This window comes from Paraburkholderia denitrificans (assembly GCF_042655705.1).
In the GTDB taxonomy this organism is placed as follows: Bacteria; Pseudomonadota; Gammaproteobacteria; order Burkholderiales; family Burkholderiaceae; genus Paraburkholderia; species Paraburkholderia denitrificans.
The window spans coordinates 169,688-227,358 of record NZ_JBHSMP010000020.1 but is presented as its reverse complement, the minus strand read 5'-3'; the positions used below and the strand labels follow the sequence as shown (position 1 = coordinate 227,358).

The window sequence follows — 57,671 nt, the reverse complement described above, 5'->3', positions numbered from 1 at the left end:
TTTCGCGTCTTCGTCGTCGAAGCGGGCGATGAGCGGGCTGTCCACGTCCCATACGCCGATCAGCGTGTCATCCGGCGCGACGAGGGGCACGACGATTTCCGATTGCGAAGCCGAATCGCAGGCAATGTGACCGGCAAACGCGTTCACGTCGCGCACGACCTGAGTTTCGCGCGTCTGCGCCGCAGTACCGCACACGCCTTTGCCCAGCCCGATGCGCACGCACGCGGGTTTGCCCTGGAACGGGCCGACGACGAGTTCCTTGCCGTCGAAGAAATAAAAACCGGCCCAGTTGAGTCCTTCGAGCGAGTTGAACACGAGCGACGAAAAATTCGCCGCGTTGGCGATGACGTCGGACTCGCCTTCGAGCATCGCGCGCGCCTGGGAGGCGAGGGTTTCGTAGAGGGCGGGTTTGTCGGCGGGGAGGGTGCTGGCGGGTGCAAACATGGGACGTTACCGGGTAGTGGGCGATGCGAAGACATCGCGACGAGATTGCGACGGGATCGTGACGAAGCAGCGTGTGAGTGTAGGCGAGTTTGGGCTGCTGCGCCAAAGGGACGCGCGCGCAAGATTATCCACGTTCCGTGTTGAATGGCTCCACGCGAACGCAGCTTGTTTCCGTGCCGTTTTCAGGCATGCTGGCGGACATAACGCGCGGATCAATGCCGGTTCGCGCCAGCAACGGAGAACGAGACATGACCAAGACGTACAGGGTCGCCGCCATTGCGGGCGACGGCATCGGTCAGGAAGTGATGCCGGAGGGCCTGCGCGTGGTGCAGGCGGCGGCGAAGCAATTCGGCCTTTCGATCGAATTCACGCACTTCGAGTGGGCGAGCTGCGACTACTACCTCGAACACGGCAAGATGATGCCCGACGACTGGTTTGCCACGCTCAGGGATTTCGATGCGATCTACTTCGGCGCGGTGGGCTGGCCCGACAAGGTGCCCGATCACATTTCGCTGTGGGGGTCGTTGCTCAAGTTTCGCCGCGACTTCGACCAGTACGTGAACCTGCGTCCGGTGCGCCTGTTGCCCGGCGTGCCGTGCCCGCTCGCGAACCGCAAGCCCGGCGATATCGATTTCCTCGTCGTGCGCGAGAACACCGAGGGCGAATACAGCTCGGTGGGCGGCAAGATGTTCGAGGGCACCGAGCGCGAGTTCGTGCTGCAGGAGTCGGTGTTCACGCGTCACGGCGTGGACCGCATCCTGAAGTTTGCCTTCGAGGCGGCCAGCAAGCGCGCGCGCAAGAAACTCACGGCGGCGACGAAGTCGAACGGTATCGCGATCAGCATGCCGTACTGGGACGAGCGCGTGGCCGCGATGGGCGAGCAGTACCCGGATGTGACGTGGGACAAGCAGCACATCGACATTCTCTCGGCGCGTTTCGTACTGCAGCCGGACCGCTTCGACGTGGTGGTGGCTTCGAACCTGTTCGGCGACATCCTTTCGGATCTCGGACCCGCCTGCACGGGCACGATCGGCCTTGCTGCGTCGGCGAACCTGAATCCGGAGCGCACGTTTCCTTCGTTGTTCGAGCCGGTGCACGGCTCGGCGCCGGACATCTTCGGCAAGAAGATCGCCAATCCGGTTGCGATGATCTGGTCGGGCGCGATGATGCTGGAATTCCTCGGCAACGGCGACGCGCGCTTCACGCAGGCGCACGACGCGATCATGCGCGCCATCGAGAAGGTGCTCGTGGAAGGGCCGCGCACGCCCGACATGGGCGGCACGGCCAATACAGCGGATGTCGGCGAGGCTGTCGCCGCCGCGCTCGCGGCAGGGTAACAAGCCGCGAAAAAAACCGTGCGATAAGCCGCGAAACAGGCGGCGAAATCGTTGCGTCAGCAAGCAGCGGCGGCTCCGGCACGGTGACGTTGCCGCTGCTCGATACTCGACGGCTGCTGCGCGTGCTGCCTGGCGTCACGCAGCCTGCCGACGAGTGGGCCGTCTACCCCGCGCGGCTCGCGCAATCGGCGAAGGTGCGGGCGTGGATTTTCTGGAAGAGGCGTTCGCGCAGCCCGGAATCGGCATCGCCGCGCAGGAACCGGCAGGCGAGTGAGGCGTGTGTAAAGCGGGTGAGGAAGGCAGGCTCAGCTTTCGTCGGTGCCGTCGAGCGCCTTGCGGTCGCGGCGTTCTTCGTTGCCGCGCCGCGCACGCCTGCGCTGGCGCGACAAGGCGGCGATGACTTCGCCCGTGCTCGCACCTGCCGGGATCTCGTTGCGGATTACGTTGGCCACCATCGGCAGGCCCTTGCGCTGGCGCTGCAACGCCCGCGCGATGGCGGTACGGCAATCCTCGCCGTGACAATCCCATTCGTCACGGGTTTTTCCGCAGTAACGGCATGTGTCCATCGCGCAAGTTTAAACGTAAACACAGCGCGGATTTGGGGCGCTATCGTGGCGCCCGTCGACCCGCGCTGCGTCGTTCGTCGTGATTAAGCAGCGGGCGACGACTCATCCGGTGAGATGCCCAATTCCGCCGCCATCCGCTCGACCAGTGCGCGCAGTCGGGCCACTTCGTCGGCGAGGCACTCGTGATCGCTTTTGAGCGCATCGAATTGCGCGAACGAAACGCCGTCGCGCGCGGATTCGGTTTCGCTCATCGCAACGCTGCCCGCTACGGCGCTGATGTCCACCTCGCCGCACAACAGATGCACCCAGCGATTCTCGCGCTCGCCCGGCGCGCGCGGCAGCTTCACGACGAGCGGCGGCTCACGGTCGGCGAGTTCGCCGAGAAACGCCTCGACCGACGAAACGTCGGCGAATCCATGCAGACGGGCGGAATTCAGCCTCAGTTCTGCGGCGGTCTGCGCGCCGCGCAGCAGCAGCACCGCGATCAGCGCGACGGCCTGGCTCGGAATGCCGAGCACGCGGTTCAGGTTGTGCTCGAAGCGCGGCACCCGGCTGCTGCTGCCCTCGAATACGAGGCTCAGATGCTTGAGGTCCTCGATCGCGCCCAGCACCTCGGTTTCGGTGACGTTCATCACAGGCGCGCGGGCCGTCTTCTGATTGCAGCCCGAAGTCAGCGAATTCAGCGACAGCGGGTAGGTGTCCGGCACCGTCTGCTGCTTCTCGACCAGCACGCCGACGATGCGCGCCTCCAGTTGCGTAAGTGCACGCAGGGCGCGCGGCGAGGAACTATCGGCAGGAAAATTCATAAGCAGACTCGGCTTTCGGAGATCGATCGTGGGGCTCGATGATACTCGGGTCTGCCGGGAGCGACAGGGTTGCACGATGTCCGTCACAATCACGCCCGAGGACCGGATCGGCGGGCGATGCGCCTCGAAGTCCCGCCGTCCGGATTCAACGCTTCGATTTCAGGGAAATGCGCGATGGCATACGGTCAGCACAAGTACAGCGTCACGGTGCAATGGACGGGCAACAAGGGCACCGGCACATCGGGATACCGCGACTACGGCCGCGATCACATCATTCGCGCGGGCGCCAAACCGGACATTCCCGGCTCATCGGATGCGGCCTTCCTCGGCGACGCCGCGCGCTGGAATCCCGAAGACCTGCTCGTGGCGGCGGCATCGGCATGCCATAAGCTCTGGTATCTGCATTTGTGCGCGGACGCGGGCATTTGCGTTCTCGCATATGTCGACGCGGCGGAAGGCACGATGCTGGACACCCCGGATGAGGGGCGGTTCACGCAGATCGTCCTGCGCCCGCGCGTCACGCTTCGCACCGGCGACGACCGCGAACTGGCCGAACAGCTTCACCACACCGCCCACGCGAAATGCTACGTGGCGAACTCGGTCAATTTCCCCATCCTTTGCGAACCGGCAATCGAGTTCGCTTCTGTATAGCGAGCGGCCCTTTGCCGCTGTCGTTCGCACCCACGCCCGCCCGTGCTGGATCCGGCGCCCGGCCTGACGGGTCCGTGCGCGGCGGACGGCACGCCCGGCCCTATGCCGCGCGCCTAAAGTTTTACAGTTTCGTGCCGTTGTCATAATCCGGAGCCGTAAATCCATCGATCTTGCGAGTCGCAAGCGGTCATGCGTGCCCTCCAACAGACAAAAATATGGTCGAGGGTGTGCCACGGCCGACTTCGACCCGCCGGAGATGGGAAATGCTCAACAAGCTGTCGATTCGCACGTGCCTTACCCTGATGGTCACGTTTATTGGCGTCGTGCTGGTTGTCGGCGCCGCCGTGGGACTCTTGTCGATCCGGCAAAGCGACACGGAACTGCAGGATATGTACACGGTTGACGTGCCCGCCGTCACCGATCTGGAGGGCAGTGCGAGCCAGCTTCTGCGTTTGCGCCTTGCGCTCGCAACGGCTGCGTCGTTCATGGCCATCGGCGACCAGCCCGGTGCGAAGGGCGTGCTTGAACGCATCGACCAGTACCTCAAGAATTCGAATGACCGGCTCGACCATTTCCGGTCGATCGCGTCGGCGGACGACGCGGAAAACCAGGGCCTCTTGAAGGCGATGCTGGAAAAGCGCGACACGTTCCTGCACGAGGGCATCGACAAGGGCCTCGCCTTGCTCAAGTCCGGCGATTACAACAGCTTCACGGAACTGCAGGCGCACACGCTGCCGTCGCTCTACAGCGATTACGACACGGCGATGGCCGCCCTCGAAAAGCACCAGGCCGGCAACGGTGCGAAGCGCTTCCAGAATGCGCATGACCGCTTTGTCGTGGTCTGCGTGGCGGTGGCCATCGGCCTCGTGGGCGCACTCGTGTTTGCGTGGATCGCGCGCATCGCGCTGATGCGTGCGATCGTGGACCCGATCGATGCGGCGGTCACCCAGTTCCAGCGGATCGCGAATGGCGATCTGACCCAGTCCGTCGCCGTGACGAGCAGCAATGAAATGGGCAAGCTGCTGGCGGGCCTGCAGCGCATGCAGGAATCGCTGGTCACGATGGTCGGCACGGTGCGCGACGGCGTTACTTCGATCGATACGGGCGTGGGCGAGATCGCGACCGGCAATACCGACCTGTCGCAACGCACCGAACAGCAGGCCGCATCGCTCGAAGAGACGGCGGCCAGCATCGAACAGCTCACGTCCACGGTGCGCCAGACCACCGGCAACGTTCAGGAAGCCAGCTCGCTGGCGCAGGGCGCCTCGGGGCTCGCAGCCCAGGGCGGCGACCTCACGCGCGAAGTGGTGGGCACGATGCAGCACATCGTCAGCGATTCGCGGCGTATCGGCGACATCGTCGGCGTGATCGAAGGCATCGCGTTCCAGACCAACATCCTTGCGCTGAACGCCGCTGTGGAAGCGGCGCGGGCGGGGGAAGAAGGGCGCGGCTTCGCGGTGGTCGCAGGCGAGGTGCGCTCGCTCGCGCAGCGCAGCGCGGCGGCAGCCAAGGAGATTAAGGACCTCATCGCGACGTCGAACGCGCGGGTGGAAACCGGCGCGGGGCTCGTGGAGCGTTCGGGCGCGACGATGCAGGAGATCGTCGACGCCATTGCGCGCGTGAGCGCGATCATGGGCGAGATCGCTTCGGCGGCTTCCGAGCAGAGCACCGGCATTGACCAGGTCAATATCGCCGTCTCGCAGATGGATCAGGTGACGCAGCAAAACGCCGCGCTCGTCGAGCAATCCGCAGCCGCTGCGGCGTCGCTCGAGGACCAGGCGCGCCGCCTGAGCACGGCGATGGCCGTGTTCCGTATCCGCTGAGTCAAAACCGGTGCACGCGCAACGAGCCGCAGCCGCCTGATGTGCGGCGCGGTTTGCGGCGCGGTGCGGTACGGGGGCACATTGCTGCGCCCCTGCTGAACCGGCACGCGCTTCACCGCTTCCAGAGCGTCTTGCCCCAGAACGTCAGCGTGCGATCCCACGCCAGTTGCGCCCAGACGGGATCGTATTGCGTGGCCGCGATGCGGCCCGGGCCCGCGGCGGTTTCGTTGGCGAATGCGTGGTGCGCGAGATAGCGGTGAAACTCGACATCGACCTTCGCATCGCGCAGCTTCGTTTCGAGCGCATCGATCATATCCGCCTCGAAGAACATGTCCTGAGTGGCCCAGTGGCCGAGCACGGGCGCGGTGATCTTCGTGGCGTCGATATAGTCGAGCGGCGGACAGCCGTACCACACCACAACGGCGGATAGACCCGGAATCTGGGTCGCAGCGAGCAGCGTCAGCGCGCCGCCCATGCAAAAGCCCGTCACGCCGACGCGGTCGGTCAGCGTCTTCAGAAAATCGACTGCGCCGCGTATGTCCTGCGAAGCGGCATCGGCGAAGTCGAGCCCATTCATCAGGTGATTGGCCTCTTCTTCCTCCACCGTTGCCTTGCCGCGGTAGAGATCGGGCACGAGTACTAGATAGCCCGCTTGTGCGAGGCGATTGGCCACGCCGCGGATCTGGTCGTTCAAGCCCCACCATTCCTGGATCACGACGATGGCGGGCGCGCCTTCGGTCTTCTCCGGTTTCGCGAGATAACCCTGCAGCGCCTGGCCGTCGGGGCGGGTAAAGGTGATCATGGATCCGGTGTGCTGTTTCATGATGAGCGTTCCTTCTGCAGGCGAAACCGCGTTGAATGGAAGCCGTAGCATAGCGCCGGCACGGTGCGTTTGCCGTGACGCACGGGCGAAAAACCGATGTCACTCGCCGATCAGATGCAGGACGATATCGCGCGCCTGCGCGTGGCGGCGATGCTCGAACAGATAGATGCCCTGCCAGGTGCCGAGCACCGGTTCGCCGTGCTCGACCGGTATCGAAAGCTGGGTCTGCGTCAGTGCGGTGCGCAGATGCGCGGGCATATCGTCGGGGCCTTCGGTGTCGTGTTCGTAGCGCTGCGGATCTTCGGGCGCGAGTGCATCGAAGTAGCGTTCGATATCGCGGCGCACGGACGGATCCGCATTCTCCTGGATCAGCAGCGATGCCGACGTATGCCGGCAGAACACGGTGAGCAGGCCCGTTGCGATGCCCTGATCGCGCACGAATTCGCGCACGGGCGCGCTGATGTCGATGAGGCCGCGCGTGCGTGCATTCACGCTCAGATGGTGAAGTGCCTGGCGCATGGCCCATTCTCCTTCGTGGCGGGTGAGCATCCAGCATAGCGGAAGCCGCTGTAGTGCAGTGCAGTGCAGGCGCAGCGCGCGAGCACGTGCGCATGCTGTACGATGTCGCGCTTGCTGGCGTTACGGTGGCCATCAACAGCCACCCGAGGTCAGTTCAGACACCGCCCATCCCCAGGAGAATGCATTTGAATCTCACCCGCTTCGCGAAAGGCCGCCATGCAACCAAGGCATTCGATCCGGCCCGCAAGATTCCGGCGTCGGTCATCGATGAGCTGAAGGAGCTGGTTCGCTTCAGTCCGTCTTCGGTGAATTCGCAGCCGTGGCACTTCGTGATTGCGTCGAGCGACGCGGCCCGCGCGCGCATCGCGAAGGCCATGCAGCCGGGCTATGCCTATAACGAGCCGAAGGTGATGAACGCATCGCACGTCATGGTGCTGTGCGCGCGCACCGACATGGACGATGCCCATCTCGCCGCCGTGCTCGCGCAGGAAGAGGCGGACGGCCGCTTCGCCAACGACGATGCGAAAGCGGGCCAGCAGAAATCGCGTTCGTTCTATGTGAACCTGCATCGCGACGAGCGCGGCGACCTGTCGGCGTGGATGGAGAAGCAGGCCTATCTGGCGCTCGGCACGCTGTTGATCGGCGCTGCGACGCTCGAAATCGACGCGTGCCCGATGGAAGGCTTCGATGCGACGACGCTCGACGCCGAACTCGGTCTGCAAGCACAGGGCCTCACGTCGCTCGTGGTGGTGGGCCTCGGCTATCGCAGCGCCAGCGACTTCAACGCGAAGCTGCCGAAGTCGCGTCTGTCCACGCAGGCCGTGTTTACCGAACTCGCTTGAGGTTCGTTCGCGAGGCAGGCGTTGACGTTTTGCGCCTGCCTCGCGTTTGCCCTGTGTATGCTGTGCATTTCGCATTTCGCATGTCGGCTCGACAGCGCGGCGCGGCTGTGATCCAGACCTGTTCCAGGTCCAGTGCACGATGGAGTGGTTCATGCAAGGTCTGAAACGACGTATCGTCTATGTCACCGTATTCGAGGGGCTGGGCATTCTCGCGACCGGGGTGGGGCTCTCGTCGATGGCCAGTAGCGGTGCTGGCCGCGCGGGTGCGGCGGCGGTGCTCACGTCGGTGATCGCCACGTTGTGGAATTTCGTCTACAACATGTACTTCGAGCGCTGGGAAGCGCGCCAGACGAAGCGCGGCCGCAGCGTTGCGAGGCGCATCGCGCACGCGGTGGGGTTCGAAGGCGGCCTTCTCGTGATGCTGGTGCCGATGCTGGCGTTGATCTTGCACGTGTCGCTGATGGAGGCGTTCGTCATGGACGCCGGCCTCTCCCTGTTTTTCCTCGCCTACGCCTACGTGTTTAACCTCGGGTTCGACTACGTGTTCGGCTTGCCGGCCTCAGCCATGCCCGCGCCCGCTTCCGCGTCAGTACCTGCGCCGGTCTCCGCGCGCGAAACGCCCCAAAGTTAGAAGCGTGCCCGGAAATGACGAAGTCCGCTTTCCGGCCGCCGCGGGGCGGGTGAAAGCGGACTTCGTGCAGGTCGCAATCGGTTGTATTCGGCTGCATTCGATTGCATTCGCGAAGGCGAACCTGCGCACGTCGATCAGAACATGTGCCGGATACCGAGGCTCGCGCCCACGGTCGAACCTCTCACGCCGAACAGCGCGTTGTTGACCGACAAGCCCGTGTCCATGAGGCCGCTATTGTTGACGTAGCCAACCTGCCCGTAGAGCGTCGTACGCTTGGAGAGGAAGAACTGTACGCCGCTCGACGCCATGATCGAGTGGTTGCTTTCGCCGCCGATATGGGCGCCGTCGTGGGTGTACCAGACGCCGGCGTTCACGTTGAGGTAGGGCTTGACGAAGTAGCTGAAGCCGCCGGAGTACACGCTGTTACTGAATGAACCTGCGACCTTGTAAAGCGCATACGAGGCATAAATCGCGAGGTCGTTCGGGAAGCGATAGCTCGCGCCGAGCGTGCGGCCGACAAATGCAACCGTGCTGATCGGAACGGCGGTGCCACCCTCGTTGCCGTTATACATTGCGCCTGTGATCGTGAAGCCGCCGATGTGATAGCGCAGGCTCGCCGAATACTGGCGTCCGGCCTGGAAGTTGCCTGCCGTGCCGCCGAGCGCCATCAGGCCCGACGCCTGGAGGCCAGCGATTTCCGGCGACGTATACGTAATCGAGTTGCTGTTGAAGAGACCCGTGATCAGGACGTTGTCGAGGTAGCTCACGAGGCCGGTGCCGAAGTACGACATGGCGCGCGGGTCCATGTCGTAGAGCGCCAGGAAGAACGGCGAGTACTGCACACCGGCTTTCACCGTACCGAACTTGCTGTCGATGCCGACCCACGCCTGGCGGCCGAACATGCCGCCGTTCGAATTGTTGAACTGGCCGTTCGCGACGCTGAAGCCGTTCTCAAGCTCGAAAATGGCGCGCATGCCGCCGCCGAGGTCCTCGCTGCCGCGCATGCCGAAGCTGGAGGCGGTCATGCCGCTGTCGGTCATCGAGAACTGGTGGCCGCCGTTCGCGGTCGCGGTGCGGCTCGTGTACAGGATGGAGCCGTCGACAATGCCATACAGCGTCACGCTGCTTTGCGCCTGCGCCGCATCCGAAATGCCCATCAGTCCGGCCACGGTCAATGCGGATACCAGCAGTTTTTTACTCATGCCTTTCCTGTCGCGCATTTCGTCGTCCTCATTAAATATTATTAACTGCTTCGCTGTGGTGGCGTCGCATCATTGCGACATCTTTATGGCGCTTGAAAATCCGGAACCAATCCCGCCGTCAATATGCGAGCGGGAGAGGCGAATGCGCTCGTGGCGCCAGGACGAATGACAACGGCTCGCGCGGGTGTGCACGGTATGTCGCGGCGCGGGCACCGTGCGGACGGTGCGGCGTCGGGTACTGTTTTGGAGTCCATGCGGTAAGCAGCAGATGCGGGTTCTCGTTCAACGTGCGTCCCTCCGAGGACTGGTTGTGTACGAAACTTTTACCGATTTGCTTCCACGATTCGGCTCATTTTTGTACGGTCGTGCACAATTTGTCATCCTGGGAGAAACGATCAGTTTTCGAGTAACCATTCAAATTTTTGAATGGTGTACCGGTTGCATCCCGCATGAGCAGGAAAGCCGTCGTGCGGGGTCCGGCGCGAATTTCCGTCGCAATCCGGCTGTCTCGCCGCGCACGTTGGTTCCCGAACCACTGGATCGGCCTGCCGTGCGCGGCTGCCGCGCCATTACGGGCCTGGTGTCGCGGCGGGCTGGCGGTTCGCCGTTTCAGCGGGCGCAGGCGCAGCGTTGGCATCCGGCGCCACGCGGTCAGGATGTCGCGCATCGTGCAGCGCGCCGGACCATCCGCCGCCCAGGTCGCCGATCAGCGCGGCCGTATCCAGAAGCCGTTGCTGTTGCACGTTCAACGCGGTCTGCTGTTGACTCAGTTGCGTGGTCTGGGCCGTCGCGACTGTCGTGTAATCGACGGTGCCCGCGGCGAATTCGTTCTGTGCGATCTGCGTGCCGTGAATGGCATCGCGTACGGCGGCATCGAGCACGGCGGATTGCTGCTCCAGGATGTGCAGCGCGGATAGATCGTTTTCCACGCTCTGGAACGCGGTCAGCACCGTGCCGCGATAGTTCGCCACTGCCGCGTCGTAACCGGCGCGCGCCGCGGCGACCTTGCCGCCGCGCAACCCGCCGTCGAAGATCGTCTGCGTTGCGCTGGCGCCAAGCGACCACACGTAGTTACTGATGTGGAGCAAACCCGAGAGCGGCGATTGCGTGAAGCCGTCGAGCGCCGAGATCGAGATCGCCGGGAAGTACGCTGCCGTCGCCACGCCGATCGAGGCGTTCGCCGCCGCCATTTGCCGCTCGGCCGTTGCGACATCGGGGCGGCGTTGCAGAATCGTCGAGGGCACGCCAGCCGGAATCACGGGAAGGGCGGGCAGTTTGTCGCTGTGCGGAATCTCGATGTCCTCGGGATTGCGGCCGACGAGCACCGCAATCGCGTGCTCGTATTGCGCGCGCGCGACCCCGAGCGCGATCAGGCTCGATTGCGCGCCCTCCAGTTGCGTGCGCGCGAGAACGAGCGTGGACGGTGCAACCGTGCCGGCGTAATCCTGATCGGCCACGACGCGCAAAAACGCCGTATACGCAGCGACCGTGTTCGTGAACAGATCGATGTCGGCATCGGTCACGCGCAGGTTGATCACGGCGTCGGCCAGTGCGATTTGTTCGGATAACGTTGCATTCGCAAGCGTCGCCTCGCTCGCCTGCGCCGTCGCGGAATTCTCTTCGATCTGGCGGCGTACCTCGCCCCACAGATCCAGATCCCAACTGGCGTTGCCCTCCAGCGAGCCTGCGTTGTTGATGCGTGCAAAACCGGCGCTACTGCCGAGTGCGCTCACACCGCTCACGCTGCTGAGCGTGCCCGTGGCCGAGCGCTCTCGCGTGACCGAACCGGTTACGCCGAGCGTCGGAAAAAGGCCCGCGCGCGCGATGCGCACTTCGGCCAGCGCCTGCTGATAGTTCGCATAGCTCTGCCGCACGGTCTGGTTCGACACCACGACGAGCGGCTCCAGTTCGTCGAGCAGCGGGTCGTTGAATGCGGTCCACCAGTCGCCTTTCGGACCTTCGGCGGCGGGCTCGGCCTGGGTCCAGCCCGGCAGCGCCTTCCAGGTGGCGGGCACGGCGACCTGCGGACGGTGGTAGTCGGGGCCGACCATGCAGCCGCTGGCCAGCATCGCGAAGACGAAGGGGGCGAGCCGCAGCGCGGCGCGCATGAGCGTGGTGGGGGAAGCGGGTTGCATCCGCATGCGTGGGATCTTCATCATGATGCGCTCTCATCGGCCTGGCGATTCCAGGGCAGGCGCTCGGCCCAGCGCGCAAGGCGTGCGCGCAGGCGGTCGAGGAACAGATAGATGACCGGCGTCGTGTACAGCGTGAAGACCTGGCTCAACAGCAGCCCGCCCATCACGGTCACGCCGAGCGGTTGGCGCAGCGACGCGCCCTGGCCGATGCCGATCGCGAGCGGCACCGCGCCGAGCACGGCGGCGAACGTGGTCATCATGATCGGCCGCAGGCGCACCACGGCCGCTTCGTGAATCGCGCGGCGCGCGTCCATGCCTTCGCTGCGCTGCAACTGGATGGCGACGTCGACCATCATGATGCCGTTCTTCTTGACGATGCCGATCAACAGAATGATGCCGATCATCGCGATCACCGAAAACGGCGTGCCGAAGATCAGCATGGCGAGCGTCGCGCCAATCCCGGCGGAGGGCAGCGTCGAGAGAATCGTGAGCGGGTGGATGGTGTTTTCATAGAGCACGCCGAGCACGATGTACACCACGGCGAGCGCGGCGAGGATCAGGAGCGGTACGGTGCCCATCGACTGCGCATACACTTGCGCCGCGCCCGCAAACGCACCGTGCACCGAAGCGGGCATGCCGATGTCGCGTTGCGCCTGCTCGATGATCTTCGACGCGTCGCTGAGCGACCCGCCCTTGGGCAGGTTGAACGAGATTGTGCCCGCGACGAGACCGCTCTGGTGGTTCACCTGCGTGGCCGTGTGGCTCGTGGTCCACGACATGAGCGCCTTTAACGGCACCATGGTTTCGGCGGCGGTGCTGTCCGCGCTGCCGCTCGAACTGCCGCCCTTGCTGTTCGCGATGGCGTTGGTGAGCTGGTTCGCCACGGCGTTCGCGTTCAGTGTGTTGGTGGTTGCGGCCGCACCGGCTGCCGTTTTTTCCACGACCCGTTGCGTCGTGCCCGAAACGGTGCCGCCCGGCATCTGCGTCTGCGCGGCGCCGCTCGCGTTGCCCGCCGCCGTCGAAAGCCAGATCTGGTCGAACGACTGCGGAAACCGCCAGTACTTCGGCGCCACTTCCATCACGACGAAATACTGGTTGAGCGCGTTGTAGATGGTCGATACGGTGCGCTGGCCGAAGGCGTCGTAAAGCGTGCTGTCGATCTGGTTCGGTTCGAACCCATAGCGCTTCGCCGTGTTGCGCTCGTACGTGACGTACGCCTGCAGGCCGTTTTGCTGCAGGTCGGAGTTCACGTCCAGCATCTGGGCATGGTGCTTGTTCAACTCATCGACGAGCCTTGGCACCCACTTGAAGAGCGTGCCGGCATTGTCGCTCGTGAGCGTGTACTGGTATTGCGCGGCCGACTGCCGTCCGCCGATCTGCAAGTCCTGCTGCGCCTGGAGAAAGAGCCGCGCGCCGGACACGGCGCTGAGCCTGGGCCGCAGCCGGTTCACCACTTCGGTTGCCGAGGCACGGCGCACGCCGATCGGCTTGAGTTCGATAAAGACCGTGGCCGAGTTGAGCGCGCGGCCGCCCGTGAAACCCGCTACCGAGGCGACGGCGGGATCCTTCTGCACGATCGCCTGCAACTGTTCGAGCTTCTTCGACATCGCCGTAAACGAAATGCTCTGGTCAGCGATGATCTGGCCGATCAGGATGCCCGTGTCCTGCTCCGGGAAGAAGGTCGCGGAGAGCAGGCGTGCCACGAACACGTTGGCGACGAGCAGCCCCATCAGGATGACGATGATGAGCGCGGCGTGATCGAGCACGGCATCGAGCGAGCGCGAATAGGCGTTCTTGAAGCGGTCGAACTGCGCCTCGATCCACACGGCCCAGCGCGCGGGGGCACGTTGAGCGTGCTCGCGCTTGAGCACGTACGCGCACATGGTCGGCGTGACCGTGAGCGAGACGACGAGCGAGATCAGGATCGCGATGGACAGCGTCATCGCGAACTCGTGGAAGAGCAGGCCGACGATGCCCGGCATCAGCAGGATCGGCAGGAACACCGCGATGAGCGAGAGGCTCATCGACACCACGGTGAAACCCACTTCGGCCGCGCCGCGCAGCGCGGCTTCCTTCGGTTCGACGCCGGCCTCGATGTGGCGCACGATGTTCTCCAGCACAACCACCGCATCGTCCACGACGAAGCCGGTGCCGATCGTGAGCGCCATGAGCGAGAGATTGTCGATGCTGTAGCCGAGCAGGTACATCGGCCCGAAGGTGCCGACAATCGAAAGCGGCAGCGCGACGGCGGGAATCAGCGTCGCGCGCGGCGAAAGCAGGAACACGAACACCACGCCGATCACGAGCAGCACCGCGATAAAGAGCGTGCGTTCCGTATCGGACACGGAGGCGCGCACCGACTCGGAGCGATCGATCGCCACGTGCACGCGGATCGACGCGGGCAGCGCCGCTTCGATGGTCGGCAGGCGCGCCTCGATCTGCTTCACGGTCTTCACGACATTGCTGCCCGGCATCGGATAGACGATCACCAGCACGGCCGATTTGCCGTTGTAGAGGCCCGCGTTGCGGATGTTCTCGTTCGAGTCGAGCACTTCGGCCACGTCCTTGAGCAGCACCGGCGCGCCCTGGCGATACGCGATCACCACGTCCTTGAACGGCGCGGCCCGGGTGATCTGATCGTTCGAGACGACCTGGTAGCGCTGGTCGCCCTGATCGATATGGCCTTTCGCGCTGTTCGCATTGGCCGCGGAAATCGCGGCGCGCACGTCCTCCATGCCGATGCCGTAGCTGTTGAGCTTGCCGGGCTCCAGTTCGACGCGCACGGACGGCAGCGCGCCGCCGCCGAGCGTGATCTGGCCCACGCCGTCGACCTGCGAGAGCTGCTGCTGGATCACGGAATCGGCGGAGTCGTAAAGCTGCGCTTTCGTGAGCGTGTCGGAGGTGAGCGCGAGCACCATGATCGGCGCGGTCGCCGGGTTGTACTGGCGATAGCTCGGGTTGCTGCGCAACGTCGTGGGCAGGTCGGCGCGCGCGGCCTGGATGGCCGATTCGACGTCGCGCGCCGCGCCGTTGATGTCGCGATTGAGCCCGAACACGATGATGATCATCGACGAGCCGACGTAGCTGATCGACGTGAGCTGCGAGACGTCCGCGATGGTGCCGAGCCTGCGCTCCAGCGGCTCGGCCACCGTGGCCGCCATGATGTCGGGGCTTGCGCCCGCCATGTTGGCCTGCACGACGATCACGGGAAACGCGATGTTCGGCAGCGGTCCGACCGGCAGCCGGAAGAACGCGAGCGCTCCGGAAATCAGGATCGCGATCGCGAGGAGTGAGGTCGCGACCGGTCGCCGGATAAAGAGCGCCGAGATGTTCACGGCGTGCCCTCGGGGGCGGGCGGCGCGCCGCCGTCCGGATTGTCTTCGCCGCCCGCACGCGCGCCTGGGCGCTTGCGGCCGAAGCGTTGTGCGAGACGGTCGAAGAACAGATAGATCACGGGCGTCGTGAACAGCGTGAGCATCTGGCTCAGCGTGAGGCCGCCGATAATCGCGAGACCGAGCGGCCGCCGCAGTTCGGAGCCGGTGCCGCTGCCGAGCAGCATCGGCAGCGCGCCGAGCATGGCCGCGAGCGTGGTCATGAGAATCGGGCGGAAACGCAGGAGCGACGCCTCGAAGATCGCTTCGCGCGGCGGCTTGCCGTGCACGCGTTCGGCTTCGAGCGCGAAGTCCACCATCATGATCGCGTTCTTCTTGACGATGCCGATCAGCAGCACGATGCCGATGATGCCGATCACGTCGAGGTCGTTGCCCGCGATCATCAGGGCGAGCAGCGCGCCGATGCCGGCGGACGGCAGCGTCGAAAGAATCGTGACCGGATGCACGTAGCTCTCGTAGAGCACGCCCAGCACGATATAGACCGCCACGAGCGCGGCGATCAGCAGATACACCTCGCTCGTGAGCGAATCCTCGAACGCCTGCGCCGCGCCCTGGAATGTCGAGGTGATCGACGGCGGCAACTGGGCGGCAGCCTCGGCCTTGCGGATGTCGCGCACAGCGGCGGAAAGCGACGCGCCCTTCGCGAGATTGAACGAGATCGTGACCGAGGGGAACTGCGCGAGGTGGCTGATGGCGAGCGGCGAGCGCGTGATGTGGATCGTCGCGATGCCCTTGAGCGGCACCTGCCCCGAAGTGCTCGTCTGGCTCGGCAGATAGAGGTCGCCGAGCGAATCGACCGTGGGCAGCGCCTCCGGCTTCGCAACGAGAATCACGCGGTACTGGTCCGACTGCTGGAAGATCGTCGAGACGATGCGCTGGCCGAGCGCGTCGTACAGCGCGTTGTCGATGGTCGCCGCCGTGATGCCGTAGCGCGCCGCGAGCTGGCGGTTCACTTCCACGTCGATGGAAAGGCCGTCGGTGTTCAGATCGCTCGTCACGTCGGTGATCGCGGAAATCTGCTTCATCTGCGCGATGAGCGCGGGCACGTACTGGTTGAACGCTTCCTGATTCGGGCCGCGCAGCACGAACGTGTACTGGTTGCGCGAAACCGTGGTGTCGAGCGTGAGATCCTGCTCAGGCTGCAGATAGAGCCGGATGCCGGGCACCTTCGCCACGCTTTCCTGGATGCGCCGCGCGATTTCCGCGGCAGTTTCGGAACGGTCGTCGTGCGGCTTCAGGTTGATCAGGAAGCGGCCGTTGTTGAGCGTCGTGTTGACGCCGTCGATGCCGACGTACGAGGTGAGCGAGACCACGTCGGGATCCTTGAGGATCTCGTCGGCGAGCGCGGACTGGCGGCGCACCATCGCCTGGTACGACACGGAATTGTCCGCGACGCTGATGCCCTGGATCACGCCCACGTCCTGTACCGGGAACAGGCCCTTCGGGATCACGATGTACAGCACCATCGTGAGGACGACCGTGCCCACGGCGACGAGCAGCGTGAGCGTCTGGTGATCGAGCACCCACTTGAGGCCGCGCTCGTACGCGGCGAGCGTCTTGTTGAAGATCCCCTCGCTGATGCGCTCGAAGCGGCTCGGGTGGCGTTCGGCCTGCGCGCGCAGGATCCGCGCGCAGAGCATCGGTACGACCGTGAGCGAGACGACGGCCGAGAGCACGATGGTCACGGCGAGCGTCACCGCGAATTCGCTGAAGAGCCGCCCGATCACGCCGCCCATGAACAGCAGCGGAATCAGCACCGCGATCAGCGAAATGGTCAGCGAGAGAATGGTGAAGCCGATCTGCCCCGCACCTTCGAGCGCCGCCTGCAAGGGCCGCTTGCCTTCTTCGAGGTAGCGCACGATGTTCTCGATCATCACGATCGAATCGTCCACCACGAAGCCGGTCGCGATGATGAGCGCCATCAGCGAGAGGTTGTCGATGGAGTAGTTCAGTTCGTACATCAGCGCGAGCGTGCCGATCAGCGAGACCGGCACCGAAATGCTCGGAATGATCGTGGCGGGCACGTTGCGCAGGAACACGAAGATCACCGCGACCACCAGCACGACGGCGAGCACGAGTTCGAACGCTGCGTCGGCCACCGATGCGCGGATCACGCCGACGCTGTTCGATACCACGGTGACCTGCATGCCCGCGGGCAGCGTCGATTCGAGCTGCGGCAACTGCTGCATGATCTGGTTGACCGTGGCGATCACGTTCGCGCCCGGCTGGCGCTGCACGTTCAGCACGATGGCGGGCGCGTGGTTGTACCAGGCGCCGCGCTCGATGTCCTGCGCCGCGCTCGTCACGCGCGCGACATCGCGCATGAACACGGGCGAGCCGTTCTGGTAGGCGATGACCGTATTTTCGTAATCCTGCGGCGCCGAGATCTGGTCGTTCGAATTGATCGTGTAGTTGAGCTCGGGGCCGTCGAAGTTGCCCTTCGGGTTGCTCACGTTCACGTTGGCGAGCAGCGTGCGCAGATCGTCGAGATTCAGGCCGTAGGCGGCGAGCTTCTGCGGATCGGCTTCCACGCGCACGGCAGGCACGTTGCCGCCTGCCGTGGTGACGAGACCCACGCCCGGCACTTCGGAAATCTTCGTCGCGAGGCGGTTGTTGGCCGCGTCCTGCAACTGCGTGAGCGACATCGACTTCGAGGTGACCGCGAGCGTGAGGATCGGCTGATCCGCGGGATTGACCTTCGCGTAGGTCGGCGGTGCGGGCAGGCCGCTCGGCAGGAAGCTGTTGGCCGAGTTGATGGCCTGCTGGACGTTCTGTTCGGCGACGTCGAGATTCAGCGCGAGGTCGAACTGCAGCGTGATGATCGACGCGCCTTCCGAACTGTACGAGACCATCTGCTGCAGGCCCGGAATCTCGCCGAGCTGCACTTCGAGCGGCGCGGTGACGGTGGTGGCCATCACCGAAGGACTCGCGCCGGGATAGAAGGTCTGCACCTGGATCGTCGGGTAATCGACGGAGGGCAGCGACGAAACCGGCAAGAACTTCATCGCAACGAGGCCGATGAGCACCATCGCGATCATCAGGAGCGATGTCGCGACGGGCCGGAGGATAAACAGGCGGGAAATATTCATCGGCGCCGGGTCAGAGGCTTACGATGCCGGTGACGTGGGCGACGCCGCGCGGCTCGCGTGCGCGCCGCTCGCCTCGTGTACGCCGCTGGCCGCCGCGGGGTGACCGGTCGAAGGTTTGATCTTCGCGCCGTCCGCGAGGCGGTCGAGGCCGTCGGTCACCACGCGCTCGCCAGCCGCGAGGCCCGAGACGACCACCGTGTGCTTGCCGTCGCTCGGCCCGAGCGTGACTTTGTGGACGGAGACGGTGTCGTCGGCGTTCACGAGATAGACGTAATCGCCGGGCGCGCCGGTCTGCACGGCGGGCGTGGGCACGAGTACGGCGTTTTCCAGCGTGTCCACGAGCAGCGTCACGTTCACGAATTCGTTGGGGAAGAGCGCTTCGTCGTTATTGGGCAAGCTCGCGCGCAGCGTGACCGTGCCGGTCGCCGTCGCCATCTGGTTGTTGATCGCGAACAGCTCGCCGGTGGCGATCTGCCGCGTGTTGTCGCTGCTGAAGATCGTGACCGGCAGCTTCGCGCCCGCGTTGACGCGCTGCAGCACGCCGCCGAGCGCATTCTGCGGCACGGCGAACTGGACGGTGGTGGGTTTCATCTGCGTGATCACGACGATGCCGGGCTGGCTCGAAGCGGTCACGAAGTTGCCCGGATCGACGAGCCGCAGGCCGACACGTCCGGCCACCGGCGCCGTGATGTGGCAATACTCGATGTCCAGGTTGAACTGCGCGATGCTCGCGAGGTCGGCTTTCACGGCGGCCTCGGCTTGCTGGACGACGAACTGCTGGTTGAAGAACGTCTGCTCGGCAATCGACTGGCGTTCGTGCAGGAGCGTAAAGCGCTGCAAGTCGGCACGGGCCTGGGCGAGCGCGGCCTGGTCTTTCGCGAGTTGCGCCTCGGCCTGCTGTTTGCTGATCTCGTACTGGCGCTGATCGATCTGCGCGATGAACTGGCCTTTCGCGACGTCCTGGCCTTCGTGATAGCCCACGGCGGTCAAGAAGCCGCTCAATTGCGGCAGGACCGTGACGGTGGCGATGGGCGTAATCGTGCCGAGTGCGTTGAGCGTCACGGGCATCGGGCCGAGCGCGACGGTGGCCACGGTGACGACCTGCACGGTCGGTCCGGCTGCGGGCTTCTTGCCGCGCAGCAGATGCACCACCGCGAGCGCAATCAGGATGATGACGATGAGGGCGATCACAAGCGGGCCGCGCCGTTTGCGCGGTGGTTGTGTGGGAGGCGGGCCGGGCGGTTGCTCCGGCGGCTGCGATGGCTTTTGCGATTCCGGTTGCGACTTCGGTTGTGACTTCGGTTGCGGTTGCGGGGTTGGCGCGGTGCTCACGCTTGCCTCCATCGGTAAGCGGACACTGAAAGTCGGCGTGCCGGTTCGCACGCGGGAGCAGCGGGCATCGCAAGCGCGGATTCCGTGTGGTACGTTGAACGCGGTGGCCGTATCGCGTCGACGGCATGCCGGGAGCTTTCGGATCGCTGCATACGCATTCTCATGGTTGTTATGTCGTCGCTGCGCAGCCAGACGGGCTACGCAGAGAAGGCTCAGACTCGAAGTCTAACCAACCCGGACACGGATTTCGAAACGTCAGTAATTTGAAAGGTTATCGCGCGTTACAACGATCCGATTCCGTGACGTGTTGTAACGCGGCGCGATGAAACTGGCGCGAGGCTGGCGTATTTGTCAGCGACCGTTGTCGCGCGCACGCAGCCGGGTGAAAGCGCGCTTGAACTGCGCGTGCGATCGGTGCGGAAGAAGAGGGAAGAGCCGTCGCTGCGGCAAGCGGCGCGGGCGAGGCGAGTGCGGGTTGCACCCGCACTCGCGCTGGCCTGGAGAGTTGCTGCGATGGTTGCTGCGGCTTTCAGCGTGTTCCGAGGCCGGAAACATACCGGCCTGTCACGGGAAGATGCGCGTTAGCCTTCCTTGCCGTCGATGCGCGCCCTCATGAGCCAGGGCGCGTAGCGCGTGAAATAGGCGCCGAACGCGATGATCCAGCAAACCGCCGACACGTTGATCGCCACGAACGTCAATTGCGGCGCGACTGCGGGAACCAGCACGCGAAAGAGTGCGGCGAGCACGAGCAGCGCATAGCAGAGTTTCTCGACGGCCCCTGCCACGAGCGGCCGGCCGGTATGGCCGCGCGCCGTACGCGTGATCATGGCCATGATCGCGCCGCCGACTGCGCCGACCGTGAACGCGTGGATCGCGAGCGAATGCGGGACGATGCCCAATGCCGCCAGAGCGAGCATCAGGAAGCCGACGGCAATCCACGAATAGGCGATATGAAGGATCGCGAGGATCGGACGATTGCCGACGTGCCAGACGCGCCAGCCGATCACCCGCATGGCCTGGACGACGGCAGCGGCAGCGGCGGCAGCCGCGAGCACGGGGCCGGACACGCCGGAACCATCGAGCACGAACGGAAGCAAGGTCAGCGGCATGATGCTGGCCTCGACGAAGCGCCACTTCTTGATCGTCTGGCCGGGAATGGCGTTCGTGGTGAAAGTCGGAATCACGCGCCCGCCGATGATCGTCACGAACAGCACGAGCAGGCCGACCGCCATGTAGGCGCTACGCAGCGCCCAGTCCATGTGTCCGCTCGCAGCCGAAAAATGGAATGCGAAGTTCGCGGTCGCCAGCAGTGCGAGCGCGGCGGGCAGGAAGATGTTGTGTTTGTTCTGCCCATGCACGAGCACGCGCAGCAGAACGATTGCACTGACCGGCAGGAACGCGATGTCGACGGTCATGGCGACGGCGGCAGGCGCGCACGCCACCGCGACGCGGCCCGCGAGCCACAACACGCACAGCGCAATGAGCGATTTGCCCGCGGCGGGCGTAACAGACGTCCATGCCCGCACGGCGGTCAGCAGGAAGCCCACCACGATTGCCGAGGCGAAGCCGAAGATCATCTCGTGGACGTGCCACAGCGAGCCCGGCAGATACGCGTGCAGTGCGGCCATCGGAAAGCCGTCGAGTTCGGCCAGCCACGCGAGGATGGCGGCGGTGCCGAAGAGTGCGCCAGCCAGATAGAACGGGCGGAAGCCAAGCGCCCACAGTGCGAAACCGCGCGGCGCTGGCGGAGTTGGCGGCGCTGGCGGAGCGACGCGTGGCTGTTCGCGCGGTTTTTCGCGCGGCTGTTCGTCAATTCGGATGAGGGCCATGCTTGCTCTCCAGCAAATAGATTGATTTTATATGAATCTTATATGCGATGCAGCCGTAGCGCGGATGTGGCAATTCCACGCAACGCTCGCCTGGGTCCGGCATTCTGCGCTCCCGCGGCGTATCGCCGCGCCTGGTCGCGAGACCGCCGGCTTCATTTTCCATGGCGCTCCATGTGCTCCATGTGCTCCATGTGCACTTCGTGACGAGACATGTTTGCAGGCCTTGTTTGCGGGCATGGCGAACATCGCCGCTTCAATCCAGGGATCGAGGCGGTGCGCCTGATCGGGTTCGTGATCTTGATATCGTATGCAGTACTGTCGCCAGTGCGCAACACAAATAGATCACAATGTGAGTAATAATACCGGTTAATCAGAACCGGCGCAGAACCGGCGTGGCGGATTAGCTAATACCGCTCATTTCGCCGCACTGCCCGCACTATTTGCCCGCACAACGATTATCAGAAAAGGGCGGCACGGTGCGTCAAAGATGCGAGACGCGTGAAAGAACCCTCAAACGCCCGCCCGTACTAATCCGGATGGGGGGCGGAGGAGTAATCAGAACGGAGTAGTGTCCGTTTGTCACACGATCCGCAAGGGTAATGGAATAGCGCCGAATACTGCGTAAGCTGGCTTACAGTTAAATCCGTGAGCAAGCCTAAAAATGATCACGCAGAATATCCCCGGCAATAACAGCAATAACCAGAGCGCCGCATGGCGCGTGCTTGGATCGAGTACTTTCGCTTTCACCATCTGCTTTGCAGTCTGGATGATGTTTGCGATTCTCGGTATTCCGCTTAAAAAGCAGCTTCATCTCACAGATGCGGAATTCGGCCTCGTTGCCGCCATGCCCGTGTTGACCGGTTCGCTCGCACGCGTGCCGCTCGGCATCTGGACCGACCGCTTCGGCGGCCGGATCGTGTTCTTCCTGATCATGCTCGCAACCGTCGTGCCGATCTGGCTCGTTTCGTATGCGACGCAATTCTGGCAGTTCCTCGTGCTCGGCCTGTTCGTCGGCTTCGCGGGCTCCTCGTTCTCGGTCGGTACGCCCTACGTCGCACGCTGGTTTCCGAAGTCGCGCCAGGGCCTCGCGATGGGCATCTTCGGCGCGGGTAATTCCGGCGCCGCACTCAACAAGTTCGTTGCGCCGGTACTGATTGTCGCAGCCGGTACGTGGACGATCGTGCCGAAGGTCTACGCCGTCGCGATGCTCGTCACAGCGTTCGGCTTTCTGCTGCTTTCGTCGAGCAATCCGGCGCATCGCGTCGTCGGCGGGACGCGGGCCGGGAATCAGCTCAAGGTGCTCGGCGATCCGCGCGTCCTGCGCTACGCGCAGTACTACTCCGTCGTGTTCGGCGGCTACGTCGGCCTCTCGCTGTGGATGCCGCAGTACTACGTGAACCAGTACGGCTTCGGCATCGAGGCAGCGGCGTTTCTCGCGGCCTGCTTCTCGCTGCCGGGCGGCGTGCTGCGCGCGATGGGCGGCTGGCTCTCCGACCGCTTCGGCGCCTATCGCACGACGTGGGCCGTCATGTGGGTCGCGCTGGCCGGTTTCTTCGTGCTGAGCTACCCGTCGACCGACTTCGTGATCCACAGCGCGCACGGCCCGATTGCGTTCCACCTCGGTCTGGGCCCGGTGTTCTACACCGTGATCATGTTCATCGTCGGCGTGGCCATGGCGGTGGGCAAGGCCTCGGTCTTCAAGTTCATCGGCGACAGCTACACGGACAACATCGGCGCGGTGTCCGGCGTCGTCGGGCTGGCTGGCGGCCTGGGCGGCTTCGTGCTGCCGATCCTGTTCGGCCTGCTCGTCGATCTGACTGGTGTGCGCACAACCTGTTTCATGCTGATGTTCGGCGCGACGGCGGTCAGCCTGTTGTTCATGCACTTCTCGTTCCGCCCCGAAGCGCTCGCCACGGCGCGCGCCGCAGAGGAGCGCGCAGCCCAGCAGAAAGAGGCGCGCGTGCACGAGGCACAAGCGGCACAAGCGGCACAAGCGGCACAAGCAGCAGACGCGGTACACGCACAAGAAGCGCTGGCCGACTGATTCCCACGCGCGTCGCCCTTGCGGCGCGCCTTTTTGATTGAGCAAACACCATGTCCAAATATCTGTTGACGCAGTGGGAGCCGGAGAATGCCGGTTTCTGGAAGGCGAGTGGCGAGCAGGTGGCCAACCGCAATCTCTGGATTTCCATTCCCGCACTGATGCTGGCGTTCGTCGTCTGGTCGCTGTGGAGCGTCGCCGTCGTGAATCTCGACAAGGGCGGCTTCCACTTCGCCAAGAACCAGCTCTTCTGGCTCACGGCGCTCCCCGCGCTTTCGGGCGCGACGCTGCGCATTTTCTATTCGTTCCTCGTGCCGATTTTCGGCGGTCGGCGCTTCACGGCCATTTCGACGGCCACCCTGCTGATTCCCGCACTCGGCATGGGCTTCGCGCTGCGCGACCCGTCGACGTCGTATGAAATGCTGCTCGTGCTCGCCCTCCTGTGCGGCTTCGGCGGCGCGAACTTCAGCTCGTCGATGGCCAACATCAGCTTCTTCTTCCCGAAGAAGCGCAAGGGCTTCGCCACCGGCATGAACGCGGGCATCGGCAACCTCGGGGTGTCGATGGTCCAGTTCGTCACGCCGATCGTGATCTCTACCGCAGCGTTCAGCGGCATTCTCGGCGGCGGTCAAACGTACGTCGCGAAGGGCGTCGAACACTCGATCTGGCTGCAAAACGCAGGCTTCGTCTGGGTTCCGCTCATCATCGTGGCAGCGATTGCCGCGTGGTACGGCATGAACGACATCGCCGACGCGAAGGCGTCGTTCAGCGAACAGGCCGTCATCTTCCGCCGCAGCCACAACTGGCTGATGTGCTTCCTCTATGTCGGCACGTTCGGCTCGTTCATCGGTTTCTCGGCGGGTCTCGCGCTGCTCACGAAGGCGGAATTCCCCGCGATCAACCCGACTGCCTATGCGTTCCTCGGGCCGCTCGCAGGCGCCATGACGCGTCCGCTCGGCGGCTGGATCTCCGACCGCCTCGGCGGCGCGCGCGTCACGCTCCTCACGTTCATCGCGATGATCGCAGCGGTCGCCGGCGTGATCGCCTTCCTGCCGACCGCGGGCTCGGCCGGCAACTTCGGCGGCTTCCTCGCCATGTTCATCGTGCTGTTCGCGCTGACCGGCATCGGTAACGGCTCCACCTTCCGCATGATCCCGGTGATCTTCCTCACGCAGCATCAGCGCGCCGCGACGGGCAAGGGCCCGGATGCGCAGCAGCGCGCGCTCGGCGAGGCCGGCAAGGAATCGGCTGCGGTGCTCGGCTTTGCCGGTGCGATGGGCGCCTACGGCGGCTTCTTCATCCCGAAGAGCTTCGGTACGTCGATCGACGTCACGGGCTCGCCGGTCACGGCCCTGCTGTGCTTCATCGGCTTCTATGTCGTGTGCGCGGCAGTCACGTGGTTCTTCTACGCGCGCCGCAACGCGCCGATGCCCTGCTGATTCTGATTCGCACGGGAAGCCGTGCGCGCATGGGTGGACTAGTCCTTCAGGCGTAGTTCGGGCCGGTCGGGCTAGTCCTAATGCGTTTGCGGGCTGCTCCTGCTGGCGAATAGGCGGACAGGCGCGCGCTGGTCATACTCGTGCAGCACGAATTCGCTGAGTCCACGCGGTCGCAGACAGCTCACTGGGCGCAGCTTTAGTTTCGGAGAACAAGATGAGTTACTTTCTGGACCGTCTGAAGTTCATGTCGCGTGTTAAGGCGACGTTCTCAAACGGTCATGGCGCGGTCGTCGACGAGGACCGCAAGTGGGAAGACGGCTATCGCAGCCGTTGGCAACACGACAAGATCGTTCGATCGACGCACGGGGTCAACTGCACCGGATCGTGTTCGTGGAAGGTCTACGTGAAGAACGGCCTGATCACGTGGGAAACCCAGCAGACCGATTACCCCCGCACGCGCGCCGACCTGCCCAATCACGAGCCGCGCGGCTGCCCGCGCGGCGCCTCGTATAGCTGGTACGTCTATTCGGCGCAACGCGTGAAGCACCCGATGATCCGCGGGCGCCTGATGGACCTGTGGCACGAGGCGCGCCGCACGCTCGGCCCGGTCGAGGCGTGGGCTTCGATCGTCGAGAATCCCGAGAAGGCTGCGCGCTACAAGCGCGTGCGCGGGCTCGGCGGCTTCGTGCGCGCCGACTGGGATACGGCGGCCGAAATCATTGCGGCCGCAAACGCCTACACGATCGGCAAGTACGGCCCGGACCGCGTGGTCGGCTTCTCGCCGATTCCGGCGATGTCGATGGTTTCCTATGCGGCCGGCGCGCGCTACCTGAGCCTGATCGGCGGCGCGTGCCTGTCGTTCTACGACTGGTACTGCGATTTGCCGCCGTCCTCGCCGCAGGTGTGGGGCGAGCAGACCGACGTGCCCGAATCCGCGGACTGGTACAACTCCACCTATCTGATGGTGTGGGGCTCGAATGTGCCGCAGACGCGCACGCCCGACGCCCACTTCTACACCGAGGTCCGCTACAAGGGCACCAAGACGGTCGCCGTGTCGTCGGACTTCGGCGAGATGGTCAAGTTCGGCGACATCTGGCTCGCGCCGAAGCAGGGCACCGACGCGGCGCTCGCGATGGCGATGGGCCACGTCGTGCTCAAGGAATTCCACGCGAGCGGCAAGTCCGCGTACTTCCGCGACTACCTGAAGCAGTACACCGACATGCCGCTGCTCGTCACGCTCTCCGAGCGCGACGGCGCGATCGTGCCGGACCAGTTCCTGCGCGCGTCGCAGCTCGCGGGCGGCCTGGACGAAGCGAACAACCCGCAGTGGAAGACGCTCGCGATCGACGCGACGACCGGCAACATCGTCGCGCCGAACGGTTCGGTCGGCTTCCGCTGGGGCGAGTCGGAACACAACGACGGCGCGAAGGTCGGCCGCTGGAATCTCGAACTCAAGGATGGCGGCAGCGGTCGCGAAATCGATCCGCGCCTGTCGCTCATCGCGGCGCACGACGAAGTCGTCGAAGTGAGCTTCCCGTATTTCGGCGGGGAACACGGCGCGCTGCTCGCACGGCGCGTGCCGGCCAAGCGCGTTGCGCTGGCGGACGGCACGAGCGTGCTCGTCGCCACGGTCTACGACCTGCAGATGGCGAACTACGGCGTCGACCAGGGCCTCGGCGGCCCGAATGTCGCTTCGTCGTATGACGACGACGTGCCCTGCACGCCCGCGTGGCAGGAAAAGCACACGACGGTGCCGCGCAAGCTCGTGATCCAGGTGGCGCGCGAATTCGCGGACAACGCGGATCGCACGCACGGCAAGAGCATGGTGATTCTCGGTGCCGCGCTCAACCACTGGTATCACAACGACATGATCTACCGCAGCATCATCAATCTGCTGATGATGTGCGGCTGTATCGGCCAAAGTGGCGGCGGCTGGGCGCACTACGTCGGCCAGGAAAAGCTGCGTCCGCAGTTCGGCTGGGCGCCGCTCGCGTTCGCGCTCGACTGGTCGCGTCCGCCGCGCCAGATGAACGGCACGTCGTTCTTCTACAACCACACGAGCCAGTGGCGTCACGAAAAGGTCGGCCTCGACGAGATTCTCAGCCCGGGCGCCGATCACGCGCGCTACAAGGGCCTCAGCATGCTCGACCTGAACGCGAAGTCCGAGCGCATGGGCTGGCTGCCGTCGGCGCCGCAGCTTGGCACGAATCCGCTCGACCTCGTCGACGCGGCGAAGCGCGAAGGCCGCGAACCGATCGACTACACGGTCGAGAAACTGAAGTCCGGCGCGCTCGATTTTTCGTGCGACGACCCCGACAATCCGGTTAATTTCCCGCGCAACATGTTCGTGTGGCGCTCGAACATTCTCGGCAGCTCGGGCAAGGGCCACGAGTATTTCCTCAAGTACCTGCTCGGTACGCAGAACGCGCTCTTCGGCGACGAAGCGGACGCCATCAAGCCATCGGAAGTGAAGGTGCGCGAGGCCGCCGAAGGCAAGCTCGACCTGCTCGCGGTGCTCGACTTCCGCATGAGCACGACCTGCCTCTATGGCGACATCGTGCTGCCGTCGGCGACGTTCTACGAGAAGGACGATCTGAACACGTCCGACATGCACCCGTTCATCCATCCGCTTTCGGAGGCGGTGCAGCCGTTGTGGGAGAGCAAGAGCGACTGGGAAATCTACAAGACCATCGCGAAGAAGTTTTCGGAGATCGGCGGCGCGCATCTCGGCACGCGTACCGACCTCGTCTGCACGCCGCTCATGCACGACACCCCGGGCGAACTCGGCCAGGCGTTCGAGCCGAAGGACTGGCGTCATGGCGAATGCGACCTGATCCCCGGCAAGACCGCGCCTGCGATGACGCTGGTGGAACGCGACTATCGCGAGATCTACAACAAGTTCACCTCGGTCGGGCCGCTGCTCGACAAGCTCGGCAACGGCGGCAAGGGCATCAACTGGAACACCGCGCACGAAGTGGGCGAGCTCGCGAATCTCACGGGCACGTCGCGCCATGAGGGTGTGACCCAGGGCCGTCCGCGCCTCGAAACCGCGATCGATGCGGCTGAGATGATCCTCACCTTCGCACCGGAGACCAATGGGCATGTGGCGGTGAAGGCGTGGGATGCGCTCTCGAAGATCACGGGCCGCGATCATACGCACCTGGCCGAAGGCCGCGAGCACGACAAGATCCGCTTCCGCGACGTGCAGGCGCAGCCGCGCAAGATCATCTCGGCGCCGACGTGGTCGGGCCTCGAATCCGAGGAAGTCAGCTACAACGCGGGCTACACGAACGTGCACGAGCTGATTCCCTGGCGCACGCTGACCGGGCGGCAGCAGTTCTATCAGGACCACCGCTGGATGCTCGACTTCGGCGAGGGTTCGTGCAGCTACAGGCCGGCCATCAACACGAAGACCGTTGGGCCGATGCTCGGTGCGAAGCCGAACGGCGAACACGAGCTGGTGCTGAACTGGATCACGCCGCACCAGAAGTGGGGCATCCACTCGACCTACACGGACAACATCCGCATGCTCACGCTGTCGCGCGGCGGCCCGCACGTCTGGGTCTCGGAATCCGAAGCGAAGGAAGCCGGGATCAAGGACAACGACTGGGTCGAAGTGTTCAACGTGAACGGAACGCTGACCGCGCGCGTGGTGGTGAGCCAGCGCGTGCCGCGCGGCATGTGCCTCATGTATCACGCCCAGGAGAAGATCGTGAACGTGCCGGGCGCGGAGACGAGCGGCATGCGCGGCGGCATTCACAACTCCGTGACGCGCACGGTGCTCAAGCCCACGCACATGATCGGCGGCTACGCACAGCTCGCGTACGGCTTCAACTACTACGGCACCGTCGGCAGCAATCGCGACGAATACGTGATCGTGCGCAAAATGAACAAGGTGGAGTGGCTCGAAGGGCCGCTCGTCGAAGGAGCAGCATCATGAAGATCCGCGCCCAGGTGGCGATGGTCCTGAACCTGGACAAGTGCATCGGGTGCCATACGTGCTCGGTGACCTGCAAGAACGTGTGGACGTCGCGTGACGGCGTCGAATACGCATGGTTCAACAACGTCGAGACGAAACCCGGCATCGGTTATCCGAAAGAGTGGGAAAACCAGAAGAAGTGGAACGGCGGCTGGAAGCGCAATGAAGACGGCAGCATCGAGCCTCGCCAGGGGACGAAGCTCAAGGTGCTCGCGAACCTGTTCGCGAACCCGAATCTGCCCGCCATCGACGACTACTACGAGCCGTTCACGTTCGACTACGAGCATCTGCAAAAAGCGCCGCTTTCGCAGACGCCGCCCACAGCGCGTCCCGTCTCGGTGATCACCGGCAAGAAGATGGACAAGATCCACTGGGGTCCGAACTGGGAAGACGACCTCGGCGGCGAGTTTGAATCGCGCGGGCGCGATGCGCTCTTCGAGAACGTGCAGAAGGAGATGTATTCGACCTTCGAAAACACGTTCATGATGTACCTGCCGCGCCTGTGCGAGCACTGCCTGAATCCGGCGTGCGTCGCATCGTGCCCGTCCGGCTCGGTGTACAAGCGCGAAGACGACGGCATCGTGCTCGTCGACCAGGACAAGTGCCGCGGCTGGCGCATGTGCGTGTCCGGTTGCCCGTACAAGAAGATGTACTTCAACTGGAAGACCGGCAAGGCCGAAAAGTGCGTCTTCTGCTATCCGCGTATCGAAGCCGGTCAGCCGACCGTGTGCGCGGAAACCTGCGTGGGCCGCATCCGCTATCTGGGCGTGCTGCTCTACGACGCGGACCGCATCAGCGAAGCCGCATCGGTCGAATCGGAGCAGAGCCTCTACCAGGCGCAACTCGACGTGTTCCTCGATCCGCACGATCCGGAGGTTCAGGCCGAAGCCCGCCGCCAGGGCATCGCGCAAAGCTGGCTCGACGCCGCCGTGCGCTCGCCGGTCTACAAGATGGCCTGCGAGTGGAAGATCGCGTTCCCGCTGCACCCCGAGTACCGCACGCTGCCGATGGTCTGGTACGTGCCGCCGCTCTCGCCGATCCAGTCGGCGGCCGACGCGGGCCACATCGGCAGCGACGGCATGATCCCCGACGTCGAGAGCCTGCGCATTCCGATGCGCTATCTCGCGAATCTGCTGACCGCAGGCGACGAAGCGCCGGTGGTCGCCGCGCTGCGCCGCATGCTGGCGATGCGCGCGTACAAGCGCGGGCAGGCCGTCGACGGTGTCGAGGATCCCGCGCTGCTCACGGCGGCCGGGCTCACGGCCGCGCAGGTCGAAGACATGTACCGCATCATGGCGCTCGCGAATTACGAGGACCGCTTTGTCGTGCCGTCGTCGCACAAGGAGATGGTCGAGGACAGCTTCAACGAGAAGGGAAGCTGCGGTTTCTCGTTCGGCAACGGCTGTTCGGGCGGCGTGACGGAAGGGTCGCTGTTCGGCTCGAAGACGCAAGGCAGCGTGGTATTTGCGGACATGCCGAAGTCGCGCCGCAAATTGACGCCGAGCACGTAAGGGGAGAGCCACACGATGTCGATCTATCCCGTTCTTGCGGCGCTGCTCGATTACCCGCAGCAGCCGCTGCTCGATGCCCTCGACGAAATCGACGCGGCGCTGGTCGCGCATCCCGACGCAGCGCGCGAGTTGGCGCCGCTCGTGGGCGAGCTGCGCGGCCGTTCGCTGATCGAGTCCCAGGAGGAATACGTCGCGACGTTCGACCGCAATCCGCGTCACTCGCTGCATCTGTTCGAGCACGTGCACGGAGAGAGCCGCGACCGCGGCCAGGCGATGGTCGATCTGCTCGCGGAGTATCGCCGCTTCGGCCTCGACATTTCGACCAACGAGCTGCCCGATTACGTGCCGCTCTTTCTCGAAGTGCTCGGCCTCATCGATGCCGACGACGCGTCGGCGCTGCTCGGCGAAGCGGTTCATGTGCTCGCGGCCATCGGCAAGCACCTGAAGGACTCCGGCAGTGCCTACGCGAGTATCTTCACCGTGCTGTGCGAGATGTCCGTGGTCGCGCCCGAACCGCTCACCATCGCGCCGGTGCGCGACATGGACGAAGCGCTGGAAGTGTTCGGCGTCGGCGAGGATGGCGTCGAGCCGCTCATCATGCGCAGCGAGGTGCAGCCCGTCCATTTTCATCCGCGTGCCGAGCGGCTTAATGCAACGGCCCGTGCAAAGGAAATGCAATGAATACGATCAACCAGTTCCTGTTCGGCATTTATCCGTACATTGCGCTCGCGATCTTTCTGTTCGGCTCGCTCGCACGCTTCGAGCGCGAGCAGTACACGTGGAAGACGGACAGCTCGCAGCTCCTCTACCGGGGACAACTGCGGCTCGGTAACATCCTCTTTCACGTCGGCATTCTGGGGCTCTTCTTCGGCCACATGTTCGGTCTGCTGACGCCGGTCGTCGTGTGGGACACCCTCGGTGTGCCACACAGCGCCAAGCAGATGGTCGCGATGGTCGCGGGCGGCGTGATGGGCTCGATGTGTCTCGCCGGGCTCGCGATCCTGCTGCACCGTCGTTTTTCGAACGAGCGCGTGTCGGCTGTCACGCGCACCGCCGACAAGGTGCTGCTCCTGTGGATCCTCGTGACGCTGCTGCTCGGTCTTTCGACGATCGCCGAATCGGCCAGCCACATGGACGGTACGATGATGGTGCGGCTCATGACGTGGGCCCAGCACATCGTCACGCTCCGTGGCGACGCGGCAAGCTATGTGAGCGAAGCGCCGCTCATCTTCCGCGTCCACCTGTTCATGGGCATGTCGCTTTTCGTGATCTTCCCGTTCACGCGTCTCGTCCACGTGTGGAGCGGTTTTGCTTCAGTCGGCTATCTCTCGCGGGCATGGCAGCTCGTGCGTAGCCGTTAATCACCATCGACGGCCCGCAGGACCGGGGCCGCAATTTACCCGGGTGATCCGCCTCGTGCGATCGCCCGGTTTTTTTTTTCAGGAGTGTGGGCGCCATGGCACGTCTCTTTGGCATTGCAGGCCGTTCGGGGCAGGGCAAGACAACCTTGATCGAGGCGCTGCTCGCCCATTACCGGTCGCGCGGGCTCGTCGTCAACGTGATCAAGCACAGCCACCACAGGCTCGAACTCGAACCGCCGCGCAAGGACAGCGCGCGCTTTCGCGCGGCGGGCGCGGGCGAGGTGCTGATCGTGTCGCCCACGTCGTGGGCGATCCTGCACGATGGACCGGAACCGTCGTTCGACGCGCTCCTGGCGCGGCTCGGACCGGCCGATCTCACGCTCGTCGAAGGCTACACGCGCGTGGATCTGCCGCGGCTCGAAGTCGTGCGCGGCGGCAGCGGCTGCGGCAGTGGCTATGAAGCGCTTTACCCGCACGATCCGCGCATCGTCGCGATTGCGTCCGACCTCGTGCTCGATACGCATGTGCCGGTCTTCGCACTCGACGATGTGGCGCGCATTGCCGCATTCATCGGCGAGAGCGCGGTGGAGTACGTCGTTACGGACGCTTCGGCGGATAATGCAGCCTGAGCCGCACTCCGATCTATTCCGCCATGTCCCAGTCCACCGTGTCGTCAAACTCTCGTAACGCCGCGCCGCGTGCGCCGTTTCGTCAGCGGCTTTCGACCCGCATCATCGTCCTCTCGGCGGTGGCGCTCACGCTCGTGCTCTCGATGATCAGCGGCACGCTTTGGCTGTCGTGGCAGCTCGAAGGCGCGGGCGCGGCGATCAACGATGCAGGCAGCCTGCGCATGCGCGCGAACGCGGTGGCAATCGCGTTGTGGGAGACGCGCCTTGGCCAGGCCTCCCAGCTCGACGACCAGATTCGCCAGATGGACACCACGCTCAGCCGGTTGCGCGGCGGCGACCCGGCGCGTCCGCTCTTCCTGCCCAACGACAAGGTGATCCACGCGCAGTTCGTGCGCGTGGCTGCCGCATGGCAGGACGAACTGAGGCCCGCCGCGCTGCACGAACGTGATCTGGCCATGCGCGAGCCGGGTGCCTATATCGCGCTGCTGCCGGGTTTCGTTGCCGAAGCCAACGGGCTCGTCAGCCTGATCGAGCGCGAAAATTCGCGCAAAACGGCGTGGCTGCGGATGTCGCAGCTTGCGCTCGCCGCGCTGTCGTGCGTCGGAACCGCGGCCATCGTCTATATGCTTTATCTGTGGTTCGTCGTGCCGGTGCAGCGGCTGCAGGATGGGCTTTCGCGCATCGAGGCGCGCGAGTTCGACACGCGGCTGCCGGTCAAAACGGAAGACGAGTTCGGACAGCTTGCGAACGGCTTCAACCGGATGGTCGCGGAGCTGCAGGCGCTGTACCTCGAACTCGAGGCGCGCGTGGAGGCGAAGACGGCGCAGCTTGCCGCGCAAAATCGTGAATTGGCGCTGCTCTACGAAATGGCGGCATGCCTGAATTCGCCCGAAACGGCCGAAGTGCTGTGCCACGACTTCCTCACGCGCCTGATGCGCGAATTCAATGCGGACGGCGGCACGGTGCGCGTGATATCGGCCGAGGACAACAACCTGCATCTGCTCGCGGCCGAGGGATTGACGGAGGAACTGGCGAATGCCGAGCGGTGCATGTCCGCGCACAATTGCATCTGCGGCGTGGCGTCGTTTACGGATGAACCGGTTATCGGCGATTTGCGCATCATGATGGGCGACGACCGCGAACTCGTGAAACGCTGCGTGCAGGCCGGTTTTGTCACGGTTGCGGCGTTCGCCATTGTTTCGCAGGACGAGACGCTCGGCACATTCTCGCTGCACTTCAAGCGGCCACGGCAGATTCCGGCGTCCGAAATCCAGTTGCTGCGCACGCTCGGGCGGCATCTCGGCGTCGCGCTCAAAAACCGGCGTCTGGTTGCGCTGGCGCGGCAGCTTGCCGTATCCGAAGAGCGCAATCTTGTCGCGCAGGGCTTGCACGACAGCATTGCTCAGGGCCTGAGTTATCTGAAGATGCAGGTGCAATTGCTCGGTGAGGCCGGGCGCGCGGGCAATCTGGATGAAATTCGGGAACTCGTGCCGCTTCTTTCGGGCGGAGTTGAGGAAAGCTATCAAGACGTGCGCGAGCTGCTGCTAAACTTCCGCACGCGGATTGGGCCGGGGGCGCTGCGGCCCGCGGTCGAAGATACGGTCGCGCGCTTTCGGCGGCAGTCGGAAGCCGAAGTGACGCTGGACTATCGTGACGAAGGCGGCCCGCCGCTGCCGTCCGATCAGCAGTTGCAGGTGTTGTTCATCCTGCAGGAAGCGCTTTCGAACGTGCGCAAGCATGCCGAGGCGCGGTCGGTGCACGTTACGGTGGTCAACGGACGCGACTTCCGGCTGCTTGTCGAGGACGACGGTATTGGCTACGAGCCGGCCGAACTCGATTCGGCCGGTGAAGCGCACGTGGGTTTCCACATCATGCGCGAGCGTGCCAAGCGCCTTGCGGCGGCGCTGCATCTCGACGGCCGTCCGGGCCACGGCGCGCGCGTGGAGCTGATTCTCGGCGCCCAGGCCCGCATGGCTGCGTGACGTGCATGACTTTTGAACTTACGCTCACATGACGATACGCATTCTGCTCATTGACGATCACACGCTTTTTCGTTCGGGCGTGAAGGCGCTGTTGCAGCGCCAGCCCGATTTCGAGGTGGTGGACGAGGCGGCGGATGGCGTGGAAGGGATCAAGCGGGCAAAGCAGCACACGCCGGACGTGGTGCTGCTCGATCTGAACATGCCGGGGCTCTCGGGAATCGAAACGCTGCAGTTGCTCGCACAGGACCTGCCTGGCACTGCGTTCGTCATGCTGACGGTCTCCGAGGATGCGGACGACCTGACTGCGGCAATGCGCGCCGGCGCGTGCGGTTATCTGTTGAAGGACATCGAGGCCGATACGCTGGCCGACGCGATTCGCAGGGCGGCGGCCGGTCACCCCGTGATTACCGAGCACATGACGGCGAAGCTTCTCGAACAGATGCGCAGACCGGCTCAGGCACCCGTGCCGCGCGCGGGCGATACGAGCGAAGCGCTGACCGCGCGCGAAGAGGAGATCGTGCGCGAACTGGCGCGCGGCGCCAGCAACAAGGAAATTGCGCGCACGCTCGATCTGGCCGAAAGCACGGTGAAAATTCACGTGCGCAATATTTTACGCAAGCTGAAGATGACGAGCCGCGTGCAGATTGCGCTCTATGCGAAGGAGCGCGAGGGCAACGCCGGTGCTAGTGGCGCCACGAGAAACGTTTCCGCGGACGAATAGCGCGCTTTCTGCAACTTTCTGAAAGTCGCGGCGCGAGGTTTTAACGCCGCGCTTTAACCCCGCCGCTTTAATACCCCGTTAGCCGCAGTCGCTGCACTTCGTGGCTGGCGGCTGCATTTGATTTAAATCAATTATTGTTGCGCAAACTCAGTCGCCGCTAAAACACAGCTTGCTGGAGGTGAATTAGCATCCAGTGCGTTGTCGTTGGGCTCAAACCGTTGAACTGCCGCGCGCTCTTTCATGTCAAGGCATTCCCCGGATGAGAGTGGGCCAATTTCAGCGAATTCGCGTGACGGCTTTATATCCGGCATGATGCGGTCATGGCCCGCGTGTCCGGCTGCGAAAAAGCTATCTCGATCCACTTCCCGATACTTGCAACCACGGCATCTCCGGCGCAGGCCGTCGTTTGCCCGGGCATGTCGCCTGCGTTCTGAAGGAGTTCGAAGATGGCCAAGAAGTTTCCGCTGATCCCCAGTCATCCTGAAAGATTGTGCTGGGGTTGCGACCACTACTGTCCGGCTGAAGATATGCGCTGCGGCAACGGACAAAGCCGAACTCAGCATCCGATCGAACTGCTTGGCGACGATTGGTATTTGCATGGCGATTGGGGCATCGAGATTCCCGCCGACGACAACAACGCTGAAGCCCAGGGCGGCTCGGAGCCGGTCCTGGCTGCTTTATGTAAATCGGATTAAACAAGCCGGATCAAGCAAATCAGGAAGCCATTGTGAATGCGGACATTGTGATTGTCGGCGCAGGTCCAGTCGGACTGTGCCTTGCCCACGCGTTGTCGGGAGCCGGACTGCGGATCACGCTCGTGGAGAAGCAGGGGCTGGACGCGCTGAAAGAGCCCGCATTCGATGGGCGCGAGATTGCGCTGACGCACAACACCGTGGCGCTGATGAAGCGCTGGGGACTGTGGGAGCGAATCGAAGACGTCGCGAAGTCGCGCCTCGTCAACGCGAAGGTGTTCAACGGTTCTTCGTCGCGCGCGCTTCAGATCGGGCACGAACTGAGCGACCATCGGGAACTGGGCTGGCTGGTTGCGAATCAGCTGATCCGCAAGGCCGCCTTCGATGTGGTGGAAGAAGAGTGCGCCAGCAATCAGATCGAGTTCCTGACCGACGAAGAGGTTGTCGGGATCGAGAACGGCCGCGAAACGATCGAGGCGAGCCTTGCAAGCGGGCGGAAACTCTCGGCCCGTCTGCTCATTGCAGCCGATAGCCGCTTCTCGCTGACGAGAAGAATGATGGGCATCGGGGCCGACATGCGCGATTTCGGCAAGTCGATGCTGGTCTGCTACATGACGCACGAGAAGCCGCACGATCACACCGCGTGGGAGTGGTTCGGCTATGGCCAGACGCTCGCGCTGCTGCCGATGAATCCGGACCCTGAGAGCGGTGCTTTCCGGTCTTCCGTCGTGGTGACCTTGCCGGGCCGCGAGATCGACCGGCTCCAGCAAGCAGACGCGCACGCATTCAACGCGGAAATCGAGCGCCGGTTTGCACATCGCCTTGGCGGCATGAAGCTCGTGTCGACGCGCCACGCTTATCCGCTGGTCGCGGTTTATCCGAGGCAGTTCGTGGCCAGGCGTTTCGCGACGGTCGGCGACGCGGCCGTGGGCATGCATCCGGTGACGGCGCATGGCTTCAATTTCGGTGTGTCGAGTATCGAGTCGCTGGCGAACGCGATTTTGTCCGCGCACCGCGCAGGCAAGGATTTCGCCGACGATAGCGTGTTGAAGCGCTACGAGAGCATGCACCGCAGGAGCACCCGTCCGCTCTATCTGATGACGGACGTCGTGACCACGCTTTATAACCGCGACAATCTTCCGGCGAAGCTGGCCAGGAATTTCATGCTGCACGTCGGCGAAAATCTGCCACTGGTCAAGCATGCCATCGCAGCGCATCTCGCCGGAAGCAGGAAAGAAAACAGGAAAGAAGTCGCTGCCTGGTGAGCGCCGCGCACCTTCAAAGCCGCTTAACTGCCACATCTGCCGCTACGCGTGCCGCTGCATTTGCGCCGGTACGCGCAGCGGCCGCCGCTCAATGCTGCGGTTGTTCGAGCACCGGCGTGCGCCGGACCTCGGACACGTACATCAAGATCAGCGACACCCACACGACGCCGTAAAGCAGCATGAAGCAGCTCGAGCGGACCTGGAAGATATCCAGCAGCGCGCCGAACATGATCGGCAGCAGGAAGCCGCCAAGCCCGCCCGCGAGCCCGACGATGCCCGTCACGACGCCCATGTTGGTCGGAAAATCATCGGCAACGTATTTGAACGTGGACGCCATGCCGAACGCGAACACGCTGCCGAGCAGGAACGCCAGCACGACGAAGCCCGCGATCGGAACGTAGATGTGCAGCGTGACGTCGCCGCTGATCGTGTGAATCACGAGATCGGTGGGCGGGTACGAGAGGATGAAGAGGCAGATCCACGCGACCCACAGGCCCCACCACGTCACATTGTGTGCGCCGAACTTGTCGGCGAGCAGACCGCCCACGGCGCGCAGGACAGAGCCCGGCAGCGAGAATCCCGCCGCGAATGCCGCCGCGACCACCAGCGTCATGCCGTACTCGGCCTTGAGGTATTGCGGAATCCACAGCGAAAGCGCAGTGAAGCCGCCGAAGGTGATCGAGTAGTACTGGCACAGCCGCCATACGCGGGGGTCGCGCAGCACCTTGAACGATTCGGCCCACGAACCCTTTGAGGCACCCGCACCCGGATCGCGTGCGGAACCCAGCCAGAAAATCACCGCGGTCACGAGCAGCGCGACGGCATAGACGCGCGGCACGAAGCGCCACCCGAAGGCCGCCTCCAGCGACGGCGTGACGAACAGATTGACTGCGGCGCCTACCGTGCCCGCACCGAAAAAACCCATCGCGAAACCGCGCCGTTCAGGCGGGAAAAAACGCGCGACGTAAGGTGTGCCCACCGCGAACGAAGCGCCGACGCAACCGAGAAAGAGCCCGATGAGCAGGAACTGCCAGAGCTGGCTGGCGTAACTGACGATGTACACCGGGATCGCGCAGACCACGAGCAAGCTGGTCATGACGATGCGGCCGCCGAAGCGGTCGGTCCAGGCGCCGAGCGGCAACCGCATGATTGCACCGCTCAGCACGGGCGTTGCCGTGAGCAGGCCGAATTCGGTGCTGTTCAGACCCAGCTCGTCGCGCAGCCGCACGCCGAGCACGCCGAACATCATCCACACGACGAAGCAAACAAGAAATGCGAGCGTGCTGACAAGCAGGACCGACCACGCCTGAATGCCGACGCTGGCGGGGGCAGCCGGACCCCGGCGGGCGGATTCGCTGGGCAGATTCATGTTGCCTCCAACCAGGGCCTGTTCATGCTAATAACAGGCCCTGACGCTCTTCATTGAACGAGTGGGCTGGTTGCCGCTTCGAGCGCGGCATTCTCGAGTGAAGCTTCAGAAGCAAGAATCGATACGTATTGCTGGATGGCCTTGTTGCGCACGCGCTCGCTCAGATAGCGCGCAATATCGTCGGCTGCGTCTTCGAACGAGACGGGCACGCCCGGCACGCGGCGGTCGACGCGCACGAGATGAAAGCCGAAGCGCGTACGCACGACATGCGGCAGAATGCCGACGTCGGTGCAATCGAACAGTGCCGCCTCGAACTCGGGCACCGTGTCGCCGCGCGCAAGCTGGCCGAGACTGCCGCCGACGCCCGAGGACGGACAGTTCGAAAGTTCGCCGGCAGCGGCCTCGAACGTGTCGGGCGCGTGCAGCAGCTGGTGCAGGGTTTCTTCGGCTTTCTGGCGCAGAAACGTAACCGGCACGCGTTCGGTCACGGCGAAGAGAATGTGGCTTGCAAATACAAGTTCGTTGCGTACGAAACGTGTCGGGTTCTGCTCGTAATAGCGTGCGCAGTCCTCGCGCGTGGCTTCGGGGACGCGCAATTCGCGCCCGAGCAGCGTTTCGAGCGTGTCGTCGTCGAGCGTGCCGTCGGGCGCGATCAATTCAAGCGCCGCGGCACGCTGCCGCAGCAGTTCCTGAACCACCAGTGCACGACGTGCCGCAAGCGCCGGATCGGGCGTATTCGTATAGTTGCTGCTTTCGGCGTCGATTGTCGCGGCGCTGATTTCCACGTCGTTGACGCGCGCGGGCAATTCGCCCGCGCCTGAATGCGGTGCTGCGTCCATCGATAAGTTCCTTGATTCCTGATTGAAGTGTTTAGCGCTTGCGCACGAGCTGGTACGGCCGGATCAGATACGCGACCGACGCGATACCGCTCCAGATATGAACCATGCGCGTGAAGGGCGAGACGAGGAAGATCGTGAAGCCAAGTGCGATGTGCGTCTGGTAGACGAGCGGCACGCCGTCGAGCAGACCGGCAATATTCGGCCGGAACGTGACGACACCCTTCACGTAATCGGTGAGCTGTTCGAACATCGCGCCGTCCATGTGATGCGAGGAAAGCACGACGGTCCCGAGCCCGAGCGCAAGCTGCGCCCACAACATTAACACGATGACGATGTCCGATGCCTTGCTGTTATGACGAATGCGTGTGTCGCCGAGGCGCCGGAAGATCAGGATCGTGAGACCGACGATCGCGAACGATCCGGCGATGCCGCCGGCGACCATCGCGACCAGCTGGTGGACCGTCGCAGACATGAACGGCGCGGTGAGCCAGTGCGGCGCGAGAAAGCCGACGAAGTGCCCGAGCACCACGACCAGCACGCCCCAGTGGAAGAGATTGCTGCCGATGCGCAACGCACCGCGTCGCAGCAGCTGCGATGTGTCGCTTTTCCACGTGTACTGTTCGCGGTCGAATCGCGCAAGCGAGCCGAATAGCAGCACCGCAAGGCAGATGTACGGATAGATGCCGAACAGGAACTGATGCAGATATTGGCCCATGATTGTTCCTCGCTGCGCGCGCGATTGGCGCAAGGTGGGTTATTCAGCGCGTGGTGCGCCGCGGGTGAAATTCCACGGGCGCGGTGGCCGGCTGACCGGCGCCCATGAACTGCACAGGCTCGTCGGCCCACGCGGCGTCGAGCGCGCGCAGCCCGTCCTTGTCGTGCGGCGCGCCGGCGTCGTCGTCGTGCGCGAATTCGGGCAGCTCGGTCTTGCCCAACCCCGCGAACGGCAGCAGCGCACCGATGACATAAGCGTAGTGGCTGTTGCGACGGGCCAACCCGGCCGTGATCGATTGCAGGATCTCCGCCGTTTCGCCGAGCAGCTTGTGCGCTTCGCCTGCATCGAGAATCGACAGATATTCCAGGAACACGGGCAAATAATCGGGCAACTGGCCGGGGCGCAGCAGCATGCCGTGCTTCTCGTACATCTGCAGGAGATCGATCATCGCCTGGCCGCGATCGCGCGATTCGCCGTGCACGTGCTCGAACAGATGAAGCGACGTGGAGCGCCCGCGATCGAACAGCGCGACGTAATTCTCCTGGAGCGCGAGCAACTCGCGCGAGCCGAGATAGTCGACGAAGCGTACCAGCTTCTCGCGCACCTCGGCTCCGAACGCGCGCTCGTCGCGCACCATCGCGCGGACTTCGTCGAGCGCTTCGATGAGCGCGGGCTCCGGGTATTCCAGAAGCGTCGCGATCAGGCGGTAGGTCATGGGTTGAGGACGGCTTGCAAACATCTCAGATCTCCTTGATCGGGATCTGGCGACGCCCGGTCTTCGGTGCAAATAGACTGGCTTCTGTGCGCCCGTCCGAGCAGCCGTTGCCGAACGTGAAGCCGCACGACGAACGCAGATCGAAGGCATCTTCCGCGTATTCACGGTGCGTCGACGGAATCACGAAGCGGTCCTCGTAATTGGCGATCGCGAGATAGCGGTACATGTCCTCGACCTGCGCGAGCGACAACCCGACCTGATCGAGCACCTGTGGCGCATCCACGCGGTCGACCTGGCGCGCGCGCATGAATGCGCGCATGGCCAGCAGCCGTTCCAGCGCGACCTGCACGGGTTTTTCGTCGCCGGCGGTCAGCAGGTTCGCGAGATAGCGCAGCGGAATGCGCAGCGAGTGGACATCGGGCAGCCAGCCGTTCATGCCGAGTTCGCCGCTGTTGGCCGCCGCATTGATCGGCGAGAGCGGCGGTACGTACCAGACCATCGGCAGCGTGCGGTACTCGGGATGCAGCGGGAACGCGATCTTCCAGTCGATCGCCATTTTGTAGACCGGCGAGCGCCGCGCGCCTTCGAGCCACGCCTGCGGAACGCCGTCGCGCGTGGCCTGTTCGATCACGGCGGGATCGAACGGATCGAGGAACACGTCGAGTTGCGCCTGGTAGAGATCGGTTTCTTTCTCGACGCTCGCCGCTTCGCGAATGCGGTCGGCGTCGTAGAGCAGCACGCCGAGGTAGCGGATCCGCCCCACGCACGTTTCGGAACAGACCGTGGGCTGGCCGACCTCGATACGCGGATAGCAGAAGATGCACTTTTCGGCCTTGCCGCTCTTCCAGTTGAAATAGATTTTCTTGTACGGGCAACCGGAGACGCACATGCGCCAGCCGCGGCACTTGTCCTGGTCGATGAGCACGATGCCGTCTTCCTCGCGCTTGTAGATCGAGCCGGACGGGCAGGAAGCGACGCACGCGGGATTGAGGCAGTGCTCGCACAGCCGCGGCAGATACATCATGAAGGTGTTTTCGAACTCGCCGTAGATCTCTTTTTGCACGTTCTCGAAGTTATAGTCCTTCGAGCGTTTCTCGAACTCGCCGCCGAGAATTTCTTCCCAGTTCGGCCCCCACTCGATCTTTTCCATGCGTTCGCCGCTCACGAGCGAGCGCGGCCGTGCGACCGGCATCGCATTCGTGTGGCCCGCTTCCTGCAGATGGGCGTAGTCGAAGGTGAACGGCTCGTAGTAGTCGTCGATTTCGGGCAGATGCGGATTGGCAAAAATCTTTGCGAGCAGCCGCCACTTGCTGCCCTGACGCGGCTCGATATCGCCGCCCGGTTTGCGCACCCAGCCGCCGTGCCAGCGGTCCTGGTTTTCCCAATCCTTCGGATAGCCGATACCGGGCTTCGTTTCGACGTTGTTGAACCACGCGTATTCCATGCCCTCGCGGCTCGTCCAGACGTTCTTACAGGTCACGGAGCATGTGTGGCAGCCGATGCACTTGTCGAGGTTCAGCACCATTGCAATCTGTGCACGAACTTTCATGAGGTCTCTCCTTGGCGAAGTGCTTGCGGCATGGCGCCGACCGGCGTTTCCTCGTCGAGCCAGTCGACACGCTTCATCTTGCGCACGATGAGGAATTCGTCGCGATTCGAGCCGACTGTGCCGTAGTAATTGAAACCGTATGAGAGCTGTGCGTAACCGCCGATCATGTGCGTCGGTTTGATCGCAACGCGCGTAACCGAGTTGTGAATGCCGCCGCGTGTGCCGGTGATCTCCGATCCCGGCGTATTCACGATCTTTTCCTGGGCGTGGTACATCAGCACCATGCCGCGCGGAATGCGCTGGCTCACCACGGCGCGTGCGCAGAGCGCGCCATTCGCGTTGTAGCACTCGATCCAGTCGTTATCGGCCACGCCGATTTGCGCGGCGTCCTTCTCCGAGATCCAGACAATCGGCCCGCCGCGCGAGAGCGTGAGCATCAGCAGATTGTCGGTGTACGTGCTGTGAATGCCCCACTTCTGGTGGGGCGTGATGAAGTTGAGCACGATCTCCGGATTGCCGTTCGAACGCACGCCGGACAGCTTCTCGTAGCTGCCGGTGTCGATCGGAGGTTTGTAGACGCACAACTCTTCGCCGAAGGCACGCATCCACGCGTGATCCTGGTAAAGCTGCTGCCGTCCGCTCAGCGTGCGCCATGGAATCAGCTCGTGAACGTTCGTGTAACCCGCGTTGTACGAAACGTGTTCCGATTCGATCCCGCTCCACGTCGGCGACGAAATGATCTTGCGCGGCTGGGCCTGAATGTCGCGAAAGCGGATTTTCTCGTCGGCGCGGGCTTCGGCCAAATGTGTGTGGTCGATGCCGGTGAAGGACGAGAGCGCCTGCCAGGCCTTCATCGCGACCGCGCCGTTGGTTTCCGGCGCGAGCGAAAGAATGACTTCGGCGGCGTCGATAGCCGTGTCGATGCGCGGCCGTCCCCGCGCGTCGCCCGCTTCGGGTGCCTCTGCACGATAGTTCAGGTCGCCGAGATGGTCGACTTCCGACTGCGTGTCCCAGCTAATGCCCTTGCCGCCGTTGCCGAGCGTGTCCATCAGCGGGCCGAGCGAAGTGAAACGGTGATACGTCTCGGGGTAATGGCGCTCGATCGTGATCACGGACGGCATCGTCTTGCCCGGAACCGGCTCGCATTCGCCGCGTTTCCAGTCCTTTACCTCGAACGGCTGGGCAAGCTCGCCGGGGGCGTCGTGCGCAATCGGCGCGAGCACCACGTCGCGCTCGACGCCGAGATGGCCCTTGCTCATTTCGGAGAAGCGCTTCGCGATGGCCTTGAAGATTTCCCAGTCGCTGCGCGATTGCCACGCCGGATCGACGGCCGCCGAAAGCGGGTGAATGAACGGGTGCATGTCGGACGTGTTCATGTCGTCCTTCTCGTACCACGTGGCCGTGGGCAGCACGATGTCCGAATACATGCAGGTCGTCGACATGCGGAAGTCCAGCGTGACGAGCAGATCGAGCTTGCCTTGCGGCGCTTCTTCGTGCCACGCGATTTCATCGGGGCGCGGCAGCCCGTGTTTCGTGACCTCTTCGCCCTGCACGCCGTTCGTCGTGCCGAGCAGGTGCTTCAGGAAATACTCGTGTCCCTTGCCCGATGAGCCGAGCAGATTCGAGCGCCACACGAACATGTTGCGTGGGAAAGCAACCGGATTGTCGGGATCTTCGCAGGCGAGCTGGAGACTGCCGTCCTTGAGGCGGCGCGCGACTTCGGCGCCCGCCTGCGACGGATCGTCGAGCGAGCGCCCGAGATCGAGCGGATTGCTCATGAGTTGCGGCGCCGAGGGCAGCCAGCCCATGCGTTCGGCCCGCACGTTGTAGTCGATCGGCAGGCCGTGGTACGCCGATTTATCGGCGAGCGGCGAGAGCAGATCGGTGGGATTCATCGGATCGTAGCGCCACTGGTCGGTGTGCGCGTAGAAGAACGACGTGCCGTTCATGTGGCGCGGCGGCCGGTTCCAGTCGAGTGCGAAGGCGAGCGCGGTCCAGCCTGTTTGCGGCCGCAACTTCTCCTGACCGACGTAATGCGACCAGCCGCCGCCGGACTTGCCGATGCAGCCGCACATCACGAGCATGTTGATGATGGCGCGATACGCCATATCCATGTGGAACCAGTGATTGATGCCCGCGCCGATGATCACCATCGAGCGCCCTTCGGTCTTGTCGGCGTTTTCCGCGAACTGCCGCGCGACGTTGATGACGTCGTCGCGCTTGACGCCGGTGATCGCTTCCTGCCAGGCGGGCGTGTAGGGCACATCGTCGTCGTAGCTCTTTGCCACGTCCTTGCCGCCCAGACCCTGATCGAGTCCATAGTTCGCGACGAAGAGGTCGTAGACCGTGGCGACGAGGCGCTCGCCCTCGCGAGTCGCGACGCGCCGCACGCCGATGCGCCGCGTCAGAACCGAGTCGTGTCCCGTGTGCGGGAAGTGCGGATGCACGACATTGCCGAAGTAGGGGAAGCCGACGTCGACGACATCGTCATGACCCGATACGAGCGACAGCGCCGGTGTGAACGCGTTGCCCTCGGCCGTTTCTTCGCGCAGGTTCCACTTGCCGCGGTCGCCGCCATCCTGCTGGCCCCAGTGAAAACCGACCGAGCCGACCGGCACGACGAACGCGTTCGTCGTCGAGTCGATCGCTACGGTCTTCCACTCGGGATTGTTGGCCTGGCCGAGCGCGTCGCTGAAATCGCTCGCGCGCAGATAGCGGTCGGGCACATACCGGCCATCGCGCTCGACGAGCGTGACGAGGCACGGCATATCGGTGAAGCGCCGGCAGTAATCGGCGAAATACGCGCTCTTGCCCGCGAGATGGAATTCCTTGAGGATCACGTGTCCCATCGCCAGCGCGAGCGCCGCGTCGGTGCCTTGCTTCGGATGCAGCCAGATATCGCCGAATTTCGCGCCTTCGGCGTAATCGGGAAAAACGGAAACGATCTTCGTGCCGCGGTAACGCGATTCGACGAGGAAGTGGGCGTCGGGCGTGCGCGTTTGCGGCACGTTCGAACCCCACATGATGATGAAGGCGGAGTTGTACCAGTCGGCGGATTCGGGCACGTCGGTCTGCTCGCCCCACGTTTGCGGCGAGGCAGGCGGCAGGTCGCAATACCAGTCGTAGAACGAGAGGCACACGCCGCCAATGAGCGAGAGATAACGCGAGCCCGCCGCATACGACACCATCGACATGGCGGGAATCGGCGAGAAGCCGATCACGCGATCGGGGCCGTGGCGCTTGATGGTATGCACATTCGCGGCGGCAATGATTTCGAGGGCCTCGTCCCAATTGGCGCGCACGAACCCGCCAAGGCCGCGACGCGTTTGATAACTTTTACGCGCCTGATCGTCGTCGACGATGGCTTGCCACGCGGCCACCGGATCGAGCGTGCGGCGCTTCTCGCGCCACAGCTTGACGAGCGCGCTGCGCATGAGCGGATATTTGAGGCGGTTCGCGCTGTAGAGGTACCACGAATACGACGCGCCGCGCGAGCAGCCGCGCGGTTCGTGATTGGGCATGTCGGGGCGCGTGCGCGGATAGTCCGTCTGCTGCGTTTCCCACGTGACGATGCCGCCTTTCACGTAAATCTTCCAGGAGCACGAACCGGTGCAGTTGACGCCGTGTGTCGAACGGACGATTTTGTCGTGCTGCCAGCGCGTGCGGTATGCGTCTTCCCATTGCCGGTCTTCATCTGTGACGGCGCCGTGGCCGTCGGCAAATTGGGGGCGCGCCGTAGTGAAGTAACGCAGACGATCCAGAAAATGACTCATGGCATCTCCAGGTTTCGCGTTCGAGCTACGCGTTCAAGCAGGTACTTATTAAATGGGAAGACCTGAAATAAGTAAAGGCAAGGAATGAAACACGAAGGGCGAGTATTCCCCCATTGTCGATACGCCCGCCCGGATATATCGCAGTGGCGATGTACCGGTCTTCAAATCAGAATCTAGCGCATTGCGTATCAATTCGTATCCAACCCTGCCATACGATCAGGCTGGTTACGTGTGCTATTCGTGCTGCACTGCCTTTTTGCGCGGGCTGACGCCCCAGCGGCGACGTTTCGGCCAGCTCATGCTGTCCCCTCCGAATCGTAATGTCCAGGTTGAAGTGTTGGCTAAGCCATAGGGAATTTGCGGCGCGCGTAACTTTGGTGTTTCGGCTGTTCACCCTGCTGTTTACCCGGCTGTTCACCCGATAGTTGGTTCGGCTGGAATGAACAAATTGTCGAAATAAAAGCAATCATGTGTCGTGTGTCGAAACAATAGGACAGCATGCAGATCACCAATATACGCGGACTACTGGTACTGGATCAGGTCATGTTCGCATATGAACTATACGTGTACACGCCCAATCTCGACTCCTGCGCGTGAGGGCTTCGCGGCGGCACGTATGCAACGCCTGTGCAGATCAAGTATCGCATTTGCAATGAGGCGCGTAGCGCATGGGCTTGAACGTATCACAACATGACGTAAAATAAAAGCAAGCCCACGGTGGGCGGCGTCCAGATCCGACGCGGTTCGCCGCAGAATACAGACATGATTGGCACGGATGGTGCGCATCCCCGAGGGATGCGCATCTGCGCCGATCTGCTTGACCGTTCCACCTTGGGCCCCGGCTTTTTCACCGTTGGCGGGCAGCGAAAAAACGCTATGCGCCCGGGGAGAACAACTATGCTGGTGACGTTTCAATCGCGTGCCGCACCTGACGTGGTAATGCTCAGGGATCTCGCGCAATATCTGCTGGGCCTCATGGGCAGGCGGCTTGATGCGCGCGGCGTTATTCTGCATGACGAACTACATCATGCGCTAGAACGCATGGAGTCGGAAATTGCAGACGCTGAACGCCATGAATCCGCCCTGCAATATTCGCGCGGTCGCAATCGCACAGCCGCGAACGAACTCACTCAGCGTGCATGGCCCCTTATCACCATGATGAGAGCGGCCGACACGGTGCACGCAGACATCATCTGGGGACTGTAGCGCTGCCGGACAGCGCGGCGCGGCATGGGCGGCATGGTCCGCTCGATGCAGTGCGCGGCCATGCCAGATGACACTTTCGCGCGGGACGTCATGACGCGAGCGTTCCGGCACGGAAAAGGAGACGCAGTGAATTCAGGGTGCGTGTCGAGCCATCTGGATGTAACGGCGATGGTGACAGCTTCGGCGTTTGCCGTTGCCTTGTTCGCAGTGCCTTGCGTGCAGGCCGGTGCGCAAGGCGCGTGCTCGACGCAGGGTGCCGGTGTTCAATGCTGCGGCGCGTCGTGCACGCATACTGGCGTTCAACGCACTCAACGCACTCAACGCACTCAACGCACTCAACGCACTCAACGCACTCAACGCACTCAACGGACCCAACGTGACATTCCCGGGCCGCATCGATCCTATGGTTACCGCGCTGAAGTTCCCATCCTGCTGCCGGTTGTCGCCTTGCTGCCACCGTTCGATCCGCAGTTCAGTGTGCCGTTCACGCTTGCGACGTGGCCGGGCGATCGGTTGTCGAGCGGCGCGCCTGCGCCGTCGCTGAACGCGTCGCCACCGGATGAGCGCGGCAACGGCATGCACGTGAATTTCCTGTGGCTTTCCGTCTGATCCTGCAATCGGATCGACATCTTTATCGATGCAGCGCGATGCGGGCGCGCGACATTCACTTCTCGATTTGGGGAATCGTGAATGTGCCTTCGAGTGTGCGCAATTCGGTGCGGTGCATTTCTGCGAGACGAACGAGAATTTGTTCACCCGCATCGAGCAAATGAACTTCAACTTGCCGCCGGTCTTTGTCGCTCACCTTGCGCACGACCAGTTGCAGCACCTCGCAGCGCGAGACCAATGCGACCACGCCGTGATGCTGCGCCTGGAGCCGTTCGGCGAGTTCGCCGATCGTCGCCCATTCGCGGCCCGGGTAACCCTTGATGTGCAACAGCAGCAAATATTGAAGCGGCGTGATGCCTGCGCCTTGGGCCGCCTGTTCTGAGAAGCGCTCGAAGCGTCTCATCTGATACCGGAACGCCGAGAGCTGCTCAAAATTCAACTTGGTCAGTTCGTGCGTGGATGTTTTCATCGGCCATCCATTGCAGAGATTGTGCGAAAAAAATTACCACAGGGTGATATTCGCGGAAGCGAAAAGATTATCACAGGGTGATATACGCTGGCGGCCCGCGGTCTGTGGCGAAAGCGCGCGGCGTCGTGTGCCCGTCATTTGCCCGCGCCAGTGGACGGCACGCAGGTCAGCACGAGCGTGCCGTTGTGTCTCGATGCGCCGCGAACCATCGCGCGATGAAATATGCCTTGTCCGCAGGACCATTCGGCGACCAGATCGGCCGGGCAGCCGTGTTGGCCTGTAACCGGGTTTGTACCCGCGTTTGTGCCCGCGCTTGTACCCGCGCTTGTACCATTAGCTGCCGACGCGACTGCATAGCGGCATGTGACGAGCGCATTACAGTGCGCAGCGAGATCGCGCGTGACATTGCCCTCGCGCGCGCCGCAGTTGGCGCCGTAGCTGCCCGACTCGATGTGAATGGATTGCGCGAACGCGCCCGCGCTGGCCGACCACGCGCAGGCGATGCAGAGCAACGCACCGGCTTGCCGAAACATGATGACTCCCCCTGCGACTCGCGCTACCGCGCGAGCATGGCTTCGGTTTCCCGAAGCGCATCACCCGCCAACGTGGGCGGGCGGTTCAATCTGGAGCCGTGACGGTGTGCGGCCGCGCGTTGTCTGCACGCCGGCAGTTCAACCTTATTGCGACTGTGTTTGTGCGGCTGCGCGCGCGGCGCGTTCGCGTTCCACGCGTTCGGTCACGTCACGCGCCATGGCCACTGAACCGATGACCTGAGCGTCGTCGTCCTTCACGATTGCGAAGGACATTTCGACGTAAAGCTTCTGTCCATTCTTGTGCGCCGCACGCGTGAGCGTCGGACGGCCGCCGAGCCGCGTGACGCCGCTCGCGACGGCAGCATCGAAGCCTTTCCAGTGCGGTGCGCGCAGATGTTCGGGAATGATGAGATCGAGACTTGCGCCGAGCGCTTCTTCCTTGCTGAAGCCGAACATGTGGCTCGCTGCCGCGTTCCAGCGGACGATCTTTCCATCACGACCGGCGTAAATGAGGGCGTCGGTCGTCTGTTCGAGAATCCATTCTGCGATCATGGGATGGTTTGGAGTGGGTTTGAGAAACTTGAGTGTATCCGCAATTTTCCTGCATGCGGCGGCTGGTATATACCGCGTTTACGATATGGCGATGCGCACGTAACCGGTGAAGTGTCACTTGAGTCTCGCTTGCATTTTGCGCATATCGTCCTTTTGCGGTCGGCATTCGATCACTATTAGCGCTGTAATTTCGCCGGGGTTCACACGCCGGGGTTGACACGCGTAAAGCAACCTTGCGCCGCGTGGATACGTGGATTACCGTGACTGAAGCATTTGCTTCAACCTCTGCGTACGGCAATTCAACTGAAGAAAGACGGCGGCCATGGCGAATCGCGATCCGGGCCATCCGGTCGATTACGACCGGCTCTACTATCGGCTCGACCTGGAGCCGGGGGCGTCTGCGGCCGAAATCACGCGCAAATACCGGCAACTCGCGCAGATTCTCCATCCCGACAAGTGGCGGCATTCGACGCCCGCGCAGCAGCACTGGGCCAACGAGCAATTCAAGAACATGAAGCACGCGCGCGAGGTGCTCGATCGTTACTGGTCGGAGCATCACGAAGCGCCGTCGAGCCATTCGACGCCAGGACGCGAACAGATCGAAACGCTGCACGCTGCTTTGCGGCAGTTGCAGACGCAACGTGAGCGCGTGCGGGTAGAGCTGGGTGCGCTGCACATGGAAAAGGTGCGCGGCCTCGACGAACTGCTGCGCATGAAGGCCGAACGCGATGCTTTGCTCACGGAACTCGTGAGCCTGCACGATCAGGCCGCGCGTGGGCGTGCGCAGGCCGCGCAATTACGCGATCAGGTGATGGCGGACGCGGCGCATCCGGTCGATGGCGCGCCGCAGCAGCATGGTGCCGCGCGCGTGCATCTCAACGATCCGCGCTATGTCTGGCTGTTCAGTTTCGGCGCGATTGTCGCAGTGTTCTTCGCGCTCTATCTGCTCGCGCACAAGCTCGTCGCTATGCTGTTCGCGCCGTTCGCGCTCCACAACGAAGTGCGGTGGCTGGCGAGCCTGCTGCAATGGGCGCTCGTGATGGGCGGTGCGGTGCTCGTCTACGGCAATGGCTGGGCGCTCTACACACTGCATCGGGCACAGCACGCCGGGCAGGAGCGAATCGTGCCGCTGCCGCCCGATCAATTATGGCAGCGCGTGCTCGCCGCGTTGCGCGGCCAGGAACGCAGCGGCGTGGCGTGGTCGATCGAGTCGTGCGAAATCGCGCCGGACGATTCCGCGCTCGAACTTCGCGCCGTCATGCGACTGTCGCCGCGCAGGCGGCGGGCCGCCGCGCGCACGCATCGGCATATCGTGACGTTTCGTTGCCGGGCGCGCGCAGCGGGTGCGTCGCAGACGGCGCTTCGCTTCGGCTTCGATGTGGCCGCACCGATCGGGTGGCGCGTGCCTGTCGCGAGCGCGGTCGGCGCATTGTGCACGCGGCTGGCGGACGATCTCGCCCGTCGGCCCACTGATTCAGAATACCTGCCTGAACACCCAGTAAAGGGCCGCTGACAACGCAATCGACGCGGGCAGCGTGAGCACCCAGGCCAGGATCAGATTGCGCACCGTGGGCCACTGGAGCCCGGAGCCGTTGGCGGCCATCGTGCCGGCCACGCCCGAGGCGAGGACGTGCGTGGTGGAGACGGGCAGACCGTACATGTCGGCCATGCCGATGGTGAGCATGGCGACCGCTTCTGCCGACGCGCCCTGCCCATACGTGAGGTGCTGCTTGCCGATCTTTTCGCCCACCGTCACGACGATGCGCTTCCATCCCACCATCGTGCCGAGCCCGAGCGCAATCGCCACGGCTACTTTCACCCAGGTGGGAATGAACTTGGTTGCGTGATCCATTTGTTTGCGGAATGCGCCGAGTGCCGCTGCATCCTCTGGAGCGAAGGCGGGTGTTCGGGCTTTATCCATCAGGCGAATCGCCTCGGACGCCACGTACATGTTGTTGCGCACGTTATCGACCATCGACTGCGGCACGGCCGCCATCGAACCCGAGCTGCTCACCTGGTCGGCGATGGTGTCGGTGAGCTGGCGCAGCGCGGGTAGCGTGGCCGGCTTGAGTCGATGCGTGCGCACAAACGCCTCGACTTCCGCGCGCGGGTGCCCGGGCGGCGCGTCTTGCGTATAGCGCCCGAGCGTCGCGGACGCGTGGCGTGCGACCGCAACGAACGTGCTGGTTTCGGCAGGCGTCACGGCCTTGTTGAGTGCGTAGGCCGTCGGCACCACGCCAATCAGGATCAGCATGATGAGGCCCATGCCTTTCTGGCCGTCGTTCGAACCGTGCGCGAACGATACGCCCGTGCAGGTTGCCACGAGCAGCGCGCGGATCCAGAACGGCGGCGGCTCGTGGCCTTGCGGCTGGCTGTAGAGCTTCGGCACGCGCACGAGGAATTTCAGCACGATGAACAGCAGGCCTGAAAACAGGAAGCCGACGACCGGCGAGAACAGCAGCGCCTTGCCGACGCCGCCCGCCTGGCTCCAGTCGACGCCGCTCGTGCCGGAGGGGCCGTTGATCAGCTGGTTCATGATGCCCACGCCGATGATCGAGCCCACGAGCGTGTGCGAGCTGGACGAGGGCAGGCCGAAATACCAGGTGCTGAGATTCCAGATGATCGCGGCGATGAGCAGCGCGAAGACCATTGCGAAGCCCGCATGGCTGCCCACCTGAAGGATCAGCTCGACCGGCAGCAACTGCAGGATGCCGAACGCGACGGCGCCGCTCGAAACGAGCACGCCGAGAAAATTCCACGCGCCCGACCAGACCACGGCGAGATGCGGATCGAGTGAGTTCGTATAGATGACGGTGGCAACGGCGTTCGCGGTGTCGTGAAATCCGTTCACGAATTCGAAGCCGAGCGCGATGACGAGGGCGAGACCGAGGAGGACAAAGGGGAGTGCTGAGCTTTCGCGCACGGCGCGCAAGTCTACGACGAGATGCTGGACAACATAGAGCGTGCCAGCCGCCAGGATCATGACGAACAGGCCGGTGGCAAGTCCGCGTCGGCCCGTGGGGCGCAGCTGGGTATAGGGTATGTCCGACATTGTGGTTCCCGGTGGGACGGCGTGAGCTTGTCGCGCGGATACCTTGCTATACCGCGAGGCCACGATGCACCGTTCGCAAACTTTCGCGATGGGCGCGGACGCAGTTGAGCCGCCGGGCCGGGAGATCTGTGAAAACGCGCCAGTCTCTCACAAATGGGGCACGCACGTGTCCGGCGAGGGCGCGCTTTCGCGCGCTAGCCGACTTTGAAATTTCGACTGGTCACAGAAGGTCTGCCGCGTTGCGCAGCGCGCGCAGAGCGGGAATCGCCGTTGCGTGTGCGCCGGAGCATGGCGAAAACCGGGGGCGGAGGGGGGCGCGGCGCTGCGGCAACACGCCTCAGGCGTACCCGCATAATCCGCGTTGCGCCAGCCCGCAACGGCGCGGTGCAGCCGAACCTTGAGATACACGCGCGCAGCGACCGATTAAAGGTGTTCGCATGCTGGAATAAAGCCTTCCAGCAGGTGTTAGCGAAATATCCAAACCTTACGTGATTGAAAGGTTGGGAATCTCACTCTTTTTTTTTTCGATTTTTTCGAGTGCGCGCGAACCAGGTTGAGCAAGCGAACGAGAGCGGGACATGAACATCCGTGACGAACTGATCGAACACGTGCCGCGCCTGCGCCGCTACGCGCGGGCGTTAATCAACAACCGCGAGCTGGCGGACGACCTCGTGCAGGACACGCTGGAGCGCGCGCTCGGACGCACAGGCCTCTTTCGCACGGGCACCGACCTGCGCGCCTGGCTCTTCACGATCATGCACAACATCTTCGTCAACCAGGTACGCAAATCCTCGGCGCGCGGCACGCATGTCTCCGTCGATGACGAGAGCATCCCGGAGGCCGAATACGCGGTCCCATCGAGCCAGCTGGGCACGCTGGAGGTGCGCGATCTCGACTATGCGCTGCAACGTCTGCCCGACGAGCAGCGCGAGGTCGTGCTGCTGGTGGGCCTCGAAGAAATGAGTTACGCCGATGTGGCGCTGGCGCTCGACATTCCGATTGGCACGGTCATGTCGCGTCTTTCGAGGGGGCGTGAGCGGCTGCGTGCGCTCATGGCGGGTGCGGTTCCGCGGGCGAACCTGAAGGTGGTGCGATGAGCGATCAAATGAATCCGGTTACGGAAGAGGAACTCCACGCCTATGTGGACGGCGCGCTACCGGAATCGCGCAGGGCGGATGTCGAGCGCGAACTCGCACGCCGTCCCGATTCTGCTGCGCGCGTGAGCGACTATTTTTCGCTGAACCATCTGCTGCACGACCGCTATGACCGCATCTTGAGCGAGCCTGTGCCCGCGCAGCTGCGTTCCGCGCCCGAAGGGCAACGTAAGCATGAGGCCGCGAACTGGCCGCGTTTTGCGGGGATGGCGGCGGCGCTCGTGATGGGCATCGGCATCGGCTGGGGCGTGCATTTCGGCACGGACGCGATGACGTCTTCGACGAACGGCAGCGATATTCACGCGGTCAGTGCGGACAGCAGCGAGCTTTTCGCGCGCCAGGCGGCGTTTGCGCATGTGGTCTACATGCCCGAGATCGCGCGCCCGGACAACATGAGCCGCCGTTCGCAGGAACAGGACTTCGTCCAGTGGCTGTCGAACCGGCTCGGCACCCATGTTCATCCGCCGATGCTCGAAACAAGCGGCTTCAAACTCGCGGGCGGAAGGCTGTTGCCCAGCGAACACGGCACGCAAATCGCGCAGTTCATGTATCACAACGCGCAGGGCGAGCGCATCACGCTTTGCATCTCGCATCGCAAGGTCAGTTCGAACACCACGGCGTTCAAGCTGTATCAGGATGGTCCGGTGAACGTGTTCTACTGGGTCGATGGCGATTTCGGTTACGCGCTTTCGGGCGGCATTGACCGCGACGTGCTGCTGCGGGTGTCGCACGATGTCTACGCGCAGCTGAATGCACGCAAGACGAATTGATCCGCAGTGAAACGCAGGGCGGGCGCAATGCCCGCCTTTTTGCAGGGGCGGCGGCAATGTGCTGGTTGAGGACAGTCACTACACGGTGTGTCATTTCGGCGTGAAACGTGCGCTATATACTAGGCGCTCGTTCCAGACCACACGCCTGCTATACGAGCTAAACCCGCTATGTCCGCCACGCCGCTACCTGCCGAAGCACAGGCTGCCTCATCCGCACCGCAAGGTGTCCGCGCAACGATTCCCGAGACGGATTTGCGGCTTGACACGCTAATGCGGCTGGCCGAGCGCTATTTCGGTGTAACGGCTGCCTGCGTGATACCGGGGGAATCCAATGGCGGCTGGAGCGGCGCGGGACTCGACGCGCCGTTGCGCGAGGCACTGCGCGGGCTGCAGGACGCGAGCGGCGCATGGGCCAGCGAACCGCTGGTCGTTGCCGACACGAACACGGTCCCGGCATGGCGCACCTGTCTGTCCACGGCGCGCGCCTTGCCGTTTCGCTTCGCCGCGGCCTGGCCGTTGCGCGACGCTGCGGGCGAGCGCATCGGCAGCCTGTGTCTGATCGACCACGCGCCGCGCGACCTGAGCGACACCGAGCGCACGAGTCTCGACGATTTCGCGCGCCTCGCATCGGCGCTCGTGGGTCAGCACGCAAGCAATGCAGCCCAGCGCCAAGAAGCACAAACCGAAGCCGAAGCCGAAATCGAAACCGAAGCGATGCGTGCGCGCGAACGGTTGCTCACGCTTGCGATCGGCGGCAGCGGCACGGGCGTCTGGGACCGCGATGTCGTGACGGGCGAGATCCGCTATTCGACGGGCTGGAAGGCGATGCTCGGTTATACCGAAGACGAGGTGACGAACCGCATCGAGGACAGCTACCAACGTTTGCATCCCGACGACGCCGATTACGTGAAGGCTGCAATGCAGGCGCATTTCGACGGCCGCACCGAAATCTACGAGGTCGAGCATCGCATCCGCTGCAAGGACGGCCGCTACAAGTGGATTTGCAGCCGCGGCAAAGTGATGAGCCGTGACAGTGAAGGGCGCGCGTTGCGTATGATCGGCACGACGACCGATATCACGTCGACGCGCGAAATGGCCGAGCGCCTGCGCGAAACGGTGAACCTCATCACCAATCTCACCAACGAGGTGCCCGGGCTCGTATTCAAGTGCCGCCGTACGCCGGGCGGGCACGTTTCGTTTCCATACGCGAGCGCGGGCATTGCCGAGATCTACGAATTGACGCCGGAAGCCGTTGCGGAAGACGCTTCCTGCGTCGACGCGCTGATTCATCCCGACGACCTGGAGATATGGCTCGCCTCGTTTGCGGAGTCTGCCGCGCGTCTTGCGCCGTGGCACCTCGAATATCGCGTGCAATTGCCGGTGCAGGGTCTGCGCTGGCGGCAGGGCGATGCGAAGCCGCAGCGGCTCGCAGGCGGCGTCACGGTATGGCACGGCTTCATTACCGACGTAACCGAACGCAAGCGCATCGAAGCCGAGTTGCATGAATTCGCCACGACCGATGGCCTCACGGGCCTCTCGAATCGCCGTCACTTCATGGCGCGCCTGGAAGCACAGCTTGCGCAATTGCGCTGCACGGGCGGCCCGTCGGCCGCCGTGCTGATGTGCGACCTCGATCACTTCAAGTCGATCAACGATCGCTGGGGCCACGCGGTCGGCGATCGTGCGCTGCGCCACTTCGCCGATATTCTGCGCACGCATTTGCGCACGGGCGACGTCGCGGGCCGAATTGGCGGTGAGGAGTTCGCAATCGTGCTCGGCGCGGCGAATCTCGAATCCGCACGTGCGGTCGGGCAGCGTATCCAGCGCTGTATCGCGGAGCAGCCGCTCATGGGCGGCAACGAGCCGGTTTCGCTCGCCGTGAGTATCGGCATCACCGAGATGACCGCCGTGGATTCGAGCGCCGAAATGACGCTATCGCGCAGCGACTTCGCGCTATACCGCGCGAAGAGAAACGGCCGTAACCGTATCGAATGTGCGTGAGCGGCGCGCATTGCGACGCCGTGCTTCGTGCGGCGGAATGAATATGCACGACGGCGCGTCATCTTTCCCCGCATACAAACCGGAGTTCCGGCCACAGATGCAAACGTAAACGCAAACGCAACCGCAGTTGCCGAGTCATGACCTGGGCCACGTGACGACGTCCATATCGCTGCTCGACAGGTTCCAGTTGTTCGATGATCAGGACACCAACAACCCGAGTCATCCGACGCGCCAGCTCGCGGTCGTGATCTGAACCGCTCGCCTCTTGCGGCGCGACCGCGTCATCAGGCGTGTGCCGTGTCGTCCGTTCAATGCATCAATCGCGGTTATGCCGGACGCGAGGCAGTCCATTCGGCCAGTCTGGCAACGGTATTCATATTACGGGCGGTCCCCATTTGGGCGGCGGGGATTTTCAGTTTTGAGCGCGCGATTCCGTCTGGATAATGGACGTAAATTTCACGCGTTCCCAACGCAATTTCTTCCGTATTAATGCCGCTCGCGGTGGCGAGCGTATTCGCAGGCGGTGCTGCGTCGAGAAAGATCGCAACGGTTCGGTCGGGCTGCGCAGATGCAAACGGATTGGCGTCGACAATCGCAGCGAGTTCCTTGCCGGTTCGCACCAGCACGCCAACGGGTTTTCCGGCGTAGGCCTTGAGCGTGCGTTCCAGTGCGGCCTTGATATTGGCCTCGGAAAGCGCGCTTTCGAAGACGACGTTGCCGCTTGCGATATACGTGCGAACGGTAGCAAAGCCGAGCTGTTCGCACATCGCGCGCAGTTCGGCCATGGAGAGTTTGCCGGTGCCGCCGACATTCACGGCACGCAGCAGGGCGGCGTAGTGGTGCATTCGGGTAGTTTAAGGTTTTTCAGCCGACTGCGATTCGCAGGCGGCATCCGCGTTCTGTGACCTGATTGATTTGCATTCCAATGCAAATCAGGCCGGAAATCATGACGCTATGTTCATGGCGGAACGTCCGCCCGTTTCTTTCAATCATGCCAGGAAAGCGTGGCCGAATCCTGTCCGGCGTGTAAATTAGCTACAAACGTGGGAAACGGTATATACTGTTTTCTCCGTGATACGGGTGACCAACATGACCAATCCAAACCTGCGTGAGCCCACGAAAAAGGCTTTTCATTTCCCGAAATCCGCCGAAGCACATGAAGAAAAACCGGTGGAAAAGCCCGCGGCCAAATCCGCGAAGCGCAGTGCCGCGGCTACGCGCGTGAAGACGAAGGCCAAGGCCAAACCGGAAGCAACGGAGGCCAAGGCCAAGCCGGAAGCGACCGAGGTCGTGGCTGCCGAACCGGCTCTGAACGGTAAATCCG

Annotated in this window: 45 protein-coding genes and 1 pseudogene (2 of these 46 running past the window's edge); 24 read left to right on the top strand and 22 right to left on the bottom strand. The window is 63.6% G+C overall.

Translation table 11 applies throughout. The annotated features are described in order from the left end of the window. On the bottom strand, positions 1-444 hold the 5' portion of the coding sequence (locus ACFPTO_RS17925) for a GAF domain-containing protein (protein WP_377713289.1). Its footprint begins 69 nt before the window's first position; the window shows 444 of its 513 coding nt (coding positions 1-444); its start codon is at positions 442-444; its stop codon lies beyond the left edge, outside the window. 248 nt (positions 445-692) lie between these two features. Between ACFPTO_RS17925 and ACFPTO_RS17920 the strand changes: the two genes are divergently transcribed. Both ACFPTO_RS17920 and ACFPTO_RS25155 read left to right on the top strand, forming a co-directional pair. Next, complete coding sequence (locus ACFPTO_RS17920; RefSeq protein ID WP_377713287.1) at positions 693-1,781, top strand: tartrate dehydrogenase; 1,089 nt, start codon at positions 693-695, stop codon at positions 1,779-1,781. Between the two features lie 113 nt (positions 1,782-1,894). After that, a pseudogene (locus ACFPTO_RS25155) lies at positions 1,895-2,055 on the top strand (LysR family transcriptional regulator); the annotation flags it as partial. A 31-nt stretch (positions 2,056-2,086) separates the two neighbouring features. Here ACFPTO_RS25155 and ACFPTO_RS17915 read toward each other — a convergent pair. Both ACFPTO_RS17915 and ACFPTO_RS17910 read right to left on the bottom strand, forming a co-directional pair. Next, the gene (locus ACFPTO_RS17915; RefSeq protein WP_377713285.1) at positions 2,087-2,347 is read right to left on the bottom strand and encodes a hypothetical protein; all 261 of its coding nucleotides are present in this window, start codon (positions 2,345-2,347) and stop codon (positions 2,087-2,089) included. An 83-nt stretch (positions 2,348-2,430) separates the two neighbouring features. Next, positions 2,431-3,153: a YceH family protein gene (locus ACFPTO_RS17910; protein WP_377713283.1), complete on the bottom strand. Its 723-nt coding sequence runs from the start codon at positions 3,151-3,153 to the stop codon at positions 2,431-2,433. A 174-nt stretch (positions 3,154-3,327) separates the two neighbouring features. Between ACFPTO_RS17910 and ACFPTO_RS17905 the strand changes: the two genes are divergently transcribed. Then, a complete protein-coding gene (locus ACFPTO_RS17905) occupies positions 3,328-3,804 on the top strand; it encodes an OsmC family protein (RefSeq protein ID WP_377713281.1) in 477 nt (158 codons plus the stop codon). A gap of 263 nt (positions 3,805-4,067) precedes the next feature. Further along, positions 4,068-5,627 carry a methyl-accepting chemotaxis protein gene (locus ACFPTO_RS17900; protein WP_377713279.1) on the top strand — a complete coding sequence of 520 codons (1,560 nt, stop codon included), beginning with the start codon at positions 4,068-4,070 and terminating at the stop codon, positions 5,625-5,627. Between the two features lie 112 nt (positions 5,628-5,739). Here ACFPTO_RS17900 and ACFPTO_RS17895 read toward each other — a convergent pair whose 3' ends face one another. Next, the gene (locus ACFPTO_RS17895) at positions 5,740-6,450 is read right to left on the bottom strand and encodes a dienelactone hydrolase family protein (protein WP_377713277.1); all 711 of its coding nucleotides are present in this window, start codon (positions 6,448-6,450) and stop codon (positions 5,740-5,742) included. Positions 6,451-6,549: 99 nt separating this feature from the next. Then, complete coding sequence (locus ACFPTO_RS17890; protein WP_377713275.1) at positions 6,550-6,969, bottom strand: secondary thiamine-phosphate synthase enzyme YjbQ; 420 nt, start codon at positions 6,967-6,969, stop codon at positions 6,550-6,552. Between the two features lie 185 nt (positions 6,970-7,154). Between ACFPTO_RS17890 and nfsB the strand changes: the two genes are divergently transcribed. Both nfsB and ACFPTO_RS17880 read left to right on the top strand, forming a co-directional pair. Further along, positions 7,155-7,811 carry an oxygen-insensitive NAD(P)H nitroreductase gene (gene nfsB, locus ACFPTO_RS17885; protein WP_377713273.1) on the top strand — a complete coding sequence of 219 codons (657 nt, stop codon included), beginning with the start codon at positions 7,155-7,157 and terminating at the stop codon, positions 7,809-7,811. 151 nt (positions 7,812-7,962) lie between these two features. Further along, complete coding sequence (locus ACFPTO_RS17880) at positions 7,963-8,442, top strand: PACE efflux transporter (protein ID WP_377713271.1); 480 nt, start codon at positions 7,963-7,965, stop codon at positions 8,440-8,442. 134 nt (positions 8,443-8,576) lie between these two features. Here ACFPTO_RS17880 and ACFPTO_RS17875 read toward each other — a convergent pair whose 3' ends face one another. The 6 genes from ACFPTO_RS17875 to ACFPTO_RS17850 form a co-directional block, all read right to left on the bottom strand. Then, positions 8,577-9,644: a porin gene (locus ACFPTO_RS17875; RefSeq protein WP_377713269.1), complete on the bottom strand. Its 1,068-nt coding sequence runs from the start codon at positions 9,642-9,644 to the stop codon at positions 8,577-8,579. A 569-nt stretch (positions 9,645-10,213) separates the two neighbouring features. Then, the gene (locus tag ACFPTO_RS17870; protein ID WP_377713267.1) at positions 10,214-11,803 is read right to left on the bottom strand and encodes an efflux transporter outer membrane subunit; all 1,590 of its coding nucleotides are present in this window, start codon (positions 11,801-11,803) and stop codon (positions 10,214-10,216) included. Further along, positions 11,800-15,114, bottom strand: a complete 3,315-nt coding sequence (locus tag ACFPTO_RS17865) for an efflux RND transporter permease subunit (protein ID WP_377713265.1) — start codon at positions 15,112-15,114, stop codon at positions 11,800-11,802. Before ACFPTO_RS17865 ends, ACFPTO_RS17870 begins: the two co-directional genes overlap by 4 nt. Beyond that, complete coding sequence (locus ACFPTO_RS17860) at positions 15,111-18,260, bottom strand: efflux RND transporter permease subunit (protein ID WP_377713263.1); 3,150 nt, start codon at positions 18,258-18,260, stop codon at positions 15,111-15,113. The genes ACFPTO_RS17865 and ACFPTO_RS17860 overlap by 4 nt, the downstream gene beginning before the upstream one ends. Positions 18,261-18,278: 18 nt before the next feature. Then, on the bottom strand, positions 18,279-19,451 hold the full coding sequence (locus ACFPTO_RS17855; RefSeq protein ID WP_377713261.1) for an efflux RND transporter periplasmic adaptor subunit: 1,173 nt from the start codon (positions 19,449-19,451) through the stop codon (positions 18,279-18,281). Positions 19,452-20,173: 722 nt separating this feature from the next. Beyond that, positions 20,174-21,421 (bottom strand): NnrS family protein, encoded by a 1,248-nt coding sequence (locus ACFPTO_RS17850; RefSeq protein WP_377713259.1) that lies wholly within the window; start codon positions 21,419-21,421, stop codon positions 20,174-20,176. Between the two features lie 661 nt (positions 21,422-22,082). Here ACFPTO_RS17850 and ACFPTO_RS17845 point away from each other — a divergent pair. The 11 genes from ACFPTO_RS17845 (at position 22,083) to ubiM (ending at position 37,041) form a co-directional block, all read left to right on the top strand. Then, a complete protein-coding gene (locus tag ACFPTO_RS17845) occupies positions 22,083-23,465 on the top strand; it encodes an MFS transporter (protein ID WP_377713257.1) in 1,383 nt (460 codons plus the stop codon). Positions 23,466-23,515: 50 nt separating this feature from the next. Further along, positions 23,516-24,901, top strand: coding sequence for a NarK family nitrate/nitrite MFS transporter (locus ACFPTO_RS17840; RefSeq protein ID WP_377713255.1), 1,386 nt, complete (start codon positions 23,516-23,518; stop codon positions 24,899-24,901). 214 nt (positions 24,902-25,115) lie between these two features. After that, the gene (locus tag ACFPTO_RS17835) at positions 25,116-28,841 is read left to right on the top strand and encodes a nitrate reductase subunit alpha (protein ID WP_377713253.1); all 3,726 of its coding nucleotides are present in this window, start codon (positions 25,116-25,118) and stop codon (positions 28,839-28,841) included. Then, positions 28,838-30,391, top strand: coding sequence for a nitrate reductase subunit beta (gene narH, locus ACFPTO_RS17830; protein ID WP_377713251.1), 1,554 nt, complete (start codon positions 28,838-28,840; stop codon positions 30,389-30,391). Before ACFPTO_RS17835 ends, narH (ACFPTO_RS17830) begins: the two co-directional genes overlap by 4 nt. 15 nt (positions 30,392-30,406) lie before the next feature. Continuing rightward, positions 30,407-31,072 (top strand): nitrate reductase molybdenum cofactor assembly chaperone, encoded by a 666-nt coding sequence (narJ, locus tag ACFPTO_RS17825; protein WP_377713249.1) that lies wholly within the window; start codon positions 30,407-30,409, stop codon positions 31,070-31,072. Beyond that, on the top strand, positions 31,069-31,752 hold the full coding sequence (narI, locus tag ACFPTO_RS17820) for a respiratory nitrate reductase subunit gamma (RefSeq protein ID WP_377713247.1): 684 nt from the start codon (positions 31,069-31,071) through the stop codon (positions 31,750-31,752). The genes narJ (ACFPTO_RS17825) and narI (ACFPTO_RS17820) overlap by 4 nt, the downstream gene beginning before the upstream one ends. A 95-nt stretch (positions 31,753-31,847) precedes the next feature. Beyond that, positions 31,848-32,381 (top strand): molybdopterin-guanine dinucleotide biosynthesis protein B, encoded by a 534-nt coding sequence (gene mobB, locus ACFPTO_RS17815; protein ID WP_377713245.1) that lies wholly within the window; start codon positions 31,848-31,850, stop codon positions 32,379-32,381. A gap of 23 nt (positions 32,382-32,404) precedes the next feature. Then, complete coding sequence (locus ACFPTO_RS17810) at positions 32,405-34,363, top strand: type IV pili methyl-accepting chemotaxis transducer N-terminal domain-containing protein (protein ID WP_377713243.1); 1,959 nt, start codon at positions 32,405-32,407, stop codon at positions 34,361-34,363. 28 nt (positions 34,364-34,391) lie between these two features. Beyond that, a complete protein-coding gene (locus ACFPTO_RS17805) occupies positions 34,392-35,084 on the top strand; it encodes a response regulator (RefSeq protein ID WP_377713242.1) in 693 nt (230 codons plus the stop codon). 446 nt (positions 35,085-35,530) lie between these two features. Next, positions 35,531-35,779 carry a DUF3079 domain-containing protein gene (locus tag ACFPTO_RS17800; RefSeq protein WP_377713241.1) on the top strand — a complete coding sequence of 83 codons (249 nt, stop codon included), beginning with the start codon at positions 35,531-35,533 and terminating at the stop codon, positions 35,777-35,779. 32 nt (positions 35,780-35,811) lie between these two features. Next, entirely contained in the window at positions 35,812-37,041 is a 1,230-nt protein-coding gene (gene ubiM, locus ACFPTO_RS17795) for a 5-demethoxyubiquinol-8 5-hydroxylase UbiM (protein ID WP_377713240.1), read from the top strand. Positions 37,042-37,129: 88 nt separating this feature from the next. Here ubiM and ACFPTO_RS17790 read toward each other — a convergent pair whose 3' ends face one another. From ACFPTO_RS17790 to ACFPTO_RS17765, 6 genes are read right to left on the bottom strand one after another with little or no spacing between them, the layout of a single operon-like run. Beyond that, a complete protein-coding gene (locus tag ACFPTO_RS17790) occupies positions 37,130-38,410 on the bottom strand; it encodes an MFS transporter (protein WP_377713239.1) in 1,281 nt (426 codons plus the stop codon). A gap of 50 nt (positions 38,411-38,460) precedes the next feature. After that, positions 38,461-39,249 (bottom strand): peptidylprolyl isomerase, encoded by a 789-nt coding sequence (locus ACFPTO_RS17785; protein WP_377713238.1) that lies wholly within the window; start codon positions 39,247-39,249, stop codon positions 38,461-38,463. 31 nt (positions 39,250-39,280) lie between these two features. Then, positions 39,281-39,964 (bottom strand): respiratory nitrate reductase subunit gamma, encoded by a 684-nt coding sequence (narI, locus tag ACFPTO_RS17780; RefSeq protein ID WP_377713237.1) that lies wholly within the window; start codon positions 39,962-39,964, stop codon positions 39,281-39,283. A 43-nt stretch (positions 39,965-40,007) separates the two neighbouring features. After that, entirely contained in the window at positions 40,008-40,703 is a 696-nt protein-coding gene (narJ, locus tag ACFPTO_RS17775) for a nitrate reductase molybdenum cofactor assembly chaperone (protein ID WP_377713236.1), read from the bottom strand. A gap of 1 nt (position 40,704) precedes the next feature. Then, positions 40,705-42,228 (bottom strand): nitrate reductase subunit beta, encoded by a 1,524-nt coding sequence (gene narH / locus ACFPTO_RS17770; protein ID WP_377713235.1) that lies wholly within the window; start codon positions 42,226-42,228, stop codon positions 40,705-40,707. Beyond that, positions 42,225-46,001, bottom strand: a complete 3,777-nt coding sequence (locus tag ACFPTO_RS17765) for a nitrate reductase subunit alpha (RefSeq protein WP_377713233.1) — start codon at positions 45,999-46,001, stop codon at positions 42,225-42,227. Before ACFPTO_RS17765 ends, narH (ACFPTO_RS17770) begins: the two co-directional genes overlap by 4 nt. Positions 46,002-46,898: 897 nt before the next feature. On the opposite strand from ACFPTO_RS17765, the gene ACFPTO_RS17760 reads away from it, so the two are divergent. Further along, positions 46,899-47,207, top strand: a complete 309-nt coding sequence (locus ACFPTO_RS17760) for a DUF1840 domain-containing protein (protein ID WP_377713348.1) — start codon at positions 46,899-46,901, stop codon at positions 47,205-47,207. 24 nt (positions 47,208-47,231) lie between these two features. Continuing rightward, a complete protein-coding gene (locus tag ACFPTO_RS17755; RefSeq protein WP_377713232.1) occupies positions 47,232-47,816 on the top strand; it encodes a hypothetical protein in 585 nt (194 codons plus the stop codon). Between the two features lie 55 nt (positions 47,817-47,871). Here the strand turns inward: ACFPTO_RS17755 and ACFPTO_RS17750 are convergent, their stop codons facing one another. The 3 genes from ACFPTO_RS17750 to ACFPTO_RS17740 all read right to left on the bottom strand — a co-directional run bounded on the left by ACFPTO_RS17750 (position 47,872) and on the right by ACFPTO_RS17740 (position 49,370). Next, on the bottom strand, positions 47,872-48,285 hold the full coding sequence (locus ACFPTO_RS17750; protein ID WP_377713230.1) for a MarR family winged helix-turn-helix transcriptional regulator: 414 nt from the start codon (positions 48,283-48,285) through the stop codon (positions 47,872-47,874). A 134-nt stretch (positions 48,286-48,419) separates the two neighbouring features. Then, positions 48,420-48,818, bottom strand: coding sequence for a hypothetical protein (locus ACFPTO_RS17745; RefSeq protein WP_377713229.1), 399 nt, complete (start codon positions 48,816-48,818; stop codon positions 48,420-48,422). A 144-nt stretch (positions 48,819-48,962) separates the two neighbouring features. Beyond that, positions 48,963-49,370 carry a PAS domain-containing protein gene (locus tag ACFPTO_RS17740; protein WP_377713227.1) on the bottom strand — a complete coding sequence of 136 codons (408 nt, stop codon included), beginning with the start codon at positions 49,368-49,370 and terminating at the stop codon, positions 48,963-48,965. A gap of 322 nt (positions 49,371-49,692) precedes the next feature. Here ACFPTO_RS17740 and ACFPTO_RS17735 point away from each other — a divergent pair, with 322 nt between their 5' ends. Next, positions 49,693-50,883 carry a DnaJ domain-containing protein gene (locus tag ACFPTO_RS17735; protein WP_377713225.1) on the top strand — a complete coding sequence of 397 codons (1,191 nt, stop codon included), beginning with the start codon at positions 49,693-49,695 and terminating at the stop codon, positions 50,881-50,883. On the opposite strand, the gene ACFPTO_RS17730 is transcribed toward ACFPTO_RS17735, so the two are convergent. Further along, positions 50,845-52,422: an inorganic phosphate transporter gene (locus tag ACFPTO_RS17730; protein ID WP_377713223.1), complete on the bottom strand. Its 1,578-nt coding sequence runs from the start codon at positions 52,420-52,422 to the stop codon at positions 50,845-50,847. The genes ACFPTO_RS17735 and ACFPTO_RS17730 overlap by 39 nt on opposite strands. Before the next feature lie 578 nt (positions 52,423-53,000). On the opposite strand from ACFPTO_RS17730, the gene ACFPTO_RS17725 reads away from it, so the two are divergent. From ACFPTO_RS17725 to ACFPTO_RS17715, 3 genes are all read left to right on the top strand, one after another. Continuing rightward, entirely contained in the window at positions 53,001-53,519 is a 519-nt protein-coding gene (locus ACFPTO_RS17725; protein WP_377713221.1) for a sigma-70 family RNA polymerase sigma factor, read from the top strand. After that, a complete protein-coding gene (locus tag ACFPTO_RS17720; protein ID WP_377713219.1) occupies positions 53,516-54,346 on the top strand; it encodes an anti-sigma factor family protein in 831 nt (276 codons plus the stop codon). The genes ACFPTO_RS17725 and ACFPTO_RS17720 overlap by 4 nt, the downstream gene beginning before the upstream one ends. A gap of 168 nt (positions 54,347-54,514) precedes the next feature. Next, on the top strand, positions 54,515-56,347 hold the full coding sequence (locus ACFPTO_RS17715; RefSeq protein ID WP_377713217.1) for a sensor domain-containing diguanylate cyclase: 1,833 nt from the start codon (positions 54,515-54,517) through the stop codon (positions 56,345-56,347). Positions 56,348-56,673: 326 nt separating this feature from the next. On the opposite strand, the gene ACFPTO_RS17710 is transcribed toward ACFPTO_RS17715, so the two are convergent. Continuing rightward, entirely contained in the window at positions 56,674-57,192 is a 519-nt protein-coding gene (locus ACFPTO_RS17710) for a DUF1697 domain-containing protein (protein WP_377713215.1), read from the bottom strand. Positions 57,193-57,436: 244 nt separating this feature from the next. Here ACFPTO_RS17710 and ACFPTO_RS17705 point away from each other — a divergent pair, with 244 nt between their 5' ends. After that, on the top strand, positions 57,437-57,671 hold the 5' portion of the coding sequence (locus ACFPTO_RS17705) for a hypothetical protein (RefSeq protein ID WP_377713347.1). Its footprint extends 263 nt past the window's final position; only the first 235 of its 498 coding nucleotides appear in the window; the start codon lies at positions 57,437-57,439; its stop codon lies off the right edge, out of view.

Coding starts and splice junctions, on each gene's coding strand:
- narI (WP_377713247.1), top strand. CDS start 31,069: ATGAATACGATCAACCAGTTCCTGTTCGGCATTTATCCGTACATTGCG.
- ACFPTO_RS17755 (WP_377713232.1), top strand. CDS start 47,232: ATGGGCGGCATGGTCCGCTCGATGCAGTGCGCGGCCATGCCAGATGAC.
- narH (WP_377713235.1), bottom strand. CDS start 42,228: ATGAAAGTTCGTGCACAGATTGCAATGGTGCTGAACCTCGACAAGTGC.
- mobB (WP_377713245.1), top strand. CDS start 31,848: ATGGCACGTCTCTTTGGCATTGCAGGCCGTTCGGGGCAGGGCAAGACA.
- ACFPTO_RS17805 (WP_377713242.1), top strand. CDS start 34,392: ATGACGATACGCATTCTGCTCATTGACGATCACACGCTTTTTCGTTCG.
- ACFPTO_RS17915 (WP_377713285.1), bottom strand. CDS start 2,347: ATGGACACATGCCGTTACTGCGGAAAAACCCGTGACGAATGGGATTGT.
- ACFPTO_RS17750 (WP_377713230.1), bottom strand. CDS start 48,285: ATGAAAACATCCACGCACGAACTGACCAAGTTGAATTTTGAGCAGCTC.
- ACFPTO_RS17735 (WP_377713225.1), top strand. CDS start 49,693: ATGGCGAATCGCGATCCGGGCCATCCGGTCGATTACGACCGGCTCTAC.
- ACFPTO_RS17835 (WP_377713253.1), top strand. CDS start 25,116: ATGAGTTACTTTCTGGACCGTCTGAAGTTCATGTCGCGTGTTAAGGCG.
- ACFPTO_RS17860 (WP_377713263.1), bottom strand. CDS start 18,260: ATGAATATTTCCCGCCTGTTTATCCTCCGGCCCGTCGCGACATCGCTC.
- ACFPTO_RS17785 (WP_377713238.1), bottom strand. CDS start 39,249: ATGGACGCAGCACCGCATTCAGGCGCGGGCGAATTGCCCGCGCGCGTC.
- narI (WP_377713237.1), bottom strand. CDS start 39,964: ATGGGCCAATATCTGCATCAGTTCCTGTTCGGCATCTATCCGTACATC.
- ACFPTO_RS17900 (WP_377713279.1), top strand. CDS start 4,068: ATGCTCAACAAGCTGTCGATTCGCACGTGCCTTACCCTGATGGTCACG.
- ACFPTO_RS17905 (WP_377713281.1), top strand. CDS start 3,328: ATGGCATACGGTCAGCACAAGTACAGCGTCACGGTGCAATGGACGGGC.
- ACFPTO_RS17740 (WP_377713227.1), bottom strand. CDS start 49,370: ATGATCGCAGAATGGATTCTCGAACAGACGACCGACGCCCTCATTTAC.
- ACFPTO_RS17890 (WP_377713275.1), bottom strand. CDS start 6,969: ATGCGCCAGGCACTTCACCATCTGAGCGTGAATGCACGCACGCGCGGC.
- ACFPTO_RS17810 (WP_377713243.1), top strand. CDS start 32,405: ATGTCCCAGTCCACCGTGTCGTCAAACTCTCGTAACGCCGCGCCGCGT.
- ACFPTO_RS17800 (WP_377713241.1), top strand. CDS start 35,531: ATGGCCAAGAAGTTTCCGCTGATCCCCAGTCATCCTGAAAGATTGTGC.
- narJ (WP_377713249.1), top strand. CDS start 30,407: ATGTCGATCTATCCCGTTCTTGCGGCGCTGCTCGATTACCCGCAGCAG.
- ACFPTO_RS17845 (WP_377713257.1), top strand. CDS start 22,083: ATGATCACGCAGAATATCCCCGGCAATAACAGCAATAACCAGAGCGCC.
- ACFPTO_RS17875 (WP_377713269.1), bottom strand. CDS start 9,644: ATGAGTAAAAAACTGCTGGTATCCGCATTGACCGTGGCCGGACTGATG.
- narH (WP_377713251.1), top strand. CDS start 28,838: ATGAAGATCCGCGCCCAGGTGGCGATGGTCCTGAACCTGGACAAGTGC.
- ACFPTO_RS17910 (WP_377713283.1), bottom strand. CDS start 3,153: ATGAATTTTCCTGCCGATAGTTCCTCGCCGCGCGCCCTGCGTGCACTT.
- ACFPTO_RS17715 (WP_377713217.1), top strand. CDS start 54,515: ATGTCCGCCACGCCGCTACCTGCCGAAGCACAGGCTGCCTCATCCGCA.
- ACFPTO_RS17745 (WP_377713229.1), bottom strand. CDS start 48,818: ATGTTTCGGCAAGCCGGTGCGTTGCTCTGCATCGCCTGCGCGTGGTCG.
- ACFPTO_RS17895 (WP_377713277.1), bottom strand. CDS start 6,450: ATGAAACAGCACACCGGATCCATGATCACCTTTACCCGCCCCGACGGC.
- ACFPTO_RS17870 (WP_377713267.1), bottom strand. CDS start 11,803: ATGATGAAGATCCCACGCATGCGGATGCAACCCGCTTCCCCCACCACG.
- ACFPTO_RS17850 (WP_377713259.1), bottom strand. CDS start 21,421: ATGGCCCTCATCCGAATTGACGAACAGCCGCGCGAAAAACCGCGCGAA.
- ACFPTO_RS17765 (WP_377713233.1), bottom strand. CDS start 46,001: ATGAGTCATTTTCTGGATCGTCTGCGTTACTTCACTACGGCGCGCCCC.
- ACFPTO_RS17840 (WP_377713255.1), top strand. CDS start 23,516: ATGTCCAAATATCTGTTGACGCAGTGGGAGCCGGAGAATGCCGGTTTC.
- ACFPTO_RS17880 (WP_377713271.1), top strand. CDS start 7,963: ATGCAAGGTCTGAAACGACGTATCGTCTATGTCACCGTATTCGAGGGG.
- ACFPTO_RS17730 (WP_377713223.1), bottom strand. CDS start 52,422: ATGTCGGACATACCCTATACCCAGCTGCGCCCCACGGGCCGACGCGGA.
- ACFPTO_RS17920 (WP_377713287.1), top strand. CDS start 693: ATGACCAAGACGTACAGGGTCGCCGCCATTGCGGGCGACGGCATCGGT.
- ACFPTO_RS17720 (WP_377713219.1), top strand. CDS start 53,516: ATGAGCGATCAAATGAATCCGGTTACGGAAGAGGAACTCCACGCCTAT.
- ACFPTO_RS17710 (WP_377713215.1), bottom strand. CDS start 57,192: ATGCACCACTACGCCGCCCTGCTGCGTGCCGTGAATGTCGGCGGCACC.
- narJ (WP_377713236.1), bottom strand. CDS start 40,703: ATGTTTGCAAGCCGTCCTCAACCCATGACCTACCGCCTGATCGCGACG.
- ACFPTO_RS17790 (WP_377713239.1), bottom strand. CDS start 38,410: ATGAATCTGCCCAGCGAATCCGCCCGCCGGGGTCCGGCTGCCCCCGCC.
- ACFPTO_RS17760 (WP_377713348.1), top strand. CDS start 46,899: ATGCTGGTGACGTTTCAATCGCGTGCCGCACCTGACGTGGTAATGCTC.
- ACFPTO_RS17725 (WP_377713221.1), top strand. CDS start 53,001: ATGAACATCCGTGACGAACTGATCGAACACGTGCCGCGCCTGCGCCGC.